Below are 57671 nucleotides of genomic sequence, written 5' to 3'. Positions count from 1 at the left end.
ATAACAACAATCTTCAGGGCGAAGGCCCTTATGCCGACAACGCTTTCCGCTTTTACTCCACAGGCCTGAAGTATGCGGTGAACGACAACTGGAACGTCAGCACCCACTACACCTATAACTCCACCCGTACACGTCGCAACGAAGCCGTACTGTCGCTGACCAATAGCGATGGCGACTACGACGATTACCGTTCCGACTATGGAGAGGCCTATTCCTATAATCAATGGGAAGCCATGGCCGAAGGCAAATTCAGTACCGGCCCGCTCAAACACCAGGTCGTGCTGGGCGTGTCGTGGCAAAAGCAAAAGAACGATTACAGCTCCAATGGTGTGTATCAGCTCCAGGGTACAGGCAATCTGTATGAGCAGAATCCCAACACCTATTACAGCGAAGGCCAGCTCGATCTGTATCGCGCCGCAGAGATCACACAGAAAGCGGCGTTCGCCAGCGACACGATCGACTTGACCGGCGGCTGGTCGATCCTGGGCGGTCTGCGCTACACCAATTATGAGCAGCAAGGTTTTGATGCCGCAGGCGTTCGGTCGGAACCCTATGAGAAAAACGGCGTCCTGACACCGACCGTGGCGCTGATGTACAACTTCACGCCGCAGACCATGGCGTATGCCAGCTACATCGAATCCCTGGAACCGGGCTCGGTCGTGGGCAATACCTACGAGAACCGCGGTGCCCTGCTCAGTCCACTCAAGAGCAAACAATACGAGCTGGGCATCAAGACCGAAAACGAGGATTGGTCAGCGACCGCCGCGCTATTTCGCATCGAGAAAAAATCGGAGTACGCCCGGCAGCTCGCAGACGGAGGACAAGAGCTGGTGCAAGGCGGCAAGTCGATTTACCAGGGCCTGGAGCTCGGCGCCTCGGCGCGCGTCGCGCGGGACTGGAATGTCGGCGGCAGCATCATGCTGCTCGATAGCGAGTACAAGAAAGGCGCCGATCACAACGGCAACCGCGTCGCGGGCGCACCCAAATTCATCGCCGCGGCACAAGTTGTCTATGATGTGCCGCAACTGCCGGGCCTGAAACTGCGGGCCGATGCCAAATACACAGGGGGCATCATGCTGGACGCGTCGAACAACATCAAGGTCGACGACTACACCGTCTTTAATATCGGCGCCACCTACGACACGCGCATCTATGGCTACAACACGACCTTCCGTGCCGGCATCAACAACCTCACCAACAAGCGCTACTGGCTGTATCAGTCGGAGAACTACATCAAGGCGGGCGATCCGCGCACTTATAGTTTGAGTGCCAGTATTGCGTTCTGAGCAACCCGGGGACTGATACACGCCAGCCGTGCTGGCATCAGGCGCAGCAGGTATCACGAGGCGGACGATGAATGATCATCGTCCGCCTCGCCGCTTGTGACAGGGCTCAGCCGACAAATTGATCTATCAACGGTATCATCAATGGTTGTATCCGGGCGTACGCACCCGATTTCACTATCCATTGCCACCGTACCATGAGCCGTTTCGAAGACAATCCTTTTCTGCACTCGCTAGGCGCCACAATCGAGAGTTGGGGCGACGGCCGCGTCGTCATTCGCATGGCGCTGCAACCGAACCATCTCAACCGCCAAGGCGCGTTACAAGGCGGTGTGGTCTCCGCCCTGCTGGATGCTGCCTGTGGTTATGCGGGTATCGATCCCAATCATGCCGAACGCAGCAACTCCGTCACCATCTCGCTGGCCATCAACTTCATCGGTTCCGTCAAAAGCGGCCATGTCCTGGCAACCGGCACGGTCACCGGCAGCGGGCGCAAGATTTATTTCTCTCAAGCCACGGTGACCGCCCCCGACGGCCGCGTATTGGCCTCCGCACAGGGATCATTCAAATACGGCAGTCCGCGCGTCAATACTGATGCGCCAGAGGTGCCAACCGTCTGATCCGTGACTTGAACTCGTTATCCTCGAATCGACGACGCATCGATCAGGATGCCGCTATCCCAGGAACCACTGAAATGAACGATGCACCGCACGCTATTGAACAAGCCATCGTCTCGCGCCAAAGCATTCGAGGTTTCTTGCCCAAGCCAGTGCCAGAGGAACTGATTCGCCGGATCCTGGAGGCCGCCGCTCGTGCGCCCAGCGGCAGCAATATCCAGCCCTGGAAAGTACACGTCGTCACCGGCGCTCGCCGCGATGCCCTGTCCCAGGCATTGCTGCAGGCCCACGCCCGCCACGAACCGGAACGCCGAGAGTATCAGTACTATCCGGTGAATTGGCGCAGTCCCTATCTGGATCGGCGGCGCGAAACAGGCTGGGGCCTGTACAGCCTGCTGGGCATTCAGAAAGGCGATCGCGAGGCCTCGTCGCAGCAGCATGCCCGTAACTACGTGTTCTTCGACGCTCCTTGCGTACTGCTGTTCACCATCGACAACGACATGGACAAAGGCAGCTGGCTGGATTACGGCATGTTCTTGCAGAACATCATGATCATGGCTCGTGGCTGTGGCCTGGACACCTGCCCGCAGGCAGCTCTGGCTAATTACCCCGACATCATCAAACAACAACTGGGCATCCCGGACGATCAGATCGTCGTGTGCGGCATATCGCTGGGCTATCAAGATCCCGACGAGCCAGTCAATCAATACCGCACTACGCGCGTTCCGGTAGACGAGTTCACGGTTTTTCACGACGGCTGACCTCACGTCACGCATATCGATATCGACTTTTCAACTATACGGAGCTATTCCATGTCGACCAGCCCCCCATCCTCTTCCAGCCCGATCAAACGCCTGCCCAATTTTTCGCTGTACCGCCGCGCAGGCGACCTGGTTTTCGTATCCGGCCAAATGGCATTCGGCGAAGGCTTTCGCCTGATCGGCGACGACGTCGCCACGCAGACGCACGTCTGCCTGGAAAACATCGAACGCCAGCTCAAGGCAGCCGGGCTGACCGCACGCGACATCGTCAAGGCCACGGTCTGGTTGACCCGCACCGAGGACTTCGCCGCGTTCGACGCGGCCTATGGTGCGTTTTTTGGAGATGCCACCTTGCCTGCGCGATCGACCGTGCGTGCCGATCTGATGGTGCCGGGCGCCTTGATCGAGATCGAAGCCATTGCTCAAGCTGGCGCAGGCCAGGCCTGAGTTTGGCGCTATCCTTGCATTCGAGGCCGCATTAGTGCGACCTCGGCACACCAGCCGGACGACATCCTGTTTTCCGGCTTTGTATTTAACGCTGTCTGACAGCATTCCATTAAACGCTCTGTCTCACTTTCGGACACTTCATCCATGGACACCGCATCAACGGTATCGCCAGCAACGGGCAAGGCCTCTCCTTCGGCAGGACGCCTGATCGCCGCCGCCTCAATCGGCAATGCATTGGAATGGTTTGACCTGGTGGTTTACGGCTTTTTCGCCGCCACCATTTCGCGCTTGTTTTTTCCGAACGAAAACGAAACGATTTCGCTGCTGATCACGTTGGGTACCTTTGGCGTATCGTTTTTCATGCGTCCGCTGGGTGCATTGGTGCTGGGCGTGTACGCCGATCGTGTCGGCCGCCGTGCTACCTTGACGCTGGCCATCATGCTCATGATGCTGGGCACATTGATGATTGCCGTCATGCCCACCTATGCTGCGATCGGTATCTGGGCGCCCATCGGCATTGTGATCGCGCGCATGATCCAGGGCTTTTCCGCAGGCGGAGAGTTCGGCAGCGCCACCGCCTTTCTGGCCGAACACAGCCCGAACCGCCGCGGCTTCTTTGCCAGCTGGCAAGTCGCCAGCCAAGGCCTGACCACCATCCTGGCCGCCGGTTTCGGCACAGGACTGAATGCCTGGTTAACGACCGAACAACTCGAGAGCTGGGGTTGGCGTGTGCCGTTTTTCTTTGGCCTCTTGATCGGCCCCGTCGCGTATTACATTCGCACGCGTATCGACGAAACACCGGAGTTTCTCGCGGCAGAGCGTACAGAATCGCCGTTGGCCGACACCTTCACGCAACACCGCACACGCCTGATCCTCGCCATCGGCTCCGTCGTACTGGGCACGGTTGCGACCTATCTGATCCTCTACATGCCCACGTATGCGGTCAAACAACTGGGTATCCCCGCGTCCGCCGCGTTTGCCGCGACCCTGGTCACCGGCGTCGTTCAATTCATCTTTGCACCCATGGTCGGACACTGGTCCGATCGCCACGGCCGCACAGGCATCATGCTGACCTCGGCAGTGCTCTTTCTCGTCTTGATGTATCCGCTGTTCTTGTTGCTGAGATCGTCGCCCACCTTTGCCACCATGATCGTGGTGCAATTCGTGATCGGGGTCTTGTTGGCGGGCTACTTCGGCGCGCTGCCTGCGTTGTTGACCGATCTGTTCCCGACCCAGTCGCGCACGACCGGTATGTCACTCGGCTACAACATCGCCGTCACGATTTTTGGCGGATTCGCGCCGTTCATCATCGCCTGGCTGATATCAGTCAGTGGCAACAAGCTCGCGCCGAGCTTCTATGTCATTTTCGCGGCCGTGATCAGCTTGATCTCGCTCCTCTCCGTACGCAAGAAACTGGGCCTGCGCTAAAACCATAGGAAACCACCATGACCACATCTGAAGAAACCTTCCCCATTCCGGATCTAGGCGCCATCACCGAGCTGCATGGCGAACTTCAACGCTGGGTACGCACGACGCCTGTCGTTGCAAAATCCGATTTTGATCCTGTCGCAGGCACTGACGTTTTCTTCAAATTCGAATTGCTGCAAGCCAGCGGAACGTTCAAGGCGCGCGGGGCATTTTCCAATCTGCTTGCGCTTGACGAAGCTCAGCGCAACGCTGGCGTCACCTGCGTCTCTGCCGGCAACCACGCCGTCGCGGTCGCGTACGCCGCCATGCGTTTGGAAATTCCCGCCAAGGTCGTCATGATCAAAACGGCAAGCCCTGCCCGCGTGTCCCTATGCCGGCAGTATGGCGCCGAGGTGGTCCTCGCCGAAGACGGCCCCTCTGCATTTGAAACAGTACGCCGTATCGAAAGCGAAGAAGGCCGATTCTTCGTCCACCCCTTTAACGGCTATCGCACTGTCCTGGGCACCGCGACGCTGGGCTACGAATGGCTGCAACAGGCAGGCAAGCTTGACGCCGTCATCGTCCCCATCGGCGGCGGCGGTTTGATGGCAGGTGTCAGCACAGCAATCAAACTGCTCGATCCCCAATGCCAGGTCATCGGCGTAGAACCCGAGGGCGCCGATGCCATGCATCGCAGTTTTGCCACCAATGGCCCCATCAAGATGGGCCCCATGCAAAGCATCGCCGACAGCCTGATGGCGCCTCATACCGAGCAATACAGCTATAACCTGTGCCGTCAGAACGTCGACCGTCTCGTCACCGTCTCGGATGATGATCTGCGTGGCGCGATGCGGCTGCTGTTCGATCAACTCAAACTTGCGACCGAGCCCGCGTGCGCTGCGGCGACCGCAGCGTTGGCAGGAAAACTCAAAGACGAGTTGGCAGGCAAACGAGTCGGCGTATTGCTCTGCGGCACCAACACCGATCCCGCGACGTTCGCGAAACATCTGAACGTCAAGTAGTCTCTGAGCGACGGCCAACATCATGCAGGCGATGTGCGGTGTTGGCCAATCACCATGCGGCAAGCTGGTGCGGGTTTAAACGCTGACCCGCTGCGGCCCGTCAATCGCGACCACGCGAGAAAATCATACATACCGGGCTTCCCACCGTCACCAGGTCTGCGGCCGGCGACAACTGGCCCGTTGCCCCATCCACTCGCATCGCCACGATGCTGTCGCTATCTTCATTCAGCGCGTACATGAAACGGCCACCAGGCAAGAACGTCATATAACGCGGCGTTCGCCCTCCGGACGCATGGGCGTCCATCCACGTCAGCATCCCTGTCGCCGCATCGACACGAAACACGGCGATGCTGTCATGCCCGCGATTCGAGGCATAGACGTAGCGCCCATCATCACTCACTATGATTTCAGCCGCGCGGCTGTTGCCGGTAAACGTTGAAGGCAGCGTCGACAGGATCTGCAGCGGATTCAACGACCCGGTGTTCGCGTCGTAGCGATACGCTGTCACCGTCGAATCCAGCTCGTTGACACAATACGCATACTGCGCCGATGGATGGAACGCGATATGGCGTGGCCCAGAGGCTTCGCGTGCCACCACCTCGACGGGCGGCGCGGACAACCGGCCCTCGTCAAAACGGAACGAGAGCACACGGTCAGTCCCTTTATCGGGCACCACCACATATCGGCCATCCGGCGAAAATGGACAGGCATGCGGTTTGGCATGCGGCTGCTCGATACGATGCGGGCCAGCAGCGCCCTGCACCTGCACAAGCTGCATCAATGGCAACAGCGAACCATTCTCGGCGATCGGCAACACTGCCATACTCGCGCCTATGTGATTGCATACGACCAGATATTTTCCACTGGGATCCACGGCAAGATCGACCGGATTCTTGCCCTGTGTCTGTTCGGTATTCAACGCCCTCAACATCCCGCTGCCGACATCGACAGCATAGGCGCTCACCCGCGTCGTATCGCCATGCACGGCATACAATCGATCCCCGCGCGCGTTCAGTGTCAGAAAGGACGGATTTTCCAATCCGCTCAACAACTGAATCCGCTGCAAGGCCGCCGTTTCCGGATCGACCTTGAACACGCTGATCCCTTCGCCTCGCGCATTGCGCTCACGCGTCGTGCGGCTTCCTACATAGGCGTACATGACGTCTCCCGATCAATGCTCAGCCGTGATATTGGCCTGCGTCACGATCGACTTGTACTGCTCGCTCTCGTGCTGAATGAATTGCTTGAACTCAGAGACAGACATTGCTTGTACTTCGCCGCCCTGATCGCGCAAGCGCTGCACCAACTCCGGATCCTTCAACGCAGCCGTCACGGCCAGATTGATACGCGCCAGCACCGGTTCGGGTGTCTTGGCAGGCGCAAACAGGCCAAACCAGTTCTCCAGACGATACGCCGATAGCCCCGGCGTTTCCGCGATAGCGGGAATGTCCTTGGCGAAGCTCGCCCGTTGTGCTGACGTCACCGCCAGCGCCTTGACCCGATTCGCATCGATGAACGGTTTAGCTCCGGCGTAACTGACAAACGTCATATCCACATTCCCGCCTGCCACATCCGCCAATTGCCCGGCTGCGCCTTTATATGGGACGTGCACCATCTCAACGCCGGCGATGGATTGCAGCAACGCCCCGTTCAAGTGCTGTGGATTGCCCACGCCGCTTGTCGCATAGGTCAGTTTGCCCGGATTAGCCTTGGCCTGGGCCACCAACTCGGCAACGGTGTTCACCTTCAGCGACGGCCCAGCCACCAGCACATTCGGTACTCGCGCAACGAGCGAAATCGGCGCCAGGTCCTTTTCGGGCTCATATGCCATGCGCGCTTTGTACACGTATGGATTGATCGCCGTTTCGCCTGCCGACCCTAGCAGCAAGGTATAGCCATCGGCGGGAGCTCTGGCCACAAACTGCGCCCCCAGCATCCCGCTGGCACCCGGCTTGTTTTCCACCACGATGTTCTGATGCAAAGAATCGCGCAGCTTTTCAGCCAGCAGGCGGGCCATGACGTCGACGCCGCCCCCGGCCGAAAACGGCACGATCAGCGTGATGGGGCGGCTGGGGTATTCCTGAGCAGAGGCCGGCAGCGCATGTCCCACCAACCCGGCCAACGCCAGCAGCCCCAGCATATGAAATTTACGAAGAATGGACATGCACGTCTCCAATATGGCTTTTTTTGATAAGGATGAGGCGGCCATTGCGGTGACCGTTTTTTATATTGCATTTTTTAAATTGAAAATGCAATAATGGATTCCATGGAACCTGCCCACTTGCCCCCTGCCAACCCGGCCACGTTGGTTATCGGATCGCAAACCTACGCCATCGTCGACCTCCCTGGCCCATTTGGCGCCGAGTACTTTCGGCTCCCCGTCGTGCTGCGTCTGCTGCTGGAGAATGCGCTGCGCAATATGCAGGGCAGCGAGCGGGACAGCGCAATACAGGCGCTGTTTGACTGGCTGCAGACGGGCTCGAGCGAAGCAGAGATCGCATTTCAGCCGGGCCGGGTGCTCATGCACGACACCACCAGCACCCCTGCCCTGGTAGACATCGCCGCCATGCGCGATGCCCTGGCCGAGGCGGGCGTCGACCCAGCGGTGCTCAATCCCGGATTACCGGTGGATGTCTCCGTGGACCATTCCCTGGCAGTCGAGGCCTATGCCCAGCGCGACGCCGCGGCGCAGAACATCGGCCATGAGATCCGCCGCAATCAGGAGCGTTATCGCTTTCTACGCTGGGCCTCACAGGCCCTGGAGGGCGTGCGCATCAACCCGCCTGGCACGGGCATCATGCACACGATCAACCTGGAGCAATTGGCAACGGTCGTGCAAGTCGATCAACGCGACGGGCAGGACTGGCTCGTGCCCGACATGATGATCGGCACCGACAGCCATACCCCCATGGTCAACGGCATCGGCGTGCTCGGCTGGGGCGTAGGCGGCCTGGAAGCGCAGACCGTGATGTTCGGCATGCCCACGATGTTGCGTATCCCGGATGTCATCGGTGTCGAGCTCAACGGAGCTTTGCCGCCCGGGGTCTTGGCCACGGACTTGGCTTTGACGGTCACGCAACAGCTGCGCGGCTTGGGGGTATCCGGTGAATTCGTCGAGTTCTACGGCCCCGGCGTCTCTACCCTGTCGGCCAGCGAACGCGCTGTCGTGGCCAATATGGCCCCGGAATATGGAGCCACCACCGGTTACTTTCCCGTTGATGAGCATACCTTGGCCTATCTGCGCCAGACCGGCCGATCCGAGTCGACCATCGAACATGTACGCCGCTACGTGCAACGCACAGGACTATGGTTCGATCCCTGTGCCCGCCCCCGTTATACGCGCACCCTGCACATTGCACTGGACCAGATCGGCATGCACGTCGCTGGTCCGAGGCGCCCGCAAGACCTGTTGCACTACCGCGAGGTACCAGCGACGCTCGACGTGCTGGCATTTCAGCCGGCGGACTCCCACACCGATCTACCGCGTTATCCCGTCGCCATCGCAGCCATCACGAGTTGCACCAATACCACCGACCCTGGCCTGCTCATGGCTGCCGGTATCGTCGCCCGCAAGGCGCGCGCCCATGGCCTCAAAGTTCCTCATTGGGTCAAAACGTCTCTAGGGCCCGGCTCTCCTGCCGCGGCCAGTTATCTGCAGCGCGCGGGCTTGATCGACGATCTGTCGGCCGTGGGCTTTGATATCGTGGGCTATGGCTGCACCACCTGCATCGGCAACTCAGGCGCCTTGCCTGAGGCCATTACGCAAGCAGCCAAAGCGGGCAACATCCATCCTGTCGCCATGCTGTCCGGCAATCGCAATTTCCCGGGCCGCATTCACCCTGACCTGGATCTGGGTTTTCTCATGTCGCCGCCGCTCGTCGTTGCCTATGCCTTGACCGGTGACGCCGAGCGGGATCTGGGCAGTGATCCCTTGGGGCACACTGATGACGGCAAGCCCATCTATTTGCAGGACCTATGGCCCACCCACGCAGAGATTCAGGCTTGTCTTCAGGCCGGCTTGGACGCAGCGGATTTCCGGCGAGATTTTCAGATCGCGCAGCGCAATCCGTTGTGGCAGCAACTCGATGCGCCGTCATCGCCTCAGTTTCCCTGGAACCCAGCTTCGACGATTCTGCGCCGGCCGCCCTTTGCTGCCACCGACGCAGGCAGTCAACTGGGACACTACACAGCGCATCCGCTCCTGGTCGTGGGCGACGACATCACCACCGACCATATCTCGCCGGCCAGCGCCATTCCTGCCGACAGCCTGGTCGCGGACTTTCTGGTCGAACGCGGTGATGATCGCGACGACTTGAATGTTTTCGCATCACGCCGCGGCAACTGGGAAGTCATGCTGCGCGCGGCATTTCACAGCAAAACACTCGTCAACTTGCTATGTCCAGAGGCGCCCGTGGCGCACACGCGGCATGCGCCCACAGGCGACGTACTGCCGCTCTGGGAGGCCGCACAGCGCTACCGTAATGCGGGCGATTCGCTCGTCCTGATTGCAGGCGAACGCTACGGCACCGGCTCTTCCCGCGACTGGGCGGCCAAGGGCCAGCGGCTGCTCGGCATCCGCGCCGTCCTGGCGCTGAGCTTCGAACGTATCCACCGTTCCAATCTGATAGGCATGGGTATATTGCCGCTGCGCCTGCCGGCAACTCATGGCCCCGACGCCCTGCAGATTCAATCCGGCGACCGTATCGAGATCGACGCGCCCGCGAGCGCGATCACGCCGCGCTGCGACATTGCGGTACGCATCCACCGCCAAAACGGTTCGATCACCGCTTTCAGCGCGCGCGCCGCGGTAGAAACTCAACTGGAAGTGGACCTGCTTGCTGTCGGCGGCGTCATCCCCGCCATCTTGCGCGACACCTTGGCGGCACACCCCGTTTCGAATAGGGTGGCGGACTGATTCTGCGCTACAGTCCCGAGCATGACTCCGCAAAAATCCCTCGCCGCACAGATCGTTGAACTCATCCATATGGATGGCCTGGCCGTCGGTGCTCATTTGCCTGCGCAAATGCTGGCCGACCGGCTGCGGGTGTCACGCTCGCCGATCAACGAGGCGCTGCAGCAACTGCACGAAAAAGGGGTGTTGAGCCGGCAACGCAATCGCGGTTACTTCGTCGCTCAAGCCGTCCCTGCGCGCGCCGACGAGTTGGCGGCAGAATTGGGGCTACAAGAACACGACGTCCTCACCAACGTCTACTTTCGCATCGCCGACGATCTGCTGCACGGGGAATTGCCGGCAGCCTTTACCGAAACGCAAATGCGCACGCGATATCAGCTGACGCCGGCGCAATTGAACGCTATCCTGGGACGCATTGCCAACGAAGGCTGGGCCGAACGCCGTCCTGGCTACGGTTGGGAGTTCTCCGGCATGATGCACACGCCCGACGCATTGCTGCAGTCCTATCGTCTGCGGTTGGCACTGGAGCCGGCCGCACTACTTGAGCCGGGATACCACCTGGACCCCGCCATCCTGGCACGCTGCCGCCAGGCTGAACTGCACCTGCTGGCAGGCGGCATCGAAACCGATACCGCAGATCAGCTCCATGACCGTGGCGTGCGCTTTCACGAATCGCTGGTAGAGGCTTCAGGCAATCCGTTCTTTATCGACACCGTACGTCGCGTCAATCGCGTACGCCGCCTGCTGTCCTATCGATCGATGCGCGATCGAAAACGCTACAAACAGCATTGCGAACAGCACCTGCACATCCTGGAATTACTGGAGCAAGGCCGCAACGCCGACGCATCGCAGGCCTTGCGCGAACATCTGCAAAGCACGCTGAGCAATATTGGGCAGATCACCGATATCCTGGCGACCGAACCCACCGCAGCAAAGCGCAGGCGCGCATAGCATTCAAGCTGGCACACCTGCCTGGCCCTTACTCCGGCTGAATGCCCGATTTCTCGGCCACCGATTTCCAATTGGCCAGTTCGTCAGCAATCACCTTGCCAAACGCAGCAGAGCTCATCGGCGCGGCCTCGGCCCCTTCTTTGAGCAGGAACGCCTTCATATCGTCGCTCTTGAGCGCTTCGTTGATGACATTGTTCAAGCGTTCAGTCACGTCAGCGGGCACATTGGCCGGTGCCAGAATTCCCCACCACAAATCCGTCGCGCTGCCTTTGTAGCCTGCCTCTTCCAAAGACGGCAGATCCGGCGCCACCGGCGAACGCTGCGCGGTTGTCACGGCCAAAGCGCGCACATTGCCGCTTTGCACCTGTCCCAGGATCGACGGCGCGCTCGCCACCAGTACATTGATCTGACCGCCGATCAGATCATTCGTCGCAGGCCCCATGCCCTTGTAGGGCACATGCGTCATCTTGATATTCGCCGCTTGCGAAAACAGCTCCGTCGAAAACTGATTGATACTGCCGATGCCCGATGTCCCGTAGTTCAACTTGCCCGGGTTTTCGCGGGCATAAGCCACCAGTTCCTGAATCGTCTTGAAAGGCTGGTCCTTGTTGATGGTGATCAGCAGCGGGCCTTGGGCAATCATCGCTACCGGCGTAAAGCTTTTTACCGCGTCATAGCCGAGGTTGGTGCGGATCGCCGCGCCCGTGGTGAACGTAGAAGACACCATACCCAGCGTATAGCCGTCCGGCGCAGCCTTGGCGACCAGCGAGTTCGCCAACACACCGCCACCCGATGGGCGGTTCTCTACCACGACGGTTTGTTTCAACGCATCGCCCATGTGCTTGGCAATGGCACGCGCAAACACATCATTCGATCCCCCTGGCGACGACCCCACGATGAGCGTGATGGGTTTGTTCGGATACGCAGCATCGGCCGCATGCGCCGCAGGCATCATCCACGTCGCCAGCGCCAGTCCCATCGCACTCAGCTGTACGACACGCTTGCCGGCCAATCCAGAAATCGATACTTTCATTCCATGTCTCCTCAATAAGGTGAAAACAGCAAAACCCACCATCCCCATGCGCATCATACGTACGCATAGAGAAAGTGGGCCCCTGGTGCATACTCGCTAGCTAATTTTTATATTGGCCTCGCGAATCAACTTGCCCCATTTGTCGTACTCGTTACGAATGAGCGTAGCAAATGCCTCAGGCGTTCCAGCGTTGGGTTCGTTGCCCTCGGCTTCCAGACGCTCTTGCACCTCTTTGCTCGACATGACTTCCACAACGGCAGCGTTGACCTGCTTGACAATATCATCTGGCAATTCGTCCGGCCCGACCAGTCCCAGCCACGTGGTCGCTTCAAAATTTTTATAACCTTGTTCTGCCACCGTCGGCAGATCAGGTAAAGCCGTCAAGCGCTTGGCGGACGTCGTCGCCAAGCCCCGAACAGCGCCCGCCTGCAGCTGTGGCATGACCGATGCCGCACTGCCAAAATAGGTGTCGACCTGGCCGCCCATCAAATCATTCATCCCTGGTCCCGCACCTTTGTAAGGCACTTGCATCACGTCGATACCTGCTTCACGCGTCAGCATTTCCCCCGCCAGATGGCCTACCGTGCCCATGCCGGCTTGCGCCATGGTGTACTTGCCCGGCTCTTTTTTGGCTGCCGCGATAAAGTCTGCCAGTGTCTTGAAGGGTGACTCCTTACGCACCACGAGGACCACCGGTTGCGCGCATACTTGGACAATCGGCTTCAGGTCCTTCAGCGGATCGAACAGCATCTTGGGATACAAGGCCGGATTGATGGCCATGTTCGATGTCTGCGCCATCGCCAAGGTATAGCCGTCAGGCTTCGCTTTGGCAGTTTGATCCAATCCGATATTGCCCGCTGCGCCCGGACGATTGTCTACGATCAGTTGCCACTTTTTCGAGACGGTGAGCTTCTCTGCCACCAAACGGGACACCGTGTCCGTACCGCCTCCCGGCGGGAAAGGCACGATCAGCCTGATGACGGTCGTCGGCCAATTATTGGACTGGGCCTGCGCCGCCCAAGGCAGCGTGGCTCCTGCTGCACCGGCAGCCGCTAGCTGCAGAAAATCGCGTCGATTCATAAACGTCTCCGTATCATTTTCTTTTAAAAGCAAACCCGTTCGCGCCCTCGGATACCTGGCACGATACGCTCGCCTGAGCTCGGCTCATCGCGGGTCTGTCGTTACACGCCAGTCATCAAACCGGCAGGCCCTTGGCACGCAACACTGCATCGAACCGCTCGGGGTCTGCCGAGCCCGTACGATTACTTTCCCGAATGCGCGCTTCTTTTTCCAGATGAGCGCGCGTGCGCGCCAATACGTCTTCGGCTTGATCTTTCGGGACAGCGATCACACCATCAGCATCGCCCACAATCAGGTCGCCTGGCAATACTGCCAATCCCGCGCAGCTGATGGGCACATTGATCTCGCCTGGACCATCCTTGCTCGGGCCGCGATGCGTGTGGCCTTTCGCAAAAATCGGCATGCCGTCTTCGGCCCACTCGGTCAGATCGCGCACTGCGCCATCAATCACCAAGCCTGCCACGCCTTTGGCCACGCAAGTCGTACGCATCAACCCGCCTACCAAAGCCTGCGTCACATCGCCGCCGCCATCAATCACCAGCACGTCACCCGGCTTTACCATCATCAGGGCCTTGTGGATCATCAGATTATCGCCCGGCCGTACACGCACGGTAAACGCCGGACCGCACATCGTCGTGTCCAGACGTGCATGATATTGACGCAGGCCTACCGTCCCGACATTACGGCTCATCGCATCGCCGATCGCAGCTGCAGGCAAGCCCTGAAAACCGCTGACCACTTCTGCCGAAGGGCCCGCGTCGCGCGGGTTGATGCGATAGCCAGCAGGCCAGGAAATCGTGGTGTCCGTGCTCATGAAATATCCTAGTAAGAAAGAAGTACAACGTCGTGGCGCACTACGCCGACACAGCCGACGCAGCCTTGAGCACCTGCGCATTCACGCAGGCCGAGGCATCCGCCGGCTGCCCCGCCAGCCACCCCAACACATTGCGCGCAGCGCCCGTGGCCATCGCAGCCAAGGCAGCGGGCGTGGACCCGCCTACATGCGGTGTCAGCACCACATTCGGCAACGTGATCAAGGGGCTACCCCCGGGCAACGGCTCGACCGCCATGGTGTCCAGTCCTGCCGCGTATAGCTGACCGTCCTGCAGCGCCTGGATCAGCGCTGCCTCGTCGACCACTTCACCTCGCGCGGTGTTGATCAACACCGCCTGCTTCGGCAAACGCGCCAAACGCGCCGCATCAAACAAATTGCGCGTACGTGCATTCAAGGGAACATGCAAACTGACCACATTGCAATGCGGTAGCATATCGTCCAGATCGCTCCACAGCGTCACACCGGGCAACGGCGAAGGCTGCCCCTGTAATGCGGGATCGTAGGCATGGACGCGCATACCGATCGCTAGACATGCTGCAGCGACACGCTGACCTACCTGGCCGAATCCCACCAATCCCAAGGTGCGGCCATGCAGTTCCAGACCATCCTGTGCGCGAGACCAGCGCCCCCCTCGCAATTCACTATCCATCCAATGAATGCGGCGCGCGGCGGCAAACATCAAGCCGAGCGTCATTTCCGCCACGGATTGCGCATTCGCCCCTGGCGTCACATACACGGGAATACCTCGTTCGGTGCAGGCCGCCACGTCGATATTGCTGACCCCGACGCCATGCTTGGAAATCACCTTCAACGTTGGACATGAGGCAATCGCCTCGGCATCGAGTGCCACGGTCCGCGAAATCACGGCGTCCACTGGCTCTGTCGCCATGATGTGGCGTACGGCTTGCACGTCGTCCGCCGCAGGCAGATAAATGACACGGGCGCCCGCTGCTTGCAGGACGTCGACCCCAGCAGGGGCCAGCTTGGGCGCCGTTACAAAAATGGTGATGGGCCTGCCGGTGGGGGCAATAGGGCGTTGCGCCGAGGTCACGAAACCGTCTCCTTGAGTTTTCTGCATTCTGGGCTGCCCAATTGATTCCGTCTACTTTAAAATTTTCATCAATTGAATCTTTTTAGCGATCAATTGGCGGCCGTCTTCCACGGCTCCACTGATTCGATTTGAAGGTTTGAACTCTCTGACAGGTAATCATCATGGACCTGCGCGACCTGAAATATTTCGTGGCTGTGGCTCATGCCGGCAATACCCGCCGGGCTGCTGACATCGTGCACCGCTCACAACCCGCCCTCACCAAGGCCATCGATCGGCTGGAGGCCTCATTAGGCGCCAAGCTCTTTGAGCGCGAAGGGCGCGGCCAACGGCTCAGTGTGGCCGGCGCTGCTCTGCTGGCTCGTGCCACACCGCTGCTGGGCACAGCCGATGCCGTACGCAACGAGGTCGCCGCGCTCGGTCGTGGCACAGCAGGTCTGGTGCGCCTGGGCAGCGGCCCTCTGGGCGCCGAGTATCTGCTGCCCACGATCTCACAGCTGCTCCTGAAAGAAGCCCCCGATGTTCAACTGCAATTGCTGATCCGCATGAATTACGAATCGCGCGTTGAACTGCGCGACGGCAACCTAGACGTGGTGCTGGGATTCGTGCCCGATCGGGAAGCCGAGTTCGTCTGTGACACCCTGCTCAAAGATGTCGTGGTCGCGGCAGCTGGCGCGCAGCATCCCATTTTCCGCAGCAGAAAACGCCTGACACTGGAATCACTGACCCATTACCGCTGGGCGCTGCCCAATGTATCCGTCGCCAGCCGCATCTGGCTGGACCAGGTGTTCGAATCCCAAGGTCTCGCGCGCCCCTACGCGCAAATCGAAACCAACTCGATTCCCCTGATTCCCCGCGTCATCGCCCACACGCATCTGCTGAGCTTCGTATCACGCCGCACCATCAGCGCCAGCCAGGGACAACTGCGAGAGATCCCCCTGCCGGCTACCACGCTGGTTCGAAATTTTGGGCTGACCTATCTCAAAGACGTCAGCCTCTCGCCTGCTGCCGAAAAACTCATCAACCTGCTGCACACTCATGGGCAGAGCCTGTTTCATGGTGACGAAGCCTGAGCCGCACAGACGTCCTAGCGGACTCGACGCAACGGAAATGTCATGTCCGCATAACGCACAAACCGCGAACCGCGTGCCAGGCAATAACCCGCCCATATCAGTAAAAACAAAGGAATACCGATATACGTCGCCGCGACGCTTATCCAGTCAATATCGTCCTCGAAAAACGCTCTGTAGTTTTGTCCCAGCGTAATGACGAGACAGACTACAAACGCGAAAATGGGCCCAAAGGGAAAGAACGGCGACACGTAAGGCAGATCCGTCAAACGACCTCCCTGCGCAACGTAACCCCGGCGAAAACGATAATGGCTGATCGCGATCCCCAGCCACGCAATAAAGCCCGTCATGCCCGACGTGTTCAACAGCCAGACATACACGGCCTTGGGGCTGAAGATAAAAGACAAAAAGCACAACGCAGCCACTGCCGCCGTCGCCAGCAATGCCAGCACCGGCACGCCGTTCGAGGCCACGCGGCTAAAGACTCTGGGCGCCTTTCCTTCGCATGCCAGAGCGTAAAGCATGCGAGTGGCCGCATACATCCCAGAATTGCCCGCCGACAACACCGAGGTCAACACCACCGCATTCATCACCGAGGCAGCCGCGAGCAAGCCCGCTCGTTCAAAAATCAACGCAAAAGGGCTGACACTGATATCTGTGACATCGTTACGCAGCAACTGCGGATCGGTATACGGTATCAAGAGGCCAATCACCCCGATCGCCAATACATAGAAAAGCAGAATGCGCCAGAACACGCTGCGCACCGCGCGCGGCAGAGTACGCGCCGGGTCCTTGGATTCTCCGGCGGCAATGCCGATCAGTTCCGTACCCTGAAACGAAAATCCCACGACCATGGCGACGCCGATCAAGGCCGCAAACCCGCCGGCAAACGGCGCGTCTCCCACAGTCCAGTTCTGCCAGCCGCCCGTTTCCCCACCACGGATGATGCCCAGCAGCATCATCACACCCATCACGATAAAGGCGATCACGGCAATCACCTTGATCAAGGCAAACCAGAACTCCGCCTCGCCAAAGCCTCGTGCCGACAAGGCGTTCAAGCCGAAAATCACGGCCAGAAACAGCGCGCTCCAGTAAATTCCCGGCACATCGGGCAGCCAATAAGACATCACGAGCTGTGCCGCAACCAGATCCACCGCTACCGTTACCGCCCAGTTGTACCAATAGTTCCAACCTAACGCGAACCCGAAGCCCGGCTCGACATAGCGCGCGCCGTATGTGGCAAAAGATCCCGATACCGGCATGGCGGCCGCCAATTCCCCCAGACTGGTCATCAGGAAATACACCATCAGGCCAATGAATACATAGCCCAGCAGCGCCCCTCCTGGCCCCGCCTGCGCAATCGTGCTGCCAGAGGCGACGAATAAACCCGTGCCGATAGAGCCGCCGACGGCAATCATGGACAGGTGGCGGGCAGCCAGCGTACGACGCAGCCCGGTCGGTGCGGGATCGCCCTGGGTGCTCGTATCAACGGCGTGGTGACTTGTGGTCTCGGCCAAGATCGTGGTTTCCTTTTTTAAGGAGATTATGCAAACAGGGCGCCAATGTAGCTCAATATGCGCAATATTGGCTCGCCGCGCCGCAAACCCCTGCCCTTCCACACCGGTAAAAGAGGCGGCAATCCACGCATACACTTGACGTAACCGACCCTCCGTGCAAGTGTTGCAATCAAGAAACACCACACCCCAATCAATAATGAGGAGACAGCAGCAAATGGCCAAATATGAAATTGTGACGATCGACGGCGATGGTATCGGCCCCGAAGTCTGCCAATCCGCCATCACCGTGCTGAAAGAAGCCTGCGGGTCCGACTTGTTGTCTTTCAGTAGCCATGAAGGCGGCGCCGATCATTACGTCAAATCCGGCCATGTCCTCCCTGATGACACCTACGCCGCCTGCAAAGCGGCCGACGCCATCCTGCACGGCGCCGCCGGCATGCCAGGAGTGACCTATCCTGATGGCACCGAAGTCGGCAACGATCTGCACCTGCGCCTGCGCTTTCGCCTGGATCTGTATGCCAACGTACGCCCTATCCGACTGTACCAGGGCGTGGACTCGCCCCTGAAATACTTCCAGCCCGGCCAGATCGACTATGTGATCGTGCGTGAAAACACCGAGGGCCTTTATGCCAGCCGCGGCGGCGGCATCGTGCTGCGCGATGAACTGGCCACCGACACCATCGTCGTCACACGCAAAGGCATCGAGCGCGTCGCGCGTTTCTCATTCGATTTGGCGCGTTCGCGAAGAGGTGCGCCGCGCGACGGCAAGCGCCGGGTCACCGTCTGCGACAAGGCCAATATCCTGCGCAGCTACGCATTTTTCCGCAACGTATGCGATGACGTCGCACGCAGTTATGACGACGTGGAAATCGACTACGCCTACGCCGATGCCATCACCGTACACATGCTCAAGCGTCCTGACACCTTTGATGTGATCGTCGCCGAGAACATGTTCGGCGACATTATTTCGGATCTGGGCGCTGGCACCATCGGCGGCATGGGGCTCTCGCCTTCGGCCGAACTGGGTGACCAGCACGGCTTGTTCCAAGGCGCGCATGGCTCGGCCCCCGACATTGCAGGACAAAACGCAGCCAGCCCATTGGCCACGATCCTCTCAGGCGCGATGATGCTGCGCTGGTTGGGAGACACGCATCATGACGGCACCCTGCGCGATGCCGCCCATCGCATCGAATCTGCCGTGGAAAAGGTGCTCGCACAAGGCGAATATGTCCCGCGAGATCTAGGCGGCAAAGCCAGTTGCACGGAGATGACCCAGGCTGTTTGCCGCGCGCTGGCGTGAGCGATTGGCCGGCGATTTGGAGCCGCTTGTCGCAGATATCACTCTACACGAGTCTCATATCTGTCGGCAGCGCCATCTCGAGTCATGAGGATGAACTCGCTCCGTGCCCCATCGTGATAAATCACACGATCCTTTAGGATGTCCATGCCGATATACCCATAGGTGAGGATGCCTCTCTCATTGATCGTTGGATTGGGAACAACTGGCTGCGATCTGAAAATCTTCCCATTGATACTCAGATCGATAAGACGCATGTATTCGTCTTGCTGGAGTTCGGCTCCGAACATATCCATCGTCCTGCCGCTCTTCGGCCCTTTCGGTTTGGAGTCGATTAATGAGGAAAGGACGTTGGTCACGGATGCACCAGTATCGACGATCAACGGAATCTTGCTTCCATCGAGTTCGACGTGAATCCCCATGACACCGTACGGATTCGGAATAGTGGCTCCTCGGCGCACATCAAGACCACTGCCTGAACGGATGTCGAATGATGGACTGGTAAAAAAACAGTTCTTTTCCAAGTCGATAACAACAGCGTTATTTTGTGCAAGTGCTTGAGGGCTGAGAATCCCTGAATAACCGTCAGCAGCGAGAACCGAGCCCCGTACTACGTGGAACTCATGACGTAGAGCGTTTCCACGATCATCCTCCAATGTTGCTTTAGCTGCCTGGGCATCGACCGAGGCAACATGCGCATCGAGTCGATGGACATCAGGGCCGGGAGTTTCGTCGAGCAAAGCTGTCTCCCACAGGATACTCACGCTGGCCCTCGTATCCAGCATCATCTTAGCGATCTTGCCGTTGACCAAAACGTGAACGGTCGGATTGGCCTTGCTATGAATGTCATCGTACTCGATGACGCTTTCGAATTGCGCTGGGCTTGCTGTCCAGTCGGAGGCGCAACTGGCTATCTCCGCCGCTCCCTGAAAGGGCGAGCTAAGCGCGACCAAGAACATAAGCCAGATAGTGGGATTGGGAATTTTCATTGCCGTGGCGCCGCCGCTTCGGTACGGTGGTTATAAGAGTGGTAGTAGACGGAATCGCCCCGTTTGATTAGAGGGCCGATTCAGAAATTTGGCACGTATTGTCCAGTACAGCAAAGATGATCAGCAATCAGACTGGTCTCGTATCGCGTCGATTTTTCAGGCTGTCTCTAACGCCTAAGACCCGAATTAGTTCAGGCCTCTAAACAGCTCGGTTTGGATGATCTTCACCCCGCATTACCAGAATTTTTCCAGCAAATGTGCCGAAGCGCCTTCGGATAGGCGGTCGGATCGGTCTGGTAATAGCGAAAACTCTGGCAGCCCCCATTTGCAAATCCCGTCGAGCGGAATAGCCTTTGCTCACGTTGACTCAGTTCACGTGCCGTTCCGCTCGGCGCAATTCGTCTTTGTGCTTTGACTGAATGCAAGCACGGATCACACTATTGCCGCGCGCGGTGCAGCCGACTCATAAAACATCAGGAGACTTCGCATGTCCACGCAGACGATACTTTGGATCCCTATTGCACATAGGAAATACGCCGAAGCCAACGGCGCAAAATATGATTCCGAACAGGGCGTATGGTACGTGGAGGGTGAAATACCATCCGCACTCGTCGAATACATCGCGCTAGCTCCCCGCACGCGCGACTATACGAAAGAGGCAGTGCCGAGTTGCCCAATCTGCGGTCATGCGATGGTGTGGATCAATACCAAGAAGCCGTTCTGGGGCTGCAGCCAATACAAGAACACGGATTGCCGAGGCTCTCGTCCCGGAGACTACGCGGCACGCTATCCAACCAGGTTCGCAGCGCCTAAATCCATCTCGAACAACGCTGCCGGCAGTTCAACATTTGTGCGTGGTATTCACCTGACTCGAATTCTGTCGCTGCTGCGCCGTTGCGTTCAAAACAATGACAAGATATTGATCTGGTTAAACGAGAACCGAACCGAGTTCAGAGGAAAGAGCGCCTTGGAACTCATGGGAACCAAAGAAGGCCTTCGGCGCGTCGAAGCATTCATTCTCGAAGCCTTCGACGTGTCGTAAAGAATAAAGGCCAGTCGTTCAACTGCGTGTAGTTTCCGGTCTGCGCGCAAACCCCATACCCGTTATCATGAGCTATTCCGTGCCTAACCCTAACGCAAGCGCACCGAGCCCCTCTCATGATCGACCCGGCGAATTTATTGGCCATCGTCCTGATGGCATCCGTGACCTATCTCACACGTATCGGCGGCTATATTCTGCTGCGCAACCGCAGCCTTGGCCCGCGCGCCACAGCGGTGCTGGAATCCGCGCCCGGCTGTGTGCTGCTAGCTGTCATTGCCCCGGTCTTTGTCTCTGACAAGCCTTCCGACCTGATCGCGCTGGCGCTGACCGTTGTTGCCGCAACGCGGCTTGCTCTCTTGCCCACAGTCCTGATCGGTGTTGTCAGCGCCGCCTTGCTGCGCCACTTCATGTCCTGACGCTCACCCTAACGTTTCGACTTACCGGCCATCCCATGCCCACCGCCAAAAAGCCAGGCGCCGCCGTACAACCGTTGTCCGATCATGCCACGCCCTGGGCCCAATGCTGCGCAGGCGCGCTTGCCAGTCTGCCGGTGCTGTTCGGCATCATTCCCTTTGCCCTGGTCCTGGGCGCGCAAGCCGCGCAAAAAGGACTGACGCCATTCGAAGTCCCATTACTGACCGGCCTGAACTTTGCAGGCGGTTCGGAATTCGCGGCGCTAGGCCTGTGGGCCGCGCCACCGCCGTTATTGCTGATCATGGCGGTGACATTCCTGGTCAATAGCCGCATGCTGGTCATGGGCGCGGCCTTGACACCCTTTTTGCGCCACTTGCCCAAGCGCAAGGTCCTGCCCTCACTGTTCCTGATGACCGATGCCAGTTGGGCGCTATCCATGGCCGATACGCGGCGGCGCGCGCAATTGGGCATAGAGCCTGCCTTCAGCCTGGCCTACTACATGGGCACCTCTTTAGTGTTCTATGTGGCATGGATCGGCTGCACGACGCTGGGCGCAATACTGGGGCCCCTGCTCGGCCATCCCGAGGCCTATGGCCTGGACATGGCCTTTCCGGCAGTGTTTCTGGTCATGCTCAGAGGCATGTGGCGCGGCGTGCGGCGAGCCGTGCCGTGGCTGGTGAGCCTGCTGGCCGCCATCGTCACCTACAAACTGGTGCCGGGCGCCTGGTATGTCGCCGCCGGTGCGATGGCGGGTATTGCCACGGCGGTCGTGTGGACGCCGAAATCGCAAAAAAGGCCTGACACACATACGCCAGCAGAGACGAGATCGCCTGAATAAACAACGAATACCGATCGACACGGCCTGCCTCCGTGCCAAAGAAAAACCCGCGCCTCGTGAAAGGCGCGGGTCCTGTACCCCAGCAAAAGGGATTTTTTGATTTAGAACGGAATATCGTCGTCCATATCGGCCAGGTTAGCCGCGCCACCTGCTGCAGGCGCTGCGGCAGCCGCCGGGCGCTGCGCCGGCGGACGCTGGGCCGGGGCGCGCTGTTGACGCGGTGCGCCCTCGTCGTAACCGCCACCGCCAAAGCCGCCTTCACCGCCGCCCTCGCGGCCGCCCAGCATTTGCATCTGGTCGGCGACGATTTCGGTGCTGTAACGGTCAGCGCCGGTGTCCTTGTCTTGCCATTTGCGGGTTTTCAGACGGCCTTCGATGTAAACCGGACGGCCTTTCTTCAGGTATTCACCCGCGATTTCGGCCAGGCGGTTGTACATCACCACACGGTGCCACTCGGTTTCCTCGCGGCGCTCACCGCTGGCCTTGTCCTTCCATTGCGAAGTGGTCGCGATGGAAACATTGCAAATCGCCGCGCCATCCGGGCTGTAACGAACTTCGGGGTCGCGTCCCAGATTGCCGACGAGAATGACTTTATTGACCGATGCCATGATGACGATTTTCCTCTAATGCCCCAGGGCAACCGACGTTGCCCCACGGACATGAAATTGCATGATTTTCCGAACTTGCCAGAACTAAACCGAAGTTATTGCACATTCCGGCCCTGATACTGCCGGGGGATGATGTATCAAGTTGTACGAACGCGTACCGCGCTATCCCCTACCGAGCGTTACCGTAAGCTTACCGCACGTTGTGATTATTTTAGTGGGGCCGGAGCGCGGAAACGTCCCACCTCATAAATACTTCCTTCAATGAGCTTCGGGAAATCGGACCCACAGAACGCTGTGCTAAGGCATTCGACGCTTCCGTGTTGATGCAGGCTGCGTAAGAATATGCATTTGACGGAATAGTGTTTAAAAGCACGAAGGAAGACCGTACCGGGTGCTTTATGCGTTTGACCCTCGCCGCTGCGCCATCCGCCTGTTGGGCCGTGACAAGACGGGCGATGACCGTTGGTACGACACGCATGTGCCGATAGCCGACAAACTGTACGACATGCACATCGAGACGTTGAGAAAGGAAGGGCAGATCAATAGCTAGGAAATTCAGTGAATTGCGCGCCACAAAGCCCGCAAAGTAACGCAAGTCGAAGTCGCCAGGGCTATGAGCGTGGAACAGGCCGCCGTCTCGAAACTGGAACGCCGCGGCGACATGTACGTCAGTACGCTGCGTGAATACGTCAAGGCGCTTGGCGGGGAGTTAAAACTAGTGGCTTCGTTCCCCGATGCAGAGATTCAGGTTCACCCTTTCGAGGCGGCACACTAACCTTCGATCACTTATGGCTCGGATCCTGGGGCGGCTTGCGCTCCGACGAGAAGGGAAACTTGAACTGCTGTCCTCCGAAACGACAAGTCATCTCGGAGGGCAGGTTTCACACACTGCAGGGAAGCGAACCGTGTAACTCTCGGTCCAGGGATTACTTAGAACCCTTCAAACCCCATAGCAGGATCGCTGATGCCATCTGCGCCGGTTTCCACGCGGCCGGCAAATCGACGGCTCCAGCCAGGCAGGGCCGCACACGTCACAGTGAAGTCATACCAACGTTTGCTGCTCGCGAGGTCCCAATGAATATCCTCGGAGGCGCCTGCTGCCACCGAGACTATCCATGGGCCTTCGTTGAAGTACGCGTTGGCCTTGATGGTAAAGCTGGCATCGCCAGTGCCATTGTTCATCGTCGTCAGATAGACGTTGCCATTGGCGATGTCGTAGCACACGCGGACTTCGGGTGCGACAGCGGTTTGCGCAGCCTGAGCGGTCAAGTCACCCTTGAATGCGCGGTGAAACCCGTTGGGTCCCAAAACCCACAAGTCGTATTCGCCAGCATCGTTGCTGGTGTCCCAAACGTCATCCAACTGCATATCGGGCTGAACCATATAGCGCCGCGGAATCCGGTCCAGGTGCAAGCGGTCATAGACGTGATAAACCGCAGCCTGTTTCCCCGTATTGGAAAAAATCAATTGGACAGTGCCCGCAGAGGAATCCGCACGTGCACTGACATGCAGTTCATAAGGCAATGCACGTGACGGACGCTCGCCAGGCTCCTGGTCTGGCAAGGACTGAGGATTAGGCAGCGGCACTGCACCCAGGGCCTCTTGCGCGGAAATCAATGCGTCGGCTGCCTCTTTGGTCGTGCGGCCCGACAACGCCGGAAACTCTGCGTTCGGCGTAGCGAAATTGAACGCGCTCGTCAGATCGCCGAACACCGCGCGGCGATACGGACTGATATTGGTTTCGGCGACACCAAAGCGTGCCTCCAGGAAACGCAGCACCGAGGTGTGATCGAACTGCTGCGAGTTCACCCAGCCACCCTTGCTCCACGGTGAAATCACGTACATCGGCACGCGCGGCCCTGGCCCATAGCAATCCCCGTCAGGCGCCGGCATGTTCGAGTTGTCCACTTCTGCGTGCGTGTAATACTCGTACGACAGCTCGTCATCGCTCAACGTGGTCTTGCCGGCCTTGGCACCCGTTGCGTCCATGGACGGTGCGCACGGCGGCGGCAGGTGATCAAAGAAGCCATCGTTCTCGTCAAAGTTCACGATCAGGACGGTCTTGCTCCACACCTCGGGATTCGCGGTCAACGCATCCAGCACTTCCTGCGTGTACCACGCGCCTTGCGCAGGACTTGAAGGTCCGGGGTGTTCCGAATACGTCGCAGGTGCGACGATCCAGGTGACCTGACGCAGCTTGTTGTTCAGCACGTCTTCTTTAAACGTCGTGAGGAAGCCTCCGTCGGGCATGGTGTTTGCGATGCCCTTGTACAAGGGCGCGATCGCGTCGTCGGTCGAGGCATCGTAGGCGGGATTGTTATCCACATCGTGATAGACCGGCTTGCCCGAATCCAGATTCGCTTGGCGATATTGCTTAAAGCCAATCAACGGATTATCGGTGAAGTTGCCCGGGACGTTTTGATAGACCATCCACGTCACGCCCGCTTTTTCCAGGCGCTCGGGATAGGTCGTCCAGTTGTAGCCCGTCGTGTTCAGGTCCGTGGTCGAATTCAATCCATCCCACTCGTTGTTGACCACCACTTTGCCATCGGTCGTCGTTGCGCCGTTGGTGCCGGTCATATGAAAGAGGCGATTCGTATTGGTGCCGCCATGCAGCGAGCAAAAATACGCATCACAGATCGTGAACGCATTGGCCAAGGCATATTGGAACGGCGCTTCCTGTTCCGTGAAATAGCCCATCGATTGCTGTTCTTTGTACGTAGGCCATTGATTCATACGGCCACAATCCCAGGCATTGCGGGCATCCACCCACGAATGCGGGGTACCGCTGACGCGTTGCGCATTGCCTTCGGACTGATCCAGATGATAGGGCAACACCAGTGCACCGTTGGCGTCTTTCTGTTGCCATACATTCAAACCGGCGCTGAGCGGAATAGGAAACCGGTCACCGAATCCGCGCACGCCCGACAAGGTGCCGAAATAGTTATCGAACGAACGGTTCTCTTGCATCAGGATCACGACGTGCTCGACGTCCATGATCGTGCCCGTGGCATTGTTGGCCTCGATCGCCAGCGCGCGGCGGATGCTGGGCGGGAACATGCTGAGGGCAGCCGTTGAAAAAGTCGCACCGAAGCTCGTGCGCAGAAAATTTCGCTTCGAATGATTGATCGTCATATCAGGATCTGCAACATGTTATCCAGGGCTCAAGGCGCACAGCGCAATTGCGGCGGCGTCGAGGTATCGGGCGTGGAGGTGTCGGGAGGCGTGCCGGTGTTGTCATTCGAGTCGTCATCGCTGCCGCTGCCGCAACCTGCAAGCACGCACGTAAGCCCAACGATGGCGAGCAACACCCGGGCGTGGCGTACGTATCTGGCGCACGCCCATTCAGTCGATTCTGGTTTCATAAGAAATGGAAAACTCGAGAGGATGATTGGAAACACAGTCGACACGCCGAGCCTGAGACGCTGCACACTGCAGCACCATGATGTTGCGCTGGCACGCACAGCACAGCGAGAACCCTCGTCACGCAGCGATGACTATGTGTCGCCTCTTGCTAGCCAAGAGACTGAGAAATTCTAGGAAGGCAGAGAAACGGGACCGTTACAGCGAGTCGATAAATGCTGATAGGCTCATCGAAGTATTTGGGCTATTGATTCAGCTTCCAGACAGCTTCATCAATCGCCACGGTCATCGTGCGCGCAAAGAAAAACGCGTGGCTGGCCGGCAAATCGGCAGCGCACGCGCCCAGGCAAAGAAAATCATATGGCGATCGTCATATGGCTAACACATGACAACGATCGAACGAATGAAACAGACAGACCGATAAAGCGGCGATCAGTCGCGTGTTTCGAGGACTTTGTTGATGCGCAGTGCCAGCAAGGTGCACACCGTGCCCGACAGCAGATAAACACTCACGGCCACCAATCCAAACCGTGCCGACAAACCCAAGGCGACCAGCGGCGCAAAGGCCGCGCCGATCAGCCACGCCATGTCCGTGGTCAGAGCCGCGCCCGTGTAGCGATAACGCCGGATGAAGTTGGCCGTCACGGTTCCCGAAGCCTGGCCATAAGACAACCCCAACAGCACAAAACCGATCAGGATGAACGCGTTCTGTGCGCTGGGTCCACCACCCAATAGCCACGGCGTAAACAGCGCATAAATGCTGATCAGTACCGCCAACAAGCCCAGCGTAGTACGGCGTCCGATACGGTCGGCCACCATGCCCGAGGCGATAATCCCCAGGATGCACAACACTGCCCCGACGATCTGTACGATCAACACCTGGGGAATTTCTTGCGACTCGCGGATCGCGATCCACGACAACGGGAACACCGTCACCAAGTGGAACAGCGCATAGCTGGCCAACGCGGCAAAAGCGCCAATGAACATGTTATAGCCCTGATCCCGCACCATCTCGCTGACAGGGATGGGCTCGAGTTCGCCTTCTTCGAGCAGTTGCGTATATTCCTCTGTGACCACCAGGCGCAGCCGCGCAAAGAGCGCCACGACGTTGATCGCGAACGCCACAAAGAACGGATAGCGCCAACCCCAGGCGAGAAAGTCTGCCTCGGTCAGCGTGACATGCAAAAAGAGAAACAGCGCGCTGGCGACCATGAAGCCCACAGGCGCCCCCAACTGCCCCAGCATCGCATACCAGCCGCGACGATTGGATGGAGCATTGAGCGCCAGCAGCGAGGGCAGCCCGTCCCACGATCCGCCAAAGGCCAGGCCCTGCATGCAACGAAAGATGGACAGCAACACGATGGCATAGGGCCCTATCAGCTCGTAGCTGGGCAAAAATGCCATGCCTACGGTCGCGGTGCCCAGCACGAACAATGCCACCGTCAGCTTTGTGGCGCGGCCCCAGTGCCGCTGAATGGCCATCGAGACGACCGTGCCGACAGGACGCATGATGAAGGCGAATGAAAAGATCACGAATGACCAGATCGTGCCTTGCAAGGGCCCTTCAAAGGGGAAAAACACCCTGGGAAAAACCAGTACGCACGCAATGCCGAAAACAAAGAAATCGAAATACTCGGACGCTCTGCCCACCACCACGCCGACGGCAATTTCGCTGGGCGCGACCTTGGCGTGACTACCCTGTCCGTTGGGCAACGGTGCGCCAGGAACAGGGGGAATATGACCAGGATATTGCGTAGTGGTCGACATGAGCTAGCTCGCAAAAAGAAGGGCTGGGTACACCTTGTCTACGATCTTGCAACATACGGCTAGTAGGGTACGCTCATGTCAGGGAGGGCCGCAAGCGTCTTGGCATGACTCTGTCTGCCATACACGTCGATTCATAGACAAAATACGCTGGGCGCTAGATTTTTCTTCATATCCAGCGTAGTGTTGCGCTTACTTCCCACGGTTACGTTTTCGGGGTTTGGCCATGCCGTCTTTCCCAAGGCTCCGCGGATTGATCCTGTTTGCCCTCGTGCCCTTGCTGGCCGGGTGCGACGCGGTATTGCTATCGCCCTCTGGCGATATTGCCCTGCAGCAACGTAATCTCATCATCATCTCGACCGTCCTGATGCTGTTGATCATCGTGCCGGTCATCGCGCTGACGTTTCTGTTCGCGTGGCGCTATCGCGAAACTAACCAGTCCGCCCATTACGATCCCGACTGGAATCACTCGACCGTACTCGAATTGCTGATCTGGGCCGCGCCGCTGCTCATCATCATTGCGTTGGGCGCATTGACTTGGGTCAGTACGCACCAGCTCGATCCATACCGGCCTCTGGCCAGAGTCGCCGAAGGCCGCGCCGTGCCGCCAGATACAAAACCGCTGGTAGTAGAAGTCGTCGCACTGGACTGGAAATGGCTGTTCCTCTACCCCGAACAGGGTATCGCGACGGTCAACGAGATGGCGGCGCCCGTTGACCGTCCCATTCAGTTCAAGATCACCTCGTCATCGGTCATGAATTCCTTTTTTGTGCCCGCGCTGGCAGGTCAGATCTATGCCATGCCAGGCATGCAGACCACACTGCATGCCGTGATCAATCACCCCGGCACCTACGAAGGCCTGTCTGCCAACTACAGCGGCGCCGGGTTCTCGGGCATGCGCTTTGCATTCCATGGTGTCGATCAAGCCGGATTCGACAAATGGGTAGAGAACGCGCGCGCTGCGGGCAATACGCTCGGCCGCGATACTTACTTGCAGTTGGAACAACCCAGCGAGCGCAACCCCGTGACGCGATACGCGAGCGTCGCACCCGGCCTGTTTGACGCCATCGTCAACCGATGCGTAGAGCCCAATCGTATGTGCATGAAAGACGTCATGGCCATTGACGCTCAAGGCGGTTTGGGAATCCCGGGCGTCTACAACGTGACGAGCCTGGATCCGACCGTGCGCGAACGCCTCGGGTTGACGCAAACGCCCTCGCGTAAATATGTGGGCTCCATGTGTACTTCGCCGGCGCAATTACTGCTCTGACAGGGCCAGCCATTGGCATGGGCCGAGTACCGATGGAGTCGTGAAATGATGGTCTTTAGCCTGAGATCGAGATGACTGATCAAACAGACCTTACCCGCCTGATCTTCGGTCGACTGACCTGGGAATCCATTCCGTATCATGAGCCCATCCTGGTCGTGACTTTTATTGTCGTGGCCCTCGGAGGCATCGCGGTGTTGGGCGCCATCACCTACTTCGGGAAATGGGGCTATCTCTGGCGCGAGTGGTTCACCAGCATCGATCATAAGAAGATCGGGATCATGTACATGATTCTGGGCATCATCATGCTGCTGCGCGGATTCTCCGATGCCATCATGATGCGCTCACAACAGGCCATTGCATTCGGGGATTCCGCGGGATATCTGCCCCCGCATCATTACGATCAGATCTTCACCGCGCACGGTGTGATCATGATTTTCTTTGTCGCCATGCCGTTGGTCACGGGGCTGATGAACTACATCGTGCCCTTGCAGATCGGCGCGCGCGATGTGGCGTTTCCGTTTCTGAACAACTTCAGTTTCTGGATGACGACCGCTGGCGTCATTCTGGTGATGTTGTCGCTGTTTATCGGCGAGTTCGCCAAGACGGGATGGTTGGCGTATCCACCCTTGTCGGGCATTGCGCATAGTCCGGATGTCGGGGTGGATTACTACATCTGGGCGTTACAGATCGCCGGTGTGGGAACACTGCTGTCAGGCGTCAATTTACTGGTCACGATCGTCAAGATGCGTGCGCCGGGCATGACGATGATGCGCATGCCGATTTTCACGTGGACGGCGCTGTGCACCAACGTGCTGATCGTGGCGGCCTTTCCGGTCTTGACCGCGGTGCTGGCGCTATTGACGATGGATCGCTATGTAGGCACGAATTTTTTCACGGCGGATTTCGGCGGCAACGCCATGATGTACGTGAACTTGATCTGGATCTGGGGCCATCCCGAGGTCTATATCCTGATCTTGCCGGCCTTCGGCATTTTCTCCGAGGTGGTGGCGACGTTCTGCCGCAAGCGATTGTTTGGTTACGCGTCCATGGTGTATGCCACGGTCGTGATCACCGTGCTGTCATATCTGGTCTGGCTGCACCATTTTTTCACCATGGGATCCGGGGCCAGCGTCAATTCGTTTTTCGGGATCACGACGATGATCATCTCGATCCCGACAGGCGCGAAGATTTTCAATTGGCTGTTCACGATGTACCGCGGGCGAATTCGATTCGAAGTCCCCATGCTGTGGACGATGGGCTTTATGGTCACCTTTGTGATCGGCGGCATGACGGGCGTGCTGCTGGCGGTGCCGCCTGCGGATTTCGTGCTGCACAACAGTTTGTTCCTGATAGCGCACTTCCATAACGTCATCATCGGCGGCGTGCTCTTCGGCCTGATGGCAGGCATCACCTACTGGTTCCCGAAAGCGTTCGGCTACAAACTGGATCCCTTCTGGGGCAAATGTTCGTTCTGGTTCTGGCTGGTGGGTTTCTATGTCGCCTTCATGCCGCTGTATGCACTGGGGTTGATGGGCGTGACCCGTCGCGTGAACCATTTCGACGATGCCTCACTGCAGATATGGTTTCAGGTCGCGGCGTTCGGCGCGTTCCTGATCGCCCTGGGAATCGCCAGCTTCCTGATTCAATTGGTGGTGAGCTATCGCCGCCGCGAATCGCTGCGCGACTTCACGGGCGATCCTTGGGGGGGCCGCACGCTGGAATGGTCCACCTCGTCACCGCCGCCAAGCTATAACTTTGCCTTTACGCCACGCGTCCACGATCAAGACGCATGGGCGCAAATGAAGCAGTACGGCTATCAGCGGCCGCAACAGGGCTTTATCCCCATCCATATGCCTAGAAACACCTGGGCCGGCATTGTGCTGGCCGGCATCAGCATGGTGATGGGATTTGCGCTGATCTGGCACATGTGGCCGTTGGCGATTCTCTCGTTTGCGTCCCTGATCGTGGTGGCAATCATCCATACCTTCAACTACAAGCGCGACTACTACGTGCCGGCCGAAGACGTCGTGCAGACCGAAGCCGCGCGCACCCGGTTGCTGGAACAACATGTCTGATACCTTGGCCCCTCCCCTGACCGGCAGCGGCACGCCGCCGTCCGAGCCCGTGTTCTACGTTCCAGGCGAACACCACCCCAAGAACGGCACCTTGTTGGGGTTCTGGGTGTACCTGATGAGCGACTGCCTCATCTTTGCCTGCCTATTTGCGACCTATGGCGTGCTGGGGCGCAATTATGCGGCAGGCCCATCGGGCGCGGATCTGTTTGACCTGCCGCTGGTGGCGGTCAACACCTCGTTGTTGCTGCTGTCGTCGATCACGTACGGCTTTGCGATGCTGGAAATGCGCAGCAAACGCGTCGGCATGGTCCAACTGTGGCTCGCCATTACCGGGATCTTGGGCCTGGGCTTTCTATCACTGGAAATGTATGAGTTCGTACACCTGATCGAGCAAGGCGCCGGGCCGCAGCGCAGTGCGTTCTTGTCGTCTTTCTTTACCTTGGTCGGCACCCACGGTCTGCATGTGACCTTTGGCATTGTCTGGTTGGTCACACTGATGATGCAGGTAAACAAACACGGACTGATCCCGGAAAACCGCCGGCGGCTGATGTGCTTGTCCATGTTCTGGCACTTTCTGGATCTGATTTGGGTCGGCGTGTTCACCTTTGTCTATCTGATGGGAATACTGCCATGACCCAGCATACCGAGAATCTGGCGGACCGCGGCATGGGCCATCATCACGATCATGGGCACCACGACGATCATGATGACGTTGGTCATGGCACCTTCAAAAGCTATGTCACGGGCTTTGTCCTGGCCGCGATTCTGACTGCCATTCCCTTCTGGTTGGTCATGGGCAAAGTCATGGAAAGCTCGCGCACTACTGCGCTGGTGCTGCTCGCCTTTGCCGTCGTGCAGATCGTGGTGCACATCGTCTACTTTCTGCACTTGGACACCAAGGCCGAAAGCGGCTGGAACATGTTGGCATTCATTTTTACCCTGGTACTCGTTGTCATCACGCTTAGCGGATCGATCTGGATCATGTATCACCTGGATTCGAATATGATGCCCATGTCTGTTCACGACATGCGAAATATGCCTTGATGACTCCAGGAAAAGCAGAAACCCAATCCCCCGCTCCCCGTCCCCGCAGTACCGTCACCCTGATCGTCTTCGGGGTGATTGCGCTCGCCATTTTTGCCGCGCTCTGCGCGCTGGGCACATGGCAAGTCCATCGTCTTGCCTGGAAAGAAGCCCTCATCGCCAGCGTCGACGCGCGCGTGCACTTGCCTGCGGTGCCTGCACCGCCCGAGGCCGACTGGCCGGCCTTGACCTATGACAATGCGGAATACCGCCACGTCACCGTGTCCGGCCAATATGAGTTTGATCGGCAGACCCTGGTCCAGGCGGTCACCGACCTGGGCGGCGGCTACTGGGTCATGACCCCGTTGCGACTGGCCGACGGCAGCACGATTTTGATCAACCGCGGCTTTGTTTTGCCCGAATGGCGCAAAAACCCGCCTGTGGAGACCGCCCCCGCGGAACCGGCGCAGGTCACGGGTCTGTTGCGCATGGGTGAGTCCGGCGAGGCCTTTTTGCGGAATAATGACCCGGCTGCCGATCGCTGGTACACGCGTGACCTGCAGGCCATTGCAACGACGCGCCAGTTGATCCGTGTCGCCCCGTATTTCATCGATGCGGATGCCGCCAGCAATGGCAACAACCGGGATCCCGCGCGTGCGCCCGTAGGCGGATTGACTGTGCTCACGTTTGCCAACAGCCACCTGAGCTATGCCATTACGTGGTATGCCCTGGCCGTGATGCTGCTGGTGGGAGTCTGGATTGTGGTGCGCGAGGAAAAACGGCGGCGCAAAGGCATACAGTCGTAAAACCGTTCGAGACGTCCGGTTTCAGGTGGCGTTGCCTCGTCCGGCGCAGTGATACGGCCGCTGGCGTGTTTAGCCAGACCCGTGCCGTGACGAAGAAGCCCTGCGCAACTACCCTGCTGGGTTCACGGCAGTGGCTTCAATGCCCACGTCACGGCCAGCCACAGCACCGACAGACCCGCCGCCCCCAGGAACACGGCATTCGTACCCACATGCGCGGCCAGCCAGCCGCCCAGCGCACCGCCGCAGAACAAGCCTGCAGCCTGGGCGGTGTTGTAAAAGCCTAGCGCCAGGCCCTTGTACTGGGCAGGCGCCACGCGCGACACCAGCGACGGCTGCAAGGCCTCCAGCACGTTGAATGCCACGAAAAAGGCCGTCATCACGAGCGCCAGGGTATAGAAACCCTGACTGGCCATGGGCAGCAGCGCGCACACCACTATCAACCCGGCTACAGCAGCGCGTAGCGCGCCCCGGTGCGCCCGGCGGCGTTCAGCGATAAAGATCACGGGCACCATCAGGACGAATGACACCACGATGATGGGAAGATAGACCTTCCATAGCGCTTGCGCGTCCAACCCTCCGGTATGCGCCAGCAAGGCTGGCACCACGACAAAAAGCGCGACTTGGGTACAGTGCAGGACGAATACGCCGAAATTCAGGCGCAGCAAATCGGTATGGGCCAGGACAGCACGCGGGCCCGCATTGTTCATACTGCGCGCGTCGGTCCGAGGGACGACCGGCACGACCCAGCGCGCAACGGCCAGGCTGGCTACGCCCAGACAGGCGATCGTCCAGAACAAGCCGGACAAGCCCCACCACCCTACCAGCAAGGGCGAGAGCACCAGCGACACGGCAAACGACAAGCCGATAGAACCGCCCACCATAGCCATGGCGCGCGTACGCACCTCATCGCGTGTCGCGTCGGCCAGCCAGGCGGTAACGGCGGCGGAAATGGCGCCGGCGCCCTGAATGGCACGGCCTATGGTGATCCAGAACACGTCCTGCGCCTGGGCGCACACGACACTGCCAATGATGAATAGCACCAGGCCGGCGATCACGACGGGACGCCGTCCCCAACGGTCCGACGCCAGGCCAAACGGAATCTGCATGAAGGCCTGAGTCAGCCCATACATGCCCAGCGCCAGCCCTACTTTCATGGGGTCGTCGCCCCCCGGCAGGCCACGAGCCGCGACGGCGAATACCGGCAGCAATAGGAACAGGCCCAGCATCCGGCAGGCAAACAGGCCGGCGAGCGCTACGCTGGCGCGCCTTTCAGACGGGGTCAACTTCAGTTTGGGTTCGGCCGGCATGCAACAGGGATGGAAAAAGCCTCAGCGCGCTATAGTACCAAGTTGGCCTTTGAAACTGCTGAATCTGCCCGATGAACGCGATACGCATCCGGGGTGCTCGCACCCACAACCTCAAAAACGTCTCGCTGGACCTGCCTCGCCACAAGCTCGTGGTGGTAACAGGGCTGTCTGGCTCGGGCAAATCATCGCTGGCTTTTGACACCTTGTACGCCGAGGGGCAGCGCCGCTACGTGGAAAGCCTGTCGGCCTATGCCCGGCAGTTCCTGCAATTGATGGATAAACCCGATGTCGATCTGATCGAGGGCCTGTCCCCGGCGATTTCCATCGAGCAAAAAGCCGCGGGCCATAACCCTCGCTCGACCGTTGGCACCATTACCGAGATTCATGACTACCTGCGTCTGCTGTATGCGCGGGTAGGCACCCCCTACTGCCCGGATCACGGCCTGCCGTTGCAGGCGCAGAGTGTGAGCCAAATGGTGGATGCCGTCCTGGCCTGGCCCGATGAAACGCGTCTTGCCGTCCTGGCGCCGATTGCCCGGGCACGTAAAGGCAGCTTCGAGGACGAGTGCGCCAGCCTGCAAGCCCAAGGCTATGTGCGGCTGCGCGTGGACGGACAAATGCAGGAAATCAGCGAGATGGCGCCGCTGAAGAAAAACGAAAAACACGACATCGATGTGGTGATCGACCGGCTGCGCATTCGGTCCGAAAGCAAACAACGGCTGGCAGAAAGCTTCGAAACCGCCATGCAGCTGGCCGACGGCCGTACGGTGGCGCTGGATATGGACAGTGGCCGCGAACAGGTATTTTCCAGCCGCTATGCCTGTCCCGTATGCAGCCACAGCCTGCCCGAACTGGAGCCGCGCCTGTTCAGCTTCAACAATCCGATGGGCGCCTGCCCTTCCTGTGACGGCATTGGGCAAGTCGGTTTTTTTGATCCCAAGCGCGTAGTGGCATTTCCCGAGCTCAGTCTCACGGCAGGTGCGGTGCGCGGCTGGGACCGCCGCAATGCGTTTACGCATTCGCTGTTGACGAGTCTGGCGGCGCATTATGAGTTCGACATCGAAACGCCTTTCGAAGAACTGCCGGAGGACGTGCGCCACAAGGTTCTGTACGGCTCGGGCGAAGAAGAAATCGCCTTTCTCTACCTGAATGAAAAAGGCCGCAGCACGGTCAAACGGCACGCGTTCGAAGGCATCATCCCCAACCTGGAACGCCGTTGGCGCGAAACTGATTCACCCACAGTGCGCGAGGAGCTCGGCAAGTATCGCAATATCAAGACCTGCCCCGATTGCGGCGGCTCGCGTTTGCGCGCCGAAGCGCGCCACGTGCTGATCGGCACCGATCCGCGAGGAGGCGAACGCCACGGCCAGGCGATATATGAAGTCGAGGCGATGCCGCTATCGGATTGCCTGGCTTGGTTCCGCGCGCTGACATTGACGGGCGCCAAGCAGGAAATCGCGCAACGCATTGTGCGCGAGATCGAGGCGCGGCTGAGTTTTCTGAACAACGTGGGGCTGAATTATCTGTCGCTGGACCGCAGCGCCGATACGATCTCTGGTGGTGAGGCGCAGCGTATCCGTCTGGCGAGCCAGATCGGCTCGGGTTTGACGGGGGTGATGTATGTGCTCGACGAGCCCTCTATCGGTCTGCATCAGCGCGACAACGATCGCCTGATCGGCACACTGCAGCACTTGCGCGATCTAGGCAATAGCGTCATCGTCGTCGAACACGATGAGGACATGATCCGCTTGGCCGACTGGGTTGTGGATATGGGCCCGGGCGCAGGTGAACATGGTGGCCAAGTGGTAGCGCAGGGTACGCCCGAAACAGTCCAGGCAGACCCTGCCTCGCTTACCGGCCAGTATCTGAGCGGCACACGTGCGATCGAAATTCCCAAACGGCGTCCGATCAACGATGAGCAGCCATGGCTGGTGCTCGAAGGCGCCAGCGGCAACAACCTCAAAACCGTCGATCTGCGTATTCCTGCTGGCCGTCTGGTTTGCGTGACGGGTGTATCAGGGTCCGGCAAATCCACCCTGGTCAACGACACACTGGCAGTGGCGGTATCGCGCCAATTGCATCACGCGCAAAGCGAACCCGCGCCCTATGTGTCTCTCACCGGGCTGGAGCATTTCGACAAGATCATCAGCGTCGATCAAAGTCCCATCGGCCGCACGCCTCGCAGCAACCCCGCCACGTATACGGGGCTGTTCACGCCGATCCGTGAATTGTTTGCGGGCGTACCGGAAGCACGCACGCGTGGCTATGATCCCGGACGCTTCAGTTTTAACGTCAAGGGCGGACGTTGCGAGGCCTGCCAGGGCGATGGCGTGGTCAAAGTCGAAATGCACTTTCTGCCGGACATGTACGTGCCCTGCGATGTGTGTCATGGCAAACGCTATAACCGCGAAACCCTGGAAATCCGTTACCGGGGCCGCAATATCAGCGAGGTCCTGGATCTGACGGTCGCCCAGGCGCTGGAATATTTTGAGTCCGTGCCCGCCATCGCCCGCAAACTCCACACGCTGATGGACGTGGGACTGTCATACATTCGCCTGGGACAAAGCGCGACAACGCTATCGGGCGGGGAAGCGCAACGGGTCAAGCTTTCGCTGGAACTGTCTCGCCGCAGTACCGGACGCACGCTTTATATCCTGGACGAACCCACCACCGGCCTGCATTTCCGCGATATCGAGATGCTGCTGCAGGTATTGAATCAACTGGTCGACAGCGGCAATACCGTGCTGATCATCGAGCACAATCTGGACGTGATCAAAACCGCCGATTGGCTGGTCGATATGGGCCCCGAGGGGGGCGATGGCGGCGGCATGGTTGTTGCCACCGGCACGCCAGAAGACGTCGCGGCCAATCCGAACAGCCATACCGGGCACTATCTCGGACGCGTACTGCAACGTGGCAAGTAATTCCGGCACAGAGTTGCCGATGTCCTTCGCGGACATCGGCCGCGCTCTGGCCGACGATCAACGCATGTCAAACAAGCGCCGGTGCTCGCGGATCGCGTAGCGGTCCGTCATACCGGCAATGTAGTCGGCAATAGCGCGCGCCTGGTGCGGTTCATCGCGCCGATGATCGGGCGGCAGCAAACGCGGGTCAGACAAAAATGCCTCAAATAGCTCTCGAACGATGCGGCGCGCTTTTGTGGTCATGCGCATCACACGATAGTGGCGATACAGGTTATCGAACAGAAAGCGCTTGAGTTCATCAGCCTCGCGGCGCACCTCATCGGAAAACCCCGCCAAGGGCGGCGACCGGCGCACCGCATCGCTATCGATTGGAGCCGTGTCGGCGATGCGAGCCAATGAGGTTGCCGTCAAATCGACGATCAGCGTGTTGATCATGCGACGCACGGTCTCGGCAATGGCACGGCGCGAGGCCAATTGCGGATAACGTTCGACCACCTCTCGATGATGACGCGCAAAGATGGTCACGTCTTGCATCTGTTCGATCGTGATCAGCCCCGAGCGCAAACCATCGTCGATGTCGTGATTGTTGTAAGCAATCTCGTCGGCCAAATTCGCTAACTGCGCCTCCAGCGACGGCTGAGTACGATTCAGAAACCGCTCGCCCACATCGCCTAATTGGCGAGCGTGCACCACGGAGCAATGCTTCAAGATACCTTCGCGCGTTTCGAAGCAGAGATTCAGGCCGCTGAAGTCTGCGTAACGTTCCTCGAGTTCATCGACAACGCGCAGGCTCTGCAGATTGTGTTCAAAGCCGCCTGCCTGCGGCGCCAGTTCACGCATGCAGGCATTCAGTTCATCCTGCCCGGCGTGGCCGAATGGCGTATGGCCCAGGTCATGCGCCAACGCAATCGCTTCGGTCAGATCTTCGGAGAGCCGCAAGCTGCGCGCCAGCGTACGTGCAATCTGCGCGACTTCCAGGCTATGCGTCAGGCGCGTCCGAAAAAGATCGCCCTCATGATTCACGAAGACCTGCGTCTTGTATTCGAGACGACGAAAGGCCGTGCAATGAATGATGCGATCGCGATCGCGTTGGAACTCAGTCCGATTCTGTGGCGGCGACTCGGCGTGTCGCCGCCCTCGTGTCGCTAAAGGGTCAGATGCGTAGCAGGCCAATTCGGTCATCGTGAGCATCCTCCCTGGGGATTTACTGGACGGTGCGAGCCAGTACGCGGTGCACGGCCTCCAGCGGCGCCGTCTGCGTGATGGCTTGACCAATACTGGGCATCAGCACAAAGCGTATCTCGCCGCCTTCGGTCTTTTTATCGACCTGCATCAACGCGAGCCATCGGTCGGCCCCCAGATCCGGCGCCACCACAGGGCAGCCAATGGCCTGCACCAGATCTCGCACACGCGCCACGTCCGCCTGCGGGAAACCGGCCACCTCGGCCGATAACTCGGCTGCCTGCACCATGCCACAGCCTACGGCTTCGCCATGGAGCCATTCACCGTATCCCAGGCCGGACTCGATGGCATGGCCAAAGGTATGGCCCAGATTCAGAATGGCACGCAGACCGGATTCGCGCTCGTCCTTGCCGACAACGTGCGCCTTTAGCTCGCAAGAGCGGCGAATCGCATAGGCCAGCGCCGCGGGATCCAGAGCACGCAGGGCGGCTGCGTTGTCCTCACACCAACGCCAAAACTCGGCATCCAGAATCAAGCCGTATTTGATGACCTCGGCCAAACCCGCCGATACCTCGCGCGCGGGCAACGTGGCCAAAACGTCCGTGTCGATCTCGACCGCGATCGGCTGATAAAAAGCGCCGATCATGTTCTTGCCCAGGGGATGATTGACCGCGGTCTTGCCGCCGACCGACGAATCGACTTGCGCCAACAAGGTCGTAGGCACCTGAAGAAAGCGAATCCCACGCATATACACGGCCGCGGCAAAGCCCGTCATGTCGCCAATCACACCGCCGCCCAAAGCTACCAGCACGGCACGGCGATCCAGGCGATGCGTCAACAACGCATCGAAAATCAGATTCAATGTCTGCCAGTCTTTGTGCGCCTCGCCGTCCGGCAGTTCGATGCGCAACACACGGCGGCCCGTGCGCGCCAACGCCGCCTCCACACGTTCGCCATACAAGGCGGACACGGTGGGATTGGTCACGATGGCAATCGCTGTGGCATCGGCAGGAATGGACTGATCCAGCACATCCAGCCGGCCCGGCCCGATATGAATGGGATAGCGTCCGCCGGGGGTATCGACATCAACAACGGTCATAAATTCTTCTCGTAGGCTTGCAGCAAGGGCAGTATCGATTTCACCAACTGGGATACCGGCATCGTACCGGTATCAATCACCAAATCGGCCACGTCTTCGTATAACGGCGCACGTTTGACCATCAGATCACGCAGGGTGCCGCGCGGGTCGGCATTGGCCAGCAACGGGCGATTGCGATCGCGGCTGGTGCGCCGGAACAACTCGTCGAGGCTGGCGCGCAAATATATGACCACGCCGCGCTCGCTCAGCATGCGGCGGTTGTCGGCCGCCAGAATGGCCCCGCCGCCTGTCGCCAGGACAATACCGCGCCGGCTAGAGCAATGATCCAGCGCCGCCGCTTCGCGCTTGCGAAACCCGTCTTCGCCTTCGATCTCAAAGATGATCGGCACCCGTACCCCGCAACGGGCTTCGAGCTCATGGTCCAGATCGATGAATTCGCGTCCTAGCGCCCGGGCCAGTCCTCGGCCAATAGTCGTCTTGCCCGCCCCCATCATCCCCACGAGAAAGATGGGCAGATCGTGCGGCAAGCTCGTGCAAGGGCCGGTTTCTGCGGCGGCGCAGACGTTCTCGGCTGGTTCCGCGCCGGCGGCGGATGCTATATTGGCAGGGACGTTCATGCTGGCATTATCCCATTGCCAGCCGGTTGCTCGCTTACCACACTGAACGAATTTGTTACAGAAACCCAGTAACGGCCATCAAGCGGCGCCCCTGTTACCCGTAAAATCGCCGCGATGAGCAAGTCGCAAAACTCCTCCAAAAAAGCCCCTCCCCCAAAAAGCGGATCGCCTATTTTGCGTTTTTTCGTGAAATTGGGCATCTTCTGTGGCGGCATCGCCCTGTGCGGGATCCTGCTGGGCGGGATGGCGCTGGCGTTGGCATGGCCCAACCTGCCAGACCTGCACGCCATGACCGACTACCGGCCACGTGTACCACTGCGCATTTACACCAACGATCATGTCCTGATCGGCGAATTTGGCGAAGAACGCCGCAATGTGCTGCGTTTTGATGAAATTCCCGATGTCATGAAATCCGCGGTGCTAGCCGCCGAGGATGACCGGTTTTACGAGCATGGCGGTATCGACTGGATGGGCGTGGCCCGTGCCGGCCTGACGAACTTGGTCAGCATGTCCAAGTCACAGGGTGCCAGTACCATCACCATGCAGGTAGCGCGTAATTTCTATCTATCCTCGGAAAAGACGTATTCGCGCAAGTTTTACGAACTGCTACTGACGTTCAAGATCGAATCCGAGCTCACCAAGAATCAGATTCTTGAGCTCTACATGAACCAGATCTATCTCGGCCATCGGGCTTATGGCTTTGCCGCCGCATCGCGCACGTATTTCGGCAAGCCCCTGTCCGAGGTGACGGCAGCCGAGGCGGCCATGCTTGCCGGCATCCCGAAAGCCCCGTCGCGTTTCAATCCCATCGCCAATTTCAAGCGCTCGGAAATCCGGCAGCACTACGTATTGGGCCGCATGCACTCGCTGGGCTATCTGACCGACGCCGAGTACCAGCAGGCCAAGTCGCAGCAAATCGTGATGAAGGCTGCCGAAGGCACGCCCGCTGGCGGCTATGCCATCCACGGTGAATATGTGGCCGAGCTTGCACGTCAATTGCTTTACGGCGTGTACCAGGACGAGCTGTATTCGCGCGGGATCAACATCTACACGACGGTCAGCTCAAAAGACCAAGAGGCGGCGTACAACGCCGTACGCGACGGTGTCCTGCAATACACGCGCCGAGCCGTGTATCCAGGCCCCGAAGAACAACTCCAGATGCCCGACGGTATCGAGAACGATGCGCAGGCGCTGGACGATTTTCTGGACACGGCATTCGAAAAATACCCCGACAGCGGCGACCTGCTGACCGGCGTCATTCTGTCTGCCAGTCCTACCGAAATCAAGGTCATGCGCAGTGCCAGCGAGATCATCTCCATCACCGACAAAAAAGTCCTGAACGTCGTAGCGCGGTCGCTGAGCGCCAAAGCGCCCGAAGACAAACGCCTCAAGCGCGGCTCGGTCGTGTATATCCACAAGTTCGGCGATGGCTGGGAAGTCATCAATATGCCGGCGGTACAGGCCGCTTTTGTGGCGCTGTCGCCCCAGGACGGCGCAATTCGCGCCATGGTTGGCGGGTTTGATTTCTATCGCGGCAAATTCAATCGTGTCACGCAGGCGTGGCGCCAGCCGGGCTCAAATATCAAGCCCTTCGTCTACGCCGCCTCGCTGGAGCGCGGCTTGACGCCCGCGACGCAGATTTCTGATCAGCCGTTCCAATTGACCGCGGCGCAGACCGGCTCCAAGCCCTGGAACCCGAAGAACTACGGGAACACCTACGAGCCCATGCTGACGATGCGCCAGGGCCTGTATAAATCCAAGAACATGGTGTCGATCCGTATCCTGCAAGCTATCGGGCCGCAGTACGCACAGGACTACCTGACGCGTTTTGGCTTTGACAAGGCGCGCCAGCCGGCCGTTTTGCCGCTGGCGCTGGGCGCAGGTTCGGTGACCCCCCTGCAACTGGCGGGCGCTTTTGCCGTCTTTGCCAACGGCGGCTACCGCATCGCACCGTATTTGATCGAACGGGTGACCGACAGCAGCGGTAAAGTCCTCATGCAATCCAAGCCCATCGTGGCGGGCGATGAAGCAGCACGCGCGATTGATCCACGTACCGCCTTCGTCATGGATGACATGTTGCGCGGCGTGGCGACCAGCGGCACAGCGGCTCGTGCGCGCGCCATGCTCAAGCGTTCGGATATTGCCGGCAAGACCGGCACCACCAACGAATCGGTCGATGCCTGGTTCTCGGGCTATACCCCGTCACTGGTAGCGACGGCCTGGATGGGCTTCGATCAACCGAAATCGCTGGGCTCGCGCGAAACGGGCGGCGGTATCTCCATGCCTATCTGGGTGGAATACATGAGCGAAGCACTCAAGGGCGTGCCCGAGCAGAAAACGCGCCAACGCCCCGAGGGACTGATCGTGGATCGCGGCGAGTATTACTTCTCGGAATTCCCACCAGGCCAGGCCGTTGCGCGACTAGGCTTGTCTGAGCCCGCCCCGGTGGAAACGGACCAATTGGGCGACTTCTTGAACAATCTGACAGGAGGCAGAGACAACAGCATCCGTGTCTCGCCCAACATGAGTTCCGGCCAACAGGCCATGCCCTGGACAGAGAAGATTCCTTTCTGACGCCCGGGACGGTCGCTGGCCGGCCGTGCTGTGGCGGCTACAGACGGACGGCCACCGGAATCCCGGCCGCCTCGGAACAAATCTGGGACAGGGCGTCGGGCAATTGCGGGCCGCCGCGCGTGTTGATCCAGTTTCCACCCTCGTAGCGGTAATGAAATCCGCCGCTACGAGCAGCGACCCAGATCTCTTGCATCGCCGCCTGGCTATTGACGACGACGTGGGTGCCGTCCTCGAAAACCAGCGTCAGCACATTACCGCTGCGGCTGGTCTCGATATCGACATCCTGCGACGCCGCCCAGTCGTCTGCCTGACTTTCGATACTGTTGAGCACTTGGTCAACCAACGCAAGGAATTCGGTTTCAGTCATAATCGAGCCTGCAAGAATTACGGAGTTTCGAGTGTCCCACATGGCACATGGCCGCATGGTCTTACGCATTGTAGCCACGCTCGTCGCAGTCAGCCTGACCGCGGCCTGCGGCTTCAAGGGTCCCCTTTATCTGCCGCCGGAGCCGGCGCAGGACGAAGCGCCACCCCCACCCCAAACGCAGACCCAGCCGTCCGAGCGAAACAATACCTCTCCAGCTACCTCACCTCCATGACTTCCCTTTCAGCGCAGTCCGGCTTGGCCGGGCATCCGCATTTCCACTATCAGGACGGCGTTCTGCACGCCGAAAACGTCTCTCTAGCCGCTCTGGCCAGCCAATTCGGCACGCCGCTGTATGTATATTCGCGTGCGGCACTGGGCCAGGCCTGGCGTTCGTATCGCGACGCCATCGGCGATCGCCCGGTACTCGTTTGCTACGGCATGAAGGCCAATTCCAATTTGGCTGTCCTGAAAGAATTTGCGCGATTGGGCTCGGGGTTTGACATCGTGTCGGGCGGCGAGCTAAAGCGCGTCCTGGCCGCGGGCGGCGATCCCGCAAAAGTCGTGTTTTCCGGCGTGGGCAAACAGGCCTGGGAAATGCGCGCCGCGCTCGAAGCCGACGTCAAATGCTTTAACGTCGAATCGCAGGCGGAATTGCAATGCCTGTCGGATGTCGCGCAGTCCATAGGGCGGCGTGCCCGGGTATCGCTGCGCGTCAATCCTGACGTGGACGCGCAGACCCATCCCTACATTTCTACTGGCCTCAAAGAAAACAAATTCGGCATTGCGATCGAGTCGGCGCTGGACGCGTATCGCACGGCAGCCGCCCTGCCCGGCCTCGAAGTCGTAGGGGTGGATTGCCATATCGGCTCGCAACTCACCGATATCAGTCCGTATTTTGATGCGCTGGAAAAACTGCTGGATCTGATCCAGAAATTGGACGCTGCGGGCATTTCCATCAAGCATCTGGACCTGGGCGGTGGCCTGGGTATTCGCTATACCGACGAAATCCCGCCGTCCCCCAAGGCACTCCTGGATCAGGTATTCGAGCGCCTGCAGGCGCGCGGCCTCGCTCATTTGCATCTGGTCCTGGAGCCGGGCCGTTCGCTGGTAGGCAACGCAGGCGTGCTTTTGACCACGGTTCAGTATCTGAAACATGCGCCGGCGCGCAATTTCGCTATCGTGGATGCTGCCATGAACGATCTGCTGCGCCCGGCCCTGTACGACGCCTATCATGGGGTACAGCCCGTCGTGCCGCGCGACGGCCAGGCCGATGAGTACGACATTGTCGGCCCCGTCTGCGAGAGCGCAGACTGGCTGGCTCGCCAACGACGATTGGCCCTGCAGGCAGGCGACGTACTGGCGCTGGAGTCCGCCGGCGCCTACGCCATGGTCATGGCCAGCAACTACAACACGCGCGCTCGCGCCGCCGAAATCATGGTCGATGGCGATCAGTACCATGTCGTGCGTCAACGCGAAACACTGGACGATCTGCTGCGCGGCGAATCCATGCTGCCTGACTAGGGCACCCTACCGTCGTAGTGATCAGGCCGCCCCATGCTGAATGGGGCGGTTTTGTTTTGGGTCATTCCGGCGGTCTACGCCACAGAAGCCTGCACACGCCAATACCTGGCGCGCCGACACTCTGAATCCCTCGCTGCCTCATTTTCTAGCCATGACAGACGGCGAACGACACTGAGACGACTTGGGCACTACATGCCGAGTTTCTCAGAGATTCTCACCAGCTCCGCCAATGAATTTGCCTGCATCTTGCGCATGGCGTGTCCTCGACGAACCTTCACGGTAATCTCGCTGAGCGCCAATCGTGACGCGATTTGTTTGTTTAACAGCCCCTGCACGACCAAGCGCATGACGTCCTGCTCCCCGACGGTGAGGGAACTCCATCTAGCCTGCAATTCGGCAAGAGAAGCAGCACGCTTGCGTCGTTCGCGGTCCTCTTCAATACCCTGATGAATCGCATCGAGCAAACTCTGATCCCTGAACGGCTTGGTCAGAAACTCGATGGCGCCGCTCTTCATCGCTTGCACACCCATTGCGATGTCGCCGTGCCCAGTGATGAATACTACGGGCAGTGCAATCCCCAATTCGATCATTTGCCGATGAAAATCCATGCCGCTTTGCCCGGGCATACGGACATCCAGCACAAGGCATGCCGGCGCATCCTCCACCGTGTGCGCCAGAAACGCCTTGGTCGAGTCAAACGTCACCGCCCTCAGCCCGACCGAGGCCAGTAAGTCCTCGAGCGCGGCACGAACAGAACTATCATCGTCAACGATATAGACGACAGCGTTATCCGATGCCGATACCGAACCCGTTGTCATGCACGTCCCTCCTGCAAAATCGTAGGCACACTGAATCGGAACACCGCGCCACCGTGTTCATTGGATTCCGCCCATAGCTGTCCGCCATTGGATTCGATGATCGCCCTGCTGATGCTCAGGCCGACGCCGATACCTTCCTCTTTTGTCGTCCAAAATGCTTCGAACATATGTTCGTACACATCCGGCGAAATTCCGACACCGGAATCGAATACAGAAAGCACAATCATGTGATCCTTGGCTACTGAACTGACCCGCATCACACGGGCCTGTGTTGATATCTCGGCCATGGCTTCGACGGCATTCAATACCAGATTGCCAATGACTTGCTGTATTTGGATTCGATCAGCCAATGCGTACGCGAGACCGGGGTCGAGTTCTGTTGTCAGGGCAATGTTATTGCGTACGATCTCAGCGTTTGACAACGCCAATACATCCAGAACGGCCTCGTTGAACTCGAACTCACGCTTATGAGGCGGCTCTCCTCTGGTGAGGCTGCGCACCCGCGCGATAATGCTGCTGGCCCGTCCCGCATCGTTCAGTATGCGCTCGAGTGCGGAACGCGCCTTCTCGAGGTTCGGTGGCGTTTGTGCCAGCCAGCGTTGGCAGGCATTGCCGCTGGCGACGATCGCAGCAAGCGGCTGATTGACCTCGTGCGCGATAGAGGTTGTCAGCCCCTCCAGGCTTTTGACGCGCGAGATGCGCATCAATTGCGCTTGGGCATCATGAGCCGCCATCCTGGCAGCTTCCATTTTCAGAATCAGGTACGTAGTCATGAGGATCGCCGCGATACTGATGCCGGTATTGATCAGGCCGGCGCGAAAATCCCCATGCGGGGTGATTGCGACACTGAGCAGCGTCACGCCAACGCAGATCGCGCAGAGTACAACCAGGCCCCGCCGGCTCAAAACGTGCGCCGCCGTCACGATCACCACCGCATAGAACACGGCTGCAGCCACCTCATAGCTCGTGCCAGTATCCACCACAAAGATGGCCACCATGGCAACGACGATCAAGGCAAGTTTCAGTATAAACGGGCTGCGCAATGAGGAGCGTTTTCGAGATGACGACATGGCATTACCTATGTGGTACTTGGCGATAGTACGCCTGTTTTACGGTACCGACGAGGTATAGCTCAGCTGTCATCGCTCGCGTTCCAAAAGGCTTGTCGGACCCCGGGCAAGCCCTCCGCTTTTTGCACAGCGTCATCGAGTTCCTGAGCCTGGACAGCAGTCGCGTACAGCGTGAACTCAATCTCGACCTCGTCTGCGCCAAATGGATGATCATCAATCTGGCGAGGAGGATAGCTGGCGTCCTCCAGGATCTCGACCATATTGCCCCGGACCTCGGATTGCTGATCGCGCGAACAGATCGCATAGACCACGTAAGTCGCCTCGCCAGCCTCTTCACGAAACGGGCGGCGATTAATCTGATTCGCCACGGGACGCAGCAACGTATTGCTCGCCAGTACAAACAACGCGGCCAGAATGGCTTCGCCCAACAGTCCCGCGCCGGCGCAAGCACCCACCGCGCCCGCTCCCCACAAGGTCGCGGCGGTATTCAAACCAGTAATACTGGCCCCTTCCTTCATGATGGCGCCAGCACCGAGAAAACCCATACCCGAAACGACGTAGGCGACTACCGTGATCGTGGTCTGTGTCCCGCCGTTTATCTCGAACAACCGGGCACCGAGCGAGACGAATATAGCGGCGCCGACTGCTACCAGCGTATTGGTGCGCAGTCCTGCGGTGCGCTGACGCCACTGCCGTTCCAGACCGATCAATGCACCGAGAATAAAAGCGGCGGTCAGGTTCACAAGCGTCATGGACAACGCGTGCAGACTACTGAAATGAATGGCGTTCATCACTTTTCCATGTCCTGTCACTGCCAACCGAATCGACGGATATAGAGTTTTTTCATCATCGTCGTCAGCATCGCGTAGCTCAGCAGAATGCCTGCTAGCCACGGGAAATAACTCAATGGCAATGCCTGCAACCCGAAATAATCCGCCAACGGGCTCATCGGTAACAACACCCCGATGGCCATGATGAACATCGTCATGAGCATTAACGGCCAAGCGGCTCGGCTTTGAATAAACGGCAACTTCGGCGTGCGGATCATGTGGACAATCAATGTCTGTGTGAGCAGGCCAACCACGAACCAGCCAGATTGGAACAAGCTCTGATCCGCCACTGTGTTCGCACTGAAGACATGCCACATGATCACATAGGTCATGATGTCGAAAATCGAACTGATCGGCCCAAAGAAAATCATAAAGCGCCCGATGTCGGCAGGATTCCATTTCAACGGCTTCGCCACTAATTCCTGGTCCACATCGTCGAACGGGATCGCGATCTGCGAGATGTCATACAGCAGGTTCTGCACCAGCAATTGCAGCGGCAGCATGGGCAGAAACGGCAGGAACGCACTGCCCACCAGTACGGAAAACACATTGCCGAAGTTCGAACTGGCTGTCATACGAATGTACTTGAGCATATTGCTGAAGGTCTTGCGGCCTTCCACAACCCCCTCCTCGAGAATCATCAAGCTCTTTTCCAGCAAAATGATGTCGGCAGCCTCTTTGGCGATATCCACTCCCGAGTCCACCGAAATGCCGATGTCCGCCCTCCGTAATGCTGGAGCATCGTTGATGCCGTCACCCATAAAACCAACCACGTGGCCATTGCCGCGCAGCGTGCGCACAATGCGCTCCTTATCCTGCGGCGTGAGGCGGGCGAACAGTGAATAGGACTCGACCGCCTGCGCCAAGGCTTCGTCACTCATTTTTTCGATCTGAGATCCCAACAGATAACGCTCTTGCTCCAGACCCACCTGCCGGCATACGTGCGCCGCGATACGTTCGCTGTCGCCGGTCAACACTTTGACCTGGACCCCACGTTCTGCCAGTGCGCGCAGTGCAGGCCTGGTGGACTCCTTCGGCGGGTCGAGAAAGGCGATATAGCCAATCAACGTCAGCCCAGCCTCATCGGCAATTGAATATACGGATTGCGAGATGGGCAACGCCTTCGCTGCTACCGCGACGACCCGAAGACCTTGCCTGCCCAACTCATATGTGACCATACGTACACGGCTGAGCAATTCCTCATCGAGCGGTACATGTTGAGGCCCGTGAGCGGTCTCAACGCGAATCTGATCGCAGATGGACAGCATTTCCTCGACGGCGCCCTTGCAAATCAACTCGTGATGATCATCGCGCGCCGAGACCACCACGGACATGCGCCGCCGCTGGAAATCGAACGGGATTTCATCGACCTTGCGATAATCCTGCACCACGCGCAGCTCTCGTTGTAACTCAACGTGCTCGAGCACCGCGCGATCCAGCAGATTCTTCAAGCCGGTCTGGTAATAACTATTGAGATAGGCATATCGCAACACCTCGTCGCAAGGGGCGCCGAACGCATCGGTGTGTCGCTCCAAAGCGATCTTGTCTTGCGTGAGCGTCCCGGTTTTGTCGGTGCATAGTACGTCCATGGCGCCGAAATTCTGGATCGCGTCCAAACGTTTGACGATAACCTTCTTGCGCGACATCTTGACTGCGCCCTTGGCCAACGTCGACGTCACGATCATCGGCAGCATCTCGGGCGTGAGCCCCACCGCCACCGAGAGCGCAAACAAGGCCGCCTCTACCCAATCGCCCTTGGTAAAGCCATTGATGAACAAAACGATCGGCACCATTACCAACGCAAACCGTATCAGCAACCAGCTCACGCCATTCACGCCAGCCTCGAACGCCGTCGGCGTTCGGTCTGTGGCAGCGAGGCGCGCAGAAAGCCCACCGAAATAGGTGCGATTTCCGGTCTCGATGACCAACGCCGTTGCCGAGCCCGACACGACGTTCGTTCCCATGAAAACCAGGTTGGGGGCATCGAATATCGTCTCGAAGGGCTGAGCAACCTCTGCGAATTTCTCAACGGGCAGCGACTCTCCTGTCATCGAGGCCTGAGCGATGAACAGTTCCTTGGCCGTCAACAGGCGGCAATCCGCAGGGACCATGTCCCCCGCAGAAAGCGTGATGTGGTCACCTGGCACGAGATCCCGAATCGGCAGTTCGATCGGCCTGACGGCACGGCGTCCATGTCCATTCGCACTCACGCATTGCCTCTTGGTGTCGATATTCTGATCGTCAGCCGCCTGACGCCGAATTACCGTGACGGTATTGCTCACCATGGCGTTGAGTCGTTCGGCAGCACGGTTGGACCGGCCTTCCTGTACATATCGAATCAACGTGCTGAGCGCCACCATCGTCCCGATCACAGCAGTAGCCTTCAGATCATCCGTCACAAAGGAAACACTTGCCAACACGGTCAACAGCAGATTGAATGGATTCTTGTAGCAGAGCCAAAGATGCCACCACCACGGCAACGGTTTCTCGTGCGTCACCTCATTCGTGCCAAAACGGCCGCGACGATCATCGGCTTCGGCCGCCGTCAATCCGTCTGCATGAGACGACACGCGAATGATCGCGGCGGCCACATCATCGGACGCAATACGCCGCATGCTGCGAGACACACTCGCGGCAACGGCCTGCACGCTATTGCCTGCGCCCGCCTTGCGCCCGGTGTCATAGAGAAATTGACGCTTGAAATGGCGGTTCGCACGTCGCTGTTTGAGAAACCCGCTGAATAGATTTTTCAGCATGTTATCGATGATGTTCATCATATTTTCCGTAGTTCGAATGTGCGTTGCTGCGAGAACGGGAATACGTTTGTTCCAGGCACACGTCTCCGCGGCCGCGTCATCGCCCCTCCAGTCATCGAAGCAGAAACAGTGGCGATGCCGATTGCGTGTAGAGCGAATCGGGCACATGCCGTCCATCGATCTCGCGCCAACGGCGGCGAGCAGCGCGGGACAGGTGACATGACACCGCAGCGTGATCCCGCGCGGGCAGCATAGACAGCGCGTCTGCGATAACACGGCCGGAGAGATCAGAGAGCGCCCGCGCAAAAGCACGCTCGCCATGAGAGACCAACAGAGCGTGCAGAGCAGCGGGACGATGGGATGCGACGGCGGCGCGCAATGCGCGCTGGAAGGCGTCGTTGGGGCGGGGGTGTCGAAACAGCATGAGATCCTCCTTGGCATGCAGCCGCAGAGGCATCTCACGCGTTCAGGTGAGCGCGAGCCTCGGCGCTGCTATCCGATTTGGCGTTGTGTTCATAAGCTTGTTGGGCAGGGTGCCGGGCGCGTACAAGCGCCTGCTTGGGTCGGGATCCATATACTTCCTCCTGCGGACATAACGGCATGCGACACATGTCGCGATAGGCATTTCCAGCCTTCTTACCGTCGTGCCGATTCGACTCGACGACAGGACGAATTTTCCCATCATCGATTTATCGTTGCCAGCAGGCAATGGGATTTCTACGATATACCAACGTATATCTCTGCTTGGCCTCGCGACCTATCGCGACGAGGCATCGTTCTCATTGTCTCAAGCAGAGCCAGCGCGCACTCACTGGCTGGGGGGGTCACAGCTCACCGTACGAATGCAGGCCCGACAAGAACATATTCACGCCTAGAAAGGCAAAACCGGTAATCAACAGGCCCACCAGTGCCCAATACGCCGCGAGGTGGCCCCGCAGGCCTTTCATCAAGCGCATATGCAACCAGGCGGCGTAGTTCAACCAGACGATCAGCGCCCAGGTTTCCTTAGGATCCCATTGCCAATAAGCGCCCCATGCATCCGCGGCCCACAACGCCCCCAAAATCGTCGCCACCGTAAAGAACGCAAAACCGATCGCGATGGCGCGATACATGATGTCGTCCAGCACTTCCAGCGACGGCAAGGCCTGTGCAATACGGCGCCGCCCTAGCAGAATACCGCCGACGATCACGGCGCCCACGCCAAAATAAATCATCCACGTAGCCGACAAACCATCGGTGCGAAACACCATCGGTTCCGCGCACAGCAACACGCCCAACACAAACAAAGGCGCCAATTTGGCCCACGACGTCGTCGTGCCATGCTGCTTCACCAGGTAGGCAAAGCCCACCATGGCGGCCAACGAAAAGGTGCCGTAACCAATGAAGTTGGCCGGCACATGCAATTTCATCCACCAGCTCTTGAGCGCGGGCACCAGGGGCTGAATCTGGCCAGCATCACGCGTAAAGGCGTACCAAAGCAAAAACACGGTCGCCGACGAAATCACCAGCAACACAAAGCCGCCTAACGCACGCGTCGCGTATTTGCGTTCGTAATACAGATAAAACAGCGCAGTAATCAATGAAAACAGTACGAAAACCTCGTACAGATTGCTCACCGGGATGTGGCCCAGATCGGGCCCCATCAAATGACCTTCGCGCCAGCGGACCAGCAAACCCGTCAGGCCTGCAAACACCGCGCCCCACGTCAGCGCAGTACCCAACCACGCAGCGGTCGGGCTCAAAATGCCGATCCAATAGCAGATCGTAGCCAGGATGAACAGCGCGCTCATCCACAAGATGGCCGATTGCGATGAGAACAGATACTTCAGGAAAAACACCTGCTCCGCGCGGGCCAGATCCTGCTGATAAAGCAGCAAAGCGAATCCAGCCGCGAGGGCACAAGCGATCATTAAACGCCGCAACGGACGCCACAACCATCCCAGCCAGGTCAGCGCGAACACGGTGCCGCACAGGATGATTTTCTCGTAATAATCCATGGCGCTGCCATATGTGGTCAGCGCATAGCCAGCGCCCACCGCCAGCAGCAGAAAGAAAACAATATCGGTCCAGTCCGGTCTGCCGCGCAGCACGCGCGCATCACCGGTGGCGGACAAGGCCGGCTGCCACAAGGCATCGGCTGACTGGGAAGAAGTACTGACGGACATGGAAAAACCTCAAGACCTGTTGCGGCGCAACAACGCCTGTTTGAAGCGTTCGAACTCGTGATTGAAGTCGAGTGTACGCTTCTGCGACGTCATGGCGGCGTGAACATCACTGCCCGCACCATCGGCAGCGGGCTTTATCCATACCCACACACGCCGGTCACGGATATAAAACATCGAGAAGACACCCAGCACCAACAACAGGCAGCCAATATAGACGGCGGTCTTGCCCGGGGTTCGGCTGACCTGGAACACACTGGCCTGCACCTGCTTGAAATCGCTCAGCGTCAAGAAAACCGGTGCGGGATACACATTCAGATCGGACAACGCAGCCACTGCGAGGCGCGACCATTGCGCGGCCTGTTCAGCCTCGGAACCAGTCTCGGGTAGAACCGGCAGGCCCGCGCGCTCACGAGCCACGGCACGCAACTCCGCCATGGACACGCCGATCAAACGGATCACGACATCTGCCGCACGCTCCAGATCGGCTTGCGGTGTGTTGGCCTGCAAAAAGCCCGCAATGGCCTGCAGTCCACCAGTCGAAAACGTATCCAGAGCACGCTCGGCTGCCGTCTGCAGCGATGACCGCTCGGCGGCCGACGGGCTATTGCGCTCAGCAAAACGGCGAGCTGCCTCACGACGAGCCGCAGGGTCAGCCAAGGCGGCCCGTAACTGCATGAATTCAGCCATCGAGCTATCGGCGTCCGCCGGGATCCGTAAATAGCGGTAGTTTTCCGAGGCGTTGTTGCGCACACCCGCCAAAAAGACCGCCGCGCCATCCAGCTCGACCGGCAGCATGTAGTTCATGAACTCGTGCGCTTGCCCGGCCTGATCGATCAGGCGATATTCCACGCTGGGACCTACGTTGCGCAGATGCTCGTTTTTCTTGCCCGCTGCGCTGCCGGATACCGAAGCGACGTGCTCTCCCAACGTCATGGGTTTGCCGCTGGGCGTACCGCCGGTCAGGTCCTCGACATTGATCGGCCGCAGCGCGGTGATATCCACCTGCATCTCCCGGGCGCTGCCGTCACCGCTACGGGCGGTGATTTCGGCCGCCTTGCCCACCGTGCCATCGACCTCAAATGGCGTATTGCCAGCCCCGACCAAGGGGTAACCTTTGAGCTTCACGGTGCTGCCGCCATCATCAAAACTGGACTGATAAACCGTCACGCCCTTGTAGCGCAGCGGCTCATTGACCTCGATGGTGGAATCAAAAGTCTTGCCTGTATCGGGGTCAGTGACCTCGACCTCGCTGGCAAAGCGGCTGGGCATGCCGGTGGAGTAGTAGTCCACCAGGAATTTCTTGAGTTTGAGGGTAAACGGCAAAGGCTGTACCAGCGCACCATCACCCACCATCACCACTGCCGTGCTGGCCTGCCCGCCCTCTGGAATCAACACGCTCGCGCGAAAGCTGGGATTGGCCACCGAAAGCCGCCCGCTGGCCGGCACCTGCGAGATCAGCATGTTTTCGACAATGGGCTGCTTACCTGCCAGCATCACCTGCAAGCGCACCCCTAGCTCGCTGTCCAGCAGCCCGCCGATACAGATGATCACCATGGCGGAATGGGCGCAGATATATCCCAGGCGATTGGCGCTGCCTTTCTTGGCGGCCAACATGACACCATCGCCGTCGCGGCGCTCCCGTACGGCATAGCCTTGCTGGGTCAGCAGCCCCTTTACGCCCCCAGCAGCCTCATCCACTGCAGCCACATCACGGATCTCCACACGGTGAGGAAACGCCCGCAGACTGCTCGCACGCACATGCTCACGGAATGACCGTGCTTCGCGCAGCATCTTCGGTGTATTGCGAATCAAACATACCGAAGTTGAAACCACCAAAAAACCCATGATGGTCAGAAACCACCAACTGTTATACACGTGCCAGATCGAGAACTTATCGAACACTTCGAACCAGAAGGGCCCGAATTGATCGATGTACGTGTTCGATGGACGATTTTGCGCCAACACCGTACCCAGCAGGCTGGCAATACAGATGAACATCAACAGGCTCACCGCAAAGCGCATCGAACCGAGCAGTTCGAAGACATCGCGGGGCAGATTGCGAAGGGGATAGCGAGAGGGCTGGGTGCTTGAGTTCATGAAAAAAAGGGGAGCCGCATGACCGGCTTCCCCCTTATGGACAGCATCTCTGGAATCGGGTTCCAGAGATGCCTGTATTGCTGCGCAGACCGGCCGCGCGAGGATGGGCCAAGCGCGTAGCTTAGCGCAAGCCTGCGGCGTAATCCGACACCGCTTTGATATCGGCATCCGACATACGATCGGCAATGTCGTTCATCACGGCGTTGTTCGCCCGGTCTTTACTGCGGAAAAGCTTCAATTGTTCTTCGATATACGAAGGGAACTGTCCGGCCAGACGGGGGTATTGTCCCGGCAAACCAGCGCCATTTGCGGAGTGGCACGAGGCACAGGCAGGAACATTCCGATCCGGCAAGCCGCCACGCCAGATTTTTTCCCCATGGTCCACCAGATCTTTGTATCCCGCGGTCGCTGGCTGGGTCAGCGGCTGCTGCGCCAGATAAAGCGCCACGTTTTGCATGTCCTCGGGCGTGAGGTTTTGCGCCATCGCGGTCATCGGCGTGGGATTACCGCCCGCGCCGTTACGCGTCGGCTTGTCGGCACCCTGTTTGGTTTGAAAATCGGCGAGCTGTTTCGCCAGATATTCGTGAGGGTGTGCAGCCAAATTCGGGTTAGCAGGAATGCTGCTATTACCCCCTGGCCCGTGACAGGACGCACAGGCAACGATACCTCTGGAGGCATCACCTTGGTCATAAAGCTGGGCGCCTTTGGCGGCGTCCGGCTTGGCCGGTCCTGCCGCGCTCTCCGCGGCAATACTGGGAACTGCAAATACACCGAGCATCAGCCCGCTGGCTAGCAACATCCGGGACAGCACACGCATCATTGAATACCTCGACGATCGGACTGCGATCAAGGCGCCATCAAGCGCCTCATGCCTGCCCCATGCCGTGCCGGACCGAACATACATCCGCCCCGGAATTTCCATCTTTTTAACAGGCGGAAAGACCCGGCTAATGCAGGGGGTACCACTGCTGCAAACGCACGATTATACAATAGGGTTTTCAAGGGACGTCGGACCACCTCGTTCCTTGGCTCCCTCGCGAGGCGAGCAACGCTCTGCTCATGCCTCTTGGGCGCTCATAACCAACTATATCGGACTTCTCTCGTGTCCCTCCTCCACCGCGCCTCTTTCTTTATTTCGGCAGCCCGCCTCGACCAGCTGCCAGACCCCGGCGCGCCCGAGGTCTGTTTTGTCGGCCGCTCCAACGCGGGTAAATCTTCGGCCATCAATGTGCTGTGCAATCAACGTCGCCTGGCCTACTCCAGCAAGACACCTGGCCGCACGCGATTGATCAACCTGTTTGGCCTGCCCGATCCACTGGCGCCGGATGCGCCACTCGGCTTTCTCGTCGACTTGCCCGGCTACGGCTATGCCTCCGTCGCCTACAAAGAAAAAGAAAAATGGTCGGACATCCTGGGAGGATATCTGCGCGATCGTCCCTCCTTGGCCGGCATCGTGCTGTTGATCGATATTCGCCGTGGCGTCACCGAGCTTGATCGACGCCTGGCTGATTTCATTGCCCCCACGGGCCGGCCCGTGTTGGCCCTCTTGACCAAAGCCGACAAACTGCCCTACGGTCAGCGCCAGCGCGCTGTCTTCGCCGTGCGCAAACAGCTGGCCGACATCGGCGCGCTATACACCGTACCGTTCTCGGCAACCGAACGCATCGGCCTGGAAGAGGCCGCACAACACATCGAGAACTGGATATCACCGAAGGTAGTCCCATGACCCCCAAAATCATCACCCCTCCCTTCCCGACCTCGCGCCCACGCCGCCTGCGCCGTGACGACTTTACCCGTCGCCTGGTACGTGAAAACACCCTGACCGTCGACGACTTGATCTATCCCGTTTTCGTCGCCGAAGGCAAAGGCCTGCGCGAGCCCGTGGCCTCGCTGCCTGGCGTCGTGCGCTATTCGCCCGACACCTTGCTCACCGCAGCCGAAGAATGCGTAGAGCTCGGCATACCCGTGCTCTCGCTCTTTCCCGCCATCGACCCGGCACTGAAGACGCCCGACGGTATCGAAGCCACCAACCCCGACGGCCTGATTCCCCGCGTCGTCGCAGCGCTGAAACAGCGCTTCCCTGAATTGGGCATCCTGACCGATGTCGCTCTCGACCCCTACACGAGCCATGGCCAAGACGGCGTCATTGATGAAAACGGCTACGTCATCAACGAGCCCACCGTTGAGATCCTGATTCGCCAAGCGCTGGTCCAGGCCGACGCCGGCGTCGACATCGTCGCCCCCAGCGACATGATGGATGGCCGCATCGGCGCCATCCGCGAGGCCCTGGAATCCAAGCAGCACATCCATACCCGCATCATGGCGTACTCGGCCAAATACGCCAGCGCCTTCTATGGTCCCTTCCGCGACGCGGTAGGCTCGGCCAGCAATCTGGGCAAATCGAACAAGATGGCCTACCAAATGGATCCCGGCAACATCGACGAAGCCCTGCGCGAAGTCGCCGCCGACCTCCAGGAAGGCGCCGACATGGTCATGGTCAAACCGGGTATGCCCTATCTCGACGTAGTGCGCCGGGTCAAAGACGCGTTCCGCGTCCCGACCTTTGCCTACCAAGTCAGCGGCGAATACGCCATGATCAAAGCCGCCTCTGCCAATGGCTGGCTGGATCACGACAAAGTCATGATGGAAGCCCTGCTCGCCTTCAAGCGTGCAGGCGCCGACGGCATCCTGACTTACTTCGCCATCGACGCCGCCAAATTGCTGAAGCAGCAGTAATCCACCGGTCTTTTACAAACCGGTATGCGAACACGCCACGCGACGACGCCACGCATGTCACCACTGCGAGTCCCTGTCGTTCGCCTGCAAGCCGCACCGGGCCGTTGAGCCGCGATATAGCCCGCGCAGCGNGGCC

At 59.0% G+C, this 57671-nt stretch carries 50 protein-coding genes and 1 pseudogene (1 of these 51 only partly in view); 26 read left to right on the top strand and 25 right to left on the bottom strand.

Annotated features, from left to right (window positions below):
• The 6 genes from ACNA0I_RS15890 to ACNA0I_RS15865 all read left to right on the top strand — a co-directional run.
• On the top strand, positions 1-1286 hold the 3' portion of the coding sequence (locus ACNA0I_RS15890) for a TonB-dependent siderophore receptor (RefSeq protein ID WP_415807033.1). 895 nt of this gene lie to the left of the window's left edge; the window shows 1286 of its 2181 coding nt (coding positions 896-2181); the start codon falls outside the window, past its left edge; the stop codon is at positions 1284-1286.
• A 194-nt stretch (positions 1287-1480) separates the two neighbouring features.
• Positions 1481-1903 (top strand): PaaI family thioesterase, encoded by a 423-nt coding sequence (locus tag ACNA0I_RS15885; RefSeq protein WP_415806960.1) that lies wholly within the window; start codon positions 1481-1483, stop codon positions 1901-1903.
• Between the two features lie 74 nt (positions 1904-1977).
• Positions 1978-2661, top strand: a complete 684-nt coding sequence (locus tag ACNA0I_RS15880) for a nitroreductase (protein WP_415806958.1) — start codon at positions 1978-1980, stop codon at positions 2659-2661.
• A gap of 51 nt (positions 2662-2712) precedes the next feature.
• Entirely contained in the window at positions 2713-3108 is a 396-nt protein-coding gene (locus tag ACNA0I_RS15875; RefSeq protein ID WP_415806957.1) for a RidA family protein, read from the top strand.
• A 144-nt stretch (positions 3109-3252) separates the two neighbouring features.
• Positions 3253-4536, top strand: a complete 1284-nt coding sequence (locus tag ACNA0I_RS15870) for an MFS transporter (protein ID WP_415806956.1) — start codon at positions 3253-3255, stop codon at positions 4534-4536.
• A gap of 17 nt (positions 4537-4553) precedes the next feature.
• A complete protein-coding gene (locus ACNA0I_RS15865; protein ID WP_415806955.1) occupies positions 4554-5537 on the top strand; it encodes a threonine/serine dehydratase in 984 nt (327 codons plus the stop codon).
• A gap of 100 nt (positions 5538-5637) precedes the next feature.
• Here ACNA0I_RS15865 and ACNA0I_RS15860 read toward each other — a convergent pair whose 3' ends face one another.
• Positions 5638-6696: a lactonase family protein gene (locus ACNA0I_RS15860; protein WP_415806954.1), complete on the bottom strand. Its 1059-nt coding sequence runs from the start codon at positions 6694-6696 to the stop codon at positions 5638-5640.
• A gap of 12 nt (positions 6697-6708) precedes the next feature.
• Positions 6709-7701: a Bug family tripartite tricarboxylate transporter substrate binding protein gene (locus ACNA0I_RS15855; RefSeq protein WP_415806953.1), complete on the bottom strand. Its 993-nt coding sequence runs from the start codon at positions 7699-7701 to the stop codon at positions 6709-6711.
• Between the two features lie 102 nt (positions 7702-7803).
• Between ACNA0I_RS15855 and acnA the strand changes: the two genes are divergently transcribed.
• Together acnA and ACNA0I_RS15845 are read left to right on the top strand one after the other, a co-directional pair.
• Complete coding sequence (gene acnA / locus ACNA0I_RS15850) at positions 7804-10452, top strand: aconitate hydratase AcnA (RefSeq protein ID WP_415807032.1); 2649 nt, start codon at positions 7804-7806, stop codon at positions 10450-10452.
• A gap of 21 nt (positions 10453-10473) precedes the next feature.
• Complete coding sequence (locus ACNA0I_RS15845; RefSeq protein ID WP_415806952.1) at positions 10474-11400, top strand: GntR family transcriptional regulator; 927 nt, start codon at positions 10474-10476, stop codon at positions 11398-11400.
• A 28-nt stretch (positions 11401-11428) separates the two neighbouring features.
• Here ACNA0I_RS15845 and ACNA0I_RS15840 read toward each other — a convergent pair whose 3' ends face one another.
• From ACNA0I_RS15840 to ACNA0I_RS15825, 4 genes are all read right to left on the bottom strand, one after another.
• A complete protein-coding gene (locus ACNA0I_RS15840; RefSeq protein WP_415806951.1) occupies positions 11429-12433 on the bottom strand; it encodes a Bug family tripartite tricarboxylate transporter substrate binding protein in 1005 nt (334 codons plus the stop codon).
• A 96-nt stretch (positions 12434-12529) separates the two neighbouring features.
• Positions 12530-13513 carry a Bug family tripartite tricarboxylate transporter substrate binding protein gene (locus tag ACNA0I_RS15835; RefSeq protein WP_415806950.1) on the bottom strand — a complete coding sequence of 328 codons (984 nt, stop codon included), beginning with the start codon at positions 13511-13513 and terminating at the stop codon, positions 12530-12532.
• A gap of 115 nt (positions 13514-13628) precedes the next feature.
• Entirely contained in the window at positions 13629-14327 is a 699-nt protein-coding gene (locus tag ACNA0I_RS15830; protein ID WP_415806949.1) for an RraA family protein, read from the bottom strand.
• A 40-nt stretch (positions 14328-14367) separates the two neighbouring features.
• Positions 14368-15426, bottom strand: coding sequence for a hydroxyacid dehydrogenase (locus ACNA0I_RS15825; RefSeq protein WP_415806948.1), 1059 nt, complete (start codon positions 15424-15426; stop codon positions 14368-14370).
• 134 nt (positions 15427-15560) lie between these two features.
• On the opposite strand from ACNA0I_RS15825, the gene ACNA0I_RS15820 reads away from it, so the two are divergent.
• The gene (locus ACNA0I_RS15820; protein ID WP_415806947.1) at positions 15561-16469 is read left to right on the top strand and encodes a LysR family transcriptional regulator; all 909 of its coding nucleotides are present in this window, start codon (positions 15561-15563) and stop codon (positions 16467-16469) included.
• A 14-nt stretch (positions 16470-16483) separates the two neighbouring features.
• On the opposite strand, the gene ACNA0I_RS15815 is transcribed toward ACNA0I_RS15820, so the two are convergent.
• Entirely contained in the window at positions 16484-17983 is a 1500-nt protein-coding gene (locus tag ACNA0I_RS15815; RefSeq protein ID WP_415806946.1) for an amino acid permease, read from the bottom strand.
• A gap of 214 nt (positions 17984-18197) precedes the next feature.
• On the opposite strand from ACNA0I_RS15815, the gene ACNA0I_RS15810 reads away from it, so the two are divergent.
• The gene (locus tag ACNA0I_RS15810) at positions 18198-19283 is read left to right on the top strand and encodes an isocitrate/isopropylmalate dehydrogenase family protein (RefSeq protein ID WP_415806945.1); all 1086 of its coding nucleotides are present in this window, start codon (positions 18198-18200) and stop codon (positions 19281-19283) included.
• Positions 19284-19321: 38 nt separating this feature from the next.
• Here ACNA0I_RS15810 and ACNA0I_RS15805 read toward each other — a convergent pair whose 3' ends face one another.
• Positions 19322-20269, bottom strand: a complete 948-nt coding sequence (locus tag ACNA0I_RS15805; protein WP_415806944.1) for a hypothetical protein — start codon at positions 20267-20269, stop codon at positions 19322-19324.
• Positions 20270-20756: 487 nt separating this feature from the next.
• On the opposite strand from ACNA0I_RS15805, the gene ACNA0I_RS15800 reads away from it, so the two are divergent.
• The 3 genes from ACNA0I_RS15800 (at position 20757) to ACNA0I_RS15790 (ending at position 22563) form a co-directional block, all read left to right on the top strand.
• Positions 20757-21311 (top strand): MbcA/ParS/Xre antitoxin family protein, encoded by a 555-nt coding sequence (locus tag ACNA0I_RS15800; protein WP_415806943.1) that lies wholly within the window; start codon positions 20757-20759, stop codon positions 21309-21311.
• A 116-nt stretch (positions 21312-21427) separates the two neighbouring features.
• A complete protein-coding gene (locus ACNA0I_RS15795) occupies positions 21428-21727 on the top strand; it encodes an AzlD family protein (RefSeq protein WP_094823883.1) in 300 nt (99 codons plus the stop codon).
• Positions 21728-21762: 35 nt separating this feature from the next.
• Complete coding sequence (locus tag ACNA0I_RS15790) at positions 21763-22563, top strand: AzlC family ABC transporter permease (protein ID WP_415806942.1); 801 nt, start codon at positions 21763-21765, stop codon at positions 22561-22563.
• A gap of 101 nt (positions 22564-22664) precedes the next feature.
• Here ACNA0I_RS15790 and ssb read toward each other — a convergent pair whose 3' ends face one another.
• Positions 22665-23171: a single-stranded DNA-binding protein gene (ssb, locus tag ACNA0I_RS15785; protein WP_094823885.1), complete on the bottom strand. Its 507-nt coding sequence runs from the start codon at positions 23169-23171 to the stop codon at positions 22665-22667.
• A gap of 367 nt (positions 23172-23538) precedes the next feature.
• Between ssb and ACNA0I_RS15780 the strand changes: the two are divergent.
• A pseudogene (locus tag ACNA0I_RS15780) lies at positions 23539-23721 on the top strand (type II toxin-antitoxin system RelE/ParE family toxin); the annotation flags it as partial.
• Positions 23722-23784: 63 nt separating this feature from the next.
• Positions 23785-23946 (top strand): hypothetical protein, encoded by a 162-nt coding sequence (locus tag ACNA0I_RS15775; protein ID WP_415806941.1) that lies wholly within the window; start codon positions 23785-23787, stop codon positions 23944-23946.
• 155 nt (positions 23947-24101) lie between these two features.
• Here the strand turns inward: ACNA0I_RS15775 and ACNA0I_RS15770 are convergent, their stop codons facing one another.
• The 3 genes from ACNA0I_RS15770 to ACNA0I_RS15760 all read right to left on the bottom strand — a co-directional run bounded on the left by ACNA0I_RS15770 (position 24102) and on the right by ACNA0I_RS15760 (position 28301).
• Positions 24102-26306, bottom strand: a complete 2205-nt coding sequence (locus tag ACNA0I_RS15770; protein WP_415806940.1) for a phosphocholine-specific phospholipase C — start codon at positions 26304-26306, stop codon at positions 24102-24104.
• Positions 26307-26335: 29 nt separating this feature from the next.
• Positions 26336-26536 carry a hypothetical protein gene (locus ACNA0I_RS15765; protein WP_415806939.1) on the bottom strand — a complete coding sequence of 67 codons (201 nt, stop codon included), beginning with the start codon at positions 26534-26536 and terminating at the stop codon, positions 26336-26338.
• 430 nt (positions 26537-26966) lie between these two features.
• Entirely contained in the window at positions 26967-28301 is a 1335-nt protein-coding gene (locus ACNA0I_RS15760; RefSeq protein WP_415806938.1) for an MFS transporter, read from the bottom strand.
• 223 nt (positions 28302-28524) lie between these two features.
• Between ACNA0I_RS15760 and cyoA the strand changes: the two genes are divergently transcribed.
• From cyoA to ACNA0I_RS15735, 5 genes are all read left to right on the top strand, one after another.
• Entirely contained in the window at positions 28525-29568 is a 1044-nt protein-coding gene (gene cyoA / locus ACNA0I_RS15755; protein ID WP_415806937.1) for a ubiquinol oxidase subunit II, read from the top strand.
• A gap of 71 nt (positions 29569-29639) precedes the next feature.
• The gene (cyoB, locus tag ACNA0I_RS15750) at positions 29640-31643 is read left to right on the top strand and encodes a cytochrome o ubiquinol oxidase subunit I (RefSeq protein WP_415806936.1); all 2004 of its coding nucleotides are present in this window, start codon (positions 29640-29642) and stop codon (positions 31641-31643) included.
• Positions 31636-32277: a cytochrome o ubiquinol oxidase subunit III gene (gene cyoC, locus ACNA0I_RS15745; protein WP_415806935.1), complete on the top strand. Its 642-nt coding sequence runs from the start codon at positions 31636-31638 to the stop codon at positions 32275-32277. The genes cyoB and cyoC overlap by 8 nt, the downstream gene beginning before the upstream one ends.
• Positions 32274-32687 (top strand): cytochrome o ubiquinol oxidase subunit IV, encoded by a 414-nt coding sequence (gene cyoD, locus ACNA0I_RS15740; RefSeq protein ID WP_415806934.1) that lies wholly within the window; start codon positions 32274-32276, stop codon positions 32685-32687. Before cyoC ends, cyoD begins: the two co-directional genes overlap by 4 nt.
• Complete coding sequence (locus ACNA0I_RS15735; protein WP_415806933.1) at positions 32687-33472, top strand: SURF1 family protein; 786 nt, start codon at positions 32687-32689, stop codon at positions 33470-33472. The genes cyoD and ACNA0I_RS15735 overlap by 1 nt, the downstream gene beginning before the upstream one ends.
• Before the next feature lie 122 nt (positions 33473-33594).
• Here ACNA0I_RS15735 and ACNA0I_RS15730 read toward each other — a convergent pair whose 3' ends face one another.
• Positions 33595-34779, bottom strand: a complete 1185-nt coding sequence (locus tag ACNA0I_RS15730) for an MFS transporter (RefSeq protein ID WP_415806932.1) — start codon at positions 34777-34779, stop codon at positions 33595-33597.
• A gap of 71 nt (positions 34780-34850) precedes the next feature.
• On the opposite strand from ACNA0I_RS15730, the gene uvrA reads away from it, so the two are divergent.
• Positions 34851-37703: an excinuclease ABC subunit UvrA gene (uvrA, locus tag ACNA0I_RS15725; protein WP_415806931.1), complete on the top strand. Its 2853-nt coding sequence runs from the start codon at positions 34851-34853 to the stop codon at positions 37701-37703.
• A 57-nt stretch (positions 37704-37760) separates the two neighbouring features.
• Here uvrA and ACNA0I_RS15720 read toward each other — a convergent pair whose 3' ends face one another.
• Genes ACNA0I_RS15720 through ACNA0I_RS15710 form a run of 3 tightly spaced genes read right to left on the bottom strand, consistent with a single transcriptional unit; the run spans position 37761 to position 40601 of the window.
• Entirely contained in the window at positions 37761-38885 is a 1125-nt protein-coding gene (locus ACNA0I_RS15720; protein ID WP_415806930.1) for a deoxyguanosinetriphosphate triphosphohydrolase, read from the bottom strand.
• A gap of 22 nt (positions 38886-38907) precedes the next feature.
• Entirely contained in the window at positions 38908-39984 is a 1077-nt protein-coding gene (gene aroB, locus ACNA0I_RS15715; protein WP_415806929.1) for a 3-dehydroquinate synthase, read from the bottom strand.
• On the bottom strand, positions 39981-40601 hold the full coding sequence (locus ACNA0I_RS15710; RefSeq protein ID WP_415806928.1) for a shikimate kinase: 621 nt from the start codon (positions 40599-40601) through the stop codon (positions 39981-39983). Before ACNA0I_RS15710 ends, aroB begins: the two co-directional genes overlap by 4 nt.
• 114 nt (positions 40602-40715) lie before the next feature.
• Between ACNA0I_RS15710 and ACNA0I_RS15705 the strand changes: the two genes are divergently transcribed.
• Positions 40716-43175 (top strand): penicillin-binding protein 1A, encoded by a 2460-nt coding sequence (locus ACNA0I_RS15705; RefSeq protein WP_415806927.1) that lies wholly within the window; start codon positions 40716-40718, stop codon positions 43173-43175.
• 37 nt (positions 43176-43212) lie between these two features.
• Here ACNA0I_RS15705 and cyaY read toward each other — a convergent pair whose 3' ends face one another.
• A complete protein-coding gene (gene cyaY, locus ACNA0I_RS15700; RefSeq protein WP_415806926.1) occupies positions 43213-43542 on the bottom strand; it encodes an iron donor protein CyaY in 330 nt (109 codons plus the stop codon).
• Positions 43543-43582: 40 nt separating this feature from the next.
• Between cyaY and lptM the strand changes: the two genes are divergently transcribed.
• Both lptM and lysA read left to right on the top strand, forming a co-directional pair.
• Positions 43583-43774 (top strand): LPS translocon maturation chaperone LptM, encoded by a 192-nt coding sequence (gene lptM, locus ACNA0I_RS15695; RefSeq protein WP_415806925.1) that lies wholly within the window; start codon positions 43583-43585, stop codon positions 43772-43774.
• Complete coding sequence (gene lysA, locus ACNA0I_RS15690) at positions 43771-45063, top strand: diaminopimelate decarboxylase (protein WP_415806924.1); 1293 nt, start codon at positions 43771-43773, stop codon at positions 45061-45063. The genes lptM and lysA overlap by 4 nt, the downstream gene beginning before the upstream one ends.
• A 188-nt stretch (positions 45064-45251) precedes the next feature.
• Here the strand turns inward: lysA and ACNA0I_RS15685 are convergent, their stop codons facing one another.
• The 8 genes from ACNA0I_RS15685 to ACNA0I_RS15650 all read right to left on the bottom strand — a co-directional run bounded on the left by ACNA0I_RS15685 (position 45252) and on the right by ACNA0I_RS15650 (position 55619).
• Complete coding sequence (locus ACNA0I_RS15685) at positions 45252-45881, bottom strand: response regulator transcription factor (protein WP_415806923.1); 630 nt, start codon at positions 45879-45881, stop codon at positions 45252-45254.
• A complete protein-coding gene (locus ACNA0I_RS15680; protein WP_415806922.1) occupies positions 45878-46951 on the bottom strand; it encodes a sensor histidine kinase in 1074 nt (357 codons plus the stop codon). The genes ACNA0I_RS15685 and ACNA0I_RS15680 overlap by 4 nt, the downstream gene beginning before the upstream one ends.
• Before the next feature lie 62 nt (positions 46952-47013).
• Entirely contained in the window at positions 47014-47742 is a 729-nt protein-coding gene (locus tag ACNA0I_RS15675; protein WP_415806921.1) for an MgtC/SapB family protein, read from the bottom strand.
• Positions 47743-47759: 17 nt separating this feature from the next.
• Complete coding sequence (gene mgtA, locus ACNA0I_RS15670) at positions 47760-50555, bottom strand: magnesium-translocating P-type ATPase (RefSeq protein ID WP_415806920.1); 2796 nt, start codon at positions 50553-50555, stop codon at positions 47760-47762.
• 94 nt (positions 50556-50649) lie between these two features.
• On the bottom strand, positions 50650-50961 hold the full coding sequence (locus tag ACNA0I_RS15665) for a hypothetical protein (protein ID WP_415806919.1): 312 nt from the start codon (positions 50959-50961) through the stop codon (positions 50650-50652).
• A gap of 400 nt (positions 50962-51361) precedes the next feature.
• On the bottom strand, positions 51362-52702 hold the full coding sequence (gene ccsB, locus ACNA0I_RS15660) for a c-type cytochrome biogenesis protein CcsB (RefSeq protein WP_415806918.1): 1341 nt from the start codon (positions 52700-52702) through the stop codon (positions 51362-51364).
• A 9-nt stretch (positions 52703-52711) separates the two neighbouring features.
• Positions 52712-54799 (bottom strand): cytochrome c biogenesis protein ResB, encoded by a 2088-nt coding sequence (locus tag ACNA0I_RS15655; protein ID WP_415806917.1) that lies wholly within the window; start codon positions 54797-54799, stop codon positions 52712-52714.
• Positions 54800-54920: 121 nt separating this feature from the next.
• On the bottom strand, positions 54921-55619 hold the full coding sequence (locus ACNA0I_RS15650) for a c-type cytochrome (protein ID WP_415806916.1): 699 nt from the start codon (positions 55617-55619) through the stop codon (positions 54921-54923).
• Positions 55620-55901: 282 nt separating this feature from the next.
• Between ACNA0I_RS15650 and yihA the strand changes: the two genes are divergently transcribed.
• Positions 55902-56525: a ribosome biogenesis GTP-binding protein YihA/YsxC gene (gene yihA / locus ACNA0I_RS15645; protein ID WP_415806915.1), complete on the top strand. Its 624-nt coding sequence runs from the start codon at positions 55902-55904 to the stop codon at positions 56523-56525.
• Entirely contained in the window at positions 56522-57535 is a 1014-nt protein-coding gene (gene hemB / locus ACNA0I_RS15640) for a porphobilinogen synthase (protein ID WP_415806914.1), read from the top strand. The genes yihA and hemB overlap by 4 nt, the downstream gene beginning before the upstream one ends.
• Positions 57536-57671: the final 136 nt, after the last annotated feature.

Source organism: Bordetella muralis (assembly GCF_965139205.1).
Taxonomy (GTDB): Bacteria; Pseudomonadota; Gammaproteobacteria; order Burkholderiales; family Burkholderiaceae_B; genus Bordetella_A; species Bordetella_A muralis.
This window is presented reverse-complemented; position numbering and strand designations above follow the sequence as displayed.

Bases quoted from the DNA above. Each gene is read 5' to 3' on its own strand.
- ACNA0I_RS15830 (WP_415806949.1), bottom strand. From the start codon at position 14,327: ATGAGCACGGACACCACGATTTCCTGGCCTGCTGGCTATCGCATCAAC.
- ccsB (WP_415806918.1), bottom strand. From the start codon at position 52,702: ATGTCCGTCAGTACTTCTTCCCAGTCAGCCGATGCCTTGTGGCAGCCG.
- ssb (WP_094823885.1), bottom strand. From the start codon at position 23,171: ATGGCATCGGTCAATAAAGTCATTCTCGTCGGCAATCTGGGACGCGAC.
- ACNA0I_RS15760 (WP_415806938.1), bottom strand. From the start codon at position 28,301: ATGTCGACCACTACGCAATATCCTGGTCATATTCCCCCTGTTCCTGGC.
- lptM (WP_415806925.1), top strand. From the start codon at position 43,583: ATGGCACATGGCCGCATGGTCTTACGCATTGTAGCCACGCTCGTCGCA.
- hemB (WP_415806914.1), top strand. From the start codon at position 56,522: ATGACCCCCAAAATCATCACCCCTCCCTTCCCGACCTCGCGCCCACGC.
- lysA (WP_415806924.1), top strand. From the start codon at position 43,771: ATGACTTCCCTTTCAGCGCAGTCCGGCTTGGCCGGGCATCCGCATTTC.
- ACNA0I_RS15820 (WP_415806947.1), top strand. From the start codon at position 15,561: ATGGACCTGCGCGACCTGAAATATTTCGTGGCTGTGGCTCATGCCGGC.
- ACNA0I_RS15775 (WP_415806941.1), top strand. From the start codon at position 23,785: ATGAGCGTGGAACAGGCCGCCGTCTCGAAACTGGAACGCCGCGGCGAC.
- ACNA0I_RS15855 (WP_415806953.1), bottom strand. From the start codon at position 7,701: ATGTCCATTCTTCGTAAATTTCATATGCTGGGGCTGCTGGCGTTGGCC.
- ACNA0I_RS15765 (WP_415806939.1), bottom strand. From the start codon at position 26,536: ATGAAACCAGAATCGACTGAATGGGCGTGCGCCAGATACGTACGCCAC.
- ACNA0I_RS15825 (WP_415806948.1), bottom strand. From the start codon at position 15,426: ATGCAGAAAACTCAAGGAGACGGTTTCGTGACCTCGGCGCAACGCCCT.
- uvrA (WP_415806931.1), top strand. From the start codon at position 34,851: ATGAACGCGATACGCATCCGGGGTGCTCGCACCCACAACCTCAAAAAC.
- ACNA0I_RS15840 (WP_415806951.1), bottom strand. From the start codon at position 12,433: ATGAAAGTATCGATTTCTGGATTGGCCGGCAAGCGTGTCGTACAGCTG.
- aroB (WP_415806929.1), bottom strand. From the start codon at position 39,984: ATGACCGTTGTTGATGTCGATACCCCCGGCGGACGCTATCCCATTCAT.
- ACNA0I_RS15730 (WP_415806932.1), bottom strand. From the start codon at position 34,779: ATGCCGGCCGAACCCAAACTGAAGTTGACCCCGTCTGAAAGGCGCGCC.
- cyaY (WP_415806926.1), bottom strand. From the start codon at position 43,542: ATGACTGAAACCGAATTCCTTGCGTTGGTTGACCAAGTGCTCAACAGT.
- cyoA (WP_415806937.1), top strand. From the start codon at position 28,525: ATGCCGTCTTTCCCAAGGCTCCGCGGATTGATCCTGTTTGCCCTCGTG.
- ACNA0I_RS15790 (WP_415806942.1), top strand. From the start codon at position 21,763: ATGCCCACCGCCAAAAAGCCAGGCGCCGCCGTACAACCGTTGTCCGAT.
- cyoC (WP_415806935.1), top strand. From the start codon at position 31,636: ATGTCTGATACCTTGGCCCCTCCCCTGACCGGCAGCGGCACGCCGCCG.
- ACNA0I_RS15835 (WP_415806950.1), bottom strand. From the start codon at position 13,513: ATGAATCGACGCGATTTTCTGCAGCTAGCGGCTGCCGGTGCAGCAGGA.
- ACNA0I_RS15870 (WP_415806956.1), top strand. From the start codon at position 3,253: ATGGACACCGCATCAACGGTATCGCCAGCAACGGGCAAGGCCTCTCCT.
- ACNA0I_RS15795 (WP_094823883.1), top strand. From the start codon at position 21,428: ATGATCGACCCGGCGAATTTATTGGCCATCGTCCTGATGGCATCCGTG.
- ACNA0I_RS15880 (WP_415806958.1), top strand. From the start codon at position 1,978: ATGAACGATGCACCGCACGCTATTGAACAAGCCATCGTCTCGCGCCAA.
- ACNA0I_RS15845 (WP_415806952.1), top strand. From the start codon at position 10,474: ATGACTCCGCAAAAATCCCTCGCCGCACAGATCGTTGAACTCATCCAT.
- ACNA0I_RS15680 (WP_415806922.1), bottom strand. From the start codon at position 46,951: ATGTCGTCATCTCGAAAACGCTCCTCATTGCGCAGCCCGTTTATACTG.
- ACNA0I_RS15875 (WP_415806957.1), top strand. From the start codon at position 2,713: ATGTCGACCAGCCCCCCATCCTCTTCCAGCCCGATCAAACGCCTGCCC.
- acnA (WP_415807032.1), top strand. From the start codon at position 7,804: ATGGAACCTGCCCACTTGCCCCCTGCCAACCCGGCCACGTTGGTTATC.
- ACNA0I_RS15805 (WP_415806944.1), bottom strand. From the start codon at position 20,269: ATGAAAATTCCCAATCCCACTATCTGGCTTATGTTCTTGGTCGCGCTT.
- ACNA0I_RS15685 (WP_415806923.1), bottom strand. From the start codon at position 45,881: ATGACAACGGGTTCGGTATCGGCATCGGATAACGCTGTCGTCTATATC.
- ACNA0I_RS15650 (WP_415806916.1), bottom strand. From the start codon at position 55,619: ATGATGCGTGTGCTGTCCCGGATGTTGCTAGCCAGCGGGCTGATGCTC.
- cyoB (WP_415806936.1), top strand. From the start codon at position 29,640: ATGACTGATCAAACAGACCTTACCCGCCTGATCTTCGGTCGACTGACC.
- ACNA0I_RS15675 (WP_415806921.1), bottom strand. From the start codon at position 47,742: ATGAACGCCATTCATTTCAGTAGTCTGCACGCGTTGTCCATGACGCTT.
- ACNA0I_RS15735 (WP_415806933.1), top strand. From the start codon at position 32,687: ATGACTCCAGGAAAAGCAGAAACCCAATCCCCCGCTCCCCGTCCCCGC.
- ACNA0I_RS15860 (WP_415806954.1), bottom strand. From the start codon at position 6,696: ATGTACGCCTATGTAGGAAGCCGCACGACGCGTGAGCGCAATGCGCGA.
- ACNA0I_RS15885 (WP_415806960.1), top strand. From the start codon at position 1,481: ATGAGCCGTTTCGAAGACAATCCTTTTCTGCACTCGCTAGGCGCCACA.
- ACNA0I_RS15705 (WP_415806927.1), top strand. From the start codon at position 40,716: ATGAGCAAGTCGCAAAACTCCTCCAAAAAAGCCCCTCCCCCAAAAAGC.
- ACNA0I_RS15800 (WP_415806943.1), top strand. From the start codon at position 20,757: ATGTCCACGCAGACGATACTTTGGATCCCTATTGCACATAGGAAATAC.
- ACNA0I_RS15865 (WP_415806955.1), top strand. From the start codon at position 4,554: ATGACCACATCTGAAGAAACCTTCCCCATTCCGGATCTAGGCGCCATC.
- ACNA0I_RS15655 (WP_415806917.1), bottom strand. From the start codon at position 54,799: ATGAACTCAAGCACCCAGCCCTCTCGCTATCCCCTTCGCAATCTGCCC.
- ACNA0I_RS15810 (WP_415806945.1), top strand. From the start codon at position 18,198: ATGGCCAAATATGAAATTGTGACGATCGACGGCGATGGTATCGGCCCC.
- ACNA0I_RS15665 (WP_415806919.1), bottom strand. From the start codon at position 50,961: ATGCTGTTTCGACACCCCCGCCCCAACGACGCCTTCCAGCGCGCATTG.
- ACNA0I_RS15720 (WP_415806930.1), bottom strand. From the start codon at position 38,885: ATGACCGAATTGGCCTGCTACGCATCTGACCCTTTAGCGACACGAGGG.
- ACNA0I_RS15710 (WP_415806928.1), bottom strand. From the start codon at position 40,601: ATGAACGTCCCTGCCAATATAGCATCCGCCGCCGGCGCGGAACCAGCC.
- ACNA0I_RS15770 (WP_415806940.1), bottom strand. From the start codon at position 26,306: ATGACGATCAATCATTCGAAGCGAAATTTTCTGCGCACGAGCTTCGGT.
- cyoD (WP_415806934.1), top strand. From the start codon at position 32,274: ATGACCCAGCATACCGAGAATCTGGCGGACCGCGGCATGGGCCATCAT.
- mgtA (WP_415806920.1), bottom strand. From the start codon at position 50,555: ATGAACATCATCGATAACATGCTGAAAAATCTATTCAGCGGGTTTCTC.